The 49,913-nt window shown below is 61.3% G+C and carries 41 protein-coding genes and 1 pseudogene; 19 read left to right on the forward strand and 23 right to left on the reverse strand.

The genetic code is table 11. From position 1 onward, the window contains the following. Positions 1 to 454: 454 nt before the first annotated feature. On the forward strand, positions 455 to 1,477 hold the full coding sequence (locus ATY75_RS21145) for a DUF808 domain-containing protein (RefSeq protein WP_088939061.1): 1,023 nt from the start codon (positions 455 to 457) through the stop codon (positions 1,475 to 1,477). Between the two features lie 185 nt (positions 1,478 to 1,662). On the opposite strand, the gene ATY75_RS21150 is transcribed toward ATY75_RS21145, so the two are convergent. Both ATY75_RS21150 and ATY75_RS21155 read right to left on the reverse strand, forming a co-directional pair. Then, a complete protein-coding gene (locus ATY75_RS21150; RefSeq protein ID WP_088939062.1) occupies positions 1,663 to 3,459 on the reverse strand; it encodes an adenylate/guanylate cyclase domain-containing protein in 1,797 nt (598 codons plus the stop codon). A gap of 58 nt (positions 3,460 to 3,517) precedes the next feature. Next, positions 3,518 to 5,836, reverse strand: coding sequence for a membrane-bound PQQ-dependent dehydrogenase, glucose/quinate/shikimate family (locus ATY75_RS21155; protein ID WP_088939063.1), 2,319 nt, complete (start codon positions 5,834 to 5,836; stop codon positions 3,518 to 3,520). Between the two features lie 143 nt (positions 5,837 to 5,979). On the opposite strand from ATY75_RS21155, the gene ATY75_RS21160 reads away from it, so the two are divergent. Further along, positions 5,980 to 7,200, forward strand: a complete 1,221-nt coding sequence (locus tag ATY75_RS21160) for an acyltransferase (protein WP_190241399.1) — start codon at positions 5,980 to 5,982, stop codon at positions 7,198 to 7,200. A gap of 503 nt (positions 7,201 to 7,703) precedes the next feature. After that, positions 7,704 to 8,003, forward strand: coding sequence for a hypothetical protein (locus ATY75_RS21165; protein ID WP_088939064.1), 300 nt, complete (start codon positions 7,704 to 7,706; stop codon positions 8,001 to 8,003). A gap of 59 nt (positions 8,004 to 8,062) precedes the next feature. Here ATY75_RS21165 and ATY75_RS21170 read toward each other — a convergent pair whose 3' ends face one another. Continuing rightward, complete coding sequence (locus ATY75_RS21170) at positions 8,063 to 8,713, reverse strand: sugar transferase (protein ID WP_088939065.1); 651 nt, start codon at positions 8,711 to 8,713, stop codon at positions 8,063 to 8,065. A 451-nt stretch (positions 8,714 to 9,164) separates the two neighbouring features. Here ATY75_RS21170 and ATY75_RS21175 point away from each other — a divergent pair, with 451 nt between their 5' ends. Next, the gene (locus ATY75_RS21175; protein WP_088939066.1) at positions 9,165 to 9,917 is read left to right on the forward strand and encodes a Crp/Fnr family transcriptional regulator; all 753 of its coding nucleotides are present in this window, start codon (positions 9,165 to 9,167) and stop codon (positions 9,915 to 9,917) included. Positions 9,918 to 9,993: 76 nt separating this feature from the next. Here ATY75_RS21175 and ATY75_RS21180 read toward each other — a convergent pair whose 3' ends face one another. Both ATY75_RS21180 and ATY75_RS21185 read right to left on the reverse strand, forming a co-directional pair. Continuing rightward, complete coding sequence (locus ATY75_RS21180) at positions 9,994 to 11,016, reverse strand: glycosyltransferase family 2 protein (RefSeq protein WP_088939067.1); 1,023 nt, start codon at positions 11,014 to 11,016, stop codon at positions 9,994 to 9,996. A gap of 104 nt (positions 11,017 to 11,120) precedes the next feature. Continuing rightward, the gene (locus ATY75_RS21185; RefSeq protein ID WP_088939068.1) at positions 11,121 to 12,032 is read right to left on the reverse strand and encodes a glycosyltransferase; all 912 of its coding nucleotides are present in this window, start codon (positions 12,030 to 12,032) and stop codon (positions 11,121 to 11,123) included. Positions 12,033 to 12,328: 296 nt separating this feature from the next. Between ATY75_RS21185 and ATY75_RS21195 the strand changes: the two genes are divergently transcribed. Beyond that, the gene (locus ATY75_RS21195) at positions 12,329 to 12,625 is read left to right on the forward strand and encodes a hypothetical protein (protein ID WP_088939070.1); all 297 of its coding nucleotides are present in this window, start codon (positions 12,329 to 12,331) and stop codon (positions 12,623 to 12,625) included. Positions 12,626 to 12,675: 50 nt separating this feature from the next. Here the strand turns inward: ATY75_RS21195 and ATY75_RS21200 are convergent, their stop codons facing one another. The 5 genes from ATY75_RS21200 to ATY75_RS21220 form a co-directional block, all read right to left on the reverse strand. Then, positions 12,676 to 14,142 (reverse strand): hypothetical protein, encoded by a 1,467-nt coding sequence (locus ATY75_RS21200; RefSeq protein ID WP_088939071.1) that lies wholly within the window; start codon positions 14,140 to 14,142, stop codon positions 12,676 to 12,678. A gap of 125 nt (positions 14,143 to 14,267) precedes the next feature. Beyond that, positions 14,268 to 15,635 carry a polysaccharide biosynthesis/export family protein gene (locus ATY75_RS21205; RefSeq protein ID WP_088939072.1) on the reverse strand — a complete coding sequence of 456 codons (1,368 nt, stop codon included), beginning with the start codon at positions 15,633 to 15,635 and terminating at the stop codon, positions 14,268 to 14,270. A 4-nt stretch (positions 15,636 to 15,639) separates the two neighbouring features. Continuing rightward, on the reverse strand, positions 15,640 to 16,602 hold the full coding sequence (locus ATY75_RS21210; RefSeq protein WP_088939073.1) for a glycosyltransferase family 2 protein: 963 nt from the start codon (positions 16,600 to 16,602) through the stop codon (positions 15,640 to 15,642). Further along, complete coding sequence (locus ATY75_RS21215; RefSeq protein ID WP_245317609.1) at positions 16,599 to 18,269, reverse strand: polysaccharide biosynthesis tyrosine autokinase; 1,671 nt, start codon at positions 18,267 to 18,269, stop codon at positions 16,599 to 16,601. Before ATY75_RS21215 ends, ATY75_RS21210 begins: the two co-directional genes overlap by 4 nt. Positions 18,270 to 18,483: 214 nt before the next feature. Beyond that, entirely contained in the window at positions 18,484 to 19,185 is a 702-nt protein-coding gene (locus ATY75_RS21220) for a sugar transferase (protein ID WP_088939075.1), read from the reverse strand. 470 nt (positions 19,186 to 19,655) lie between these two features. On the opposite strand from ATY75_RS21220, the gene ATY75_RS21225 reads away from it, so the two are divergent. From ATY75_RS21225 to ATY75_RS21245, 5 genes are all read left to right on the forward strand, one after another. Next, a complete protein-coding gene (locus ATY75_RS21225) occupies positions 19,656 to 20,393 on the forward strand; it encodes a Crp/Fnr family transcriptional regulator (protein ID WP_088939076.1) in 738 nt (245 codons plus the stop codon). Beyond that, on the forward strand, positions 20,393 to 21,742 hold the full coding sequence (locus ATY75_RS21230; protein WP_088939077.1) for a glycosyltransferase family 4 protein: 1,350 nt from the start codon (positions 20,393 to 20,395) through the stop codon (positions 21,740 to 21,742). Before ATY75_RS21225 ends, ATY75_RS21230 begins: the two co-directional genes overlap by 1 nt. Beyond that, complete coding sequence (locus tag ATY75_RS21235; RefSeq protein WP_088939078.1) at positions 21,739 to 22,983, forward strand: glycosyltransferase family 4 protein; 1,245 nt, start codon at positions 21,739 to 21,741, stop codon at positions 22,981 to 22,983. Before ATY75_RS21230 ends, ATY75_RS21235 begins: the two co-directional genes overlap by 4 nt. Positions 22,984 to 23,066: 83 nt before the next feature. Beyond that, positions 23,067 to 24,548: a lipopolysaccharide biosynthesis protein gene (locus tag ATY75_RS21240; protein ID WP_088939079.1), complete on the forward strand. Its 1,482-nt coding sequence runs from the start codon at positions 23,067 to 23,069 to the stop codon at positions 24,546 to 24,548. A 50-nt stretch (positions 24,549 to 24,598) separates the two neighbouring features. Continuing rightward, positions 24,599 to 25,426 (forward strand): glycoside hydrolase family 16 protein, encoded by an 828-nt coding sequence (locus ATY75_RS21245; RefSeq protein ID WP_064840461.1) that lies wholly within the window; start codon positions 24,599 to 24,601, stop codon positions 25,424 to 25,426. A 28-nt stretch (positions 25,427 to 25,454) separates the two neighbouring features. Here ATY75_RS21245 and ugpC read toward each other — a convergent pair whose 3' ends face one another. The 6 genes from ugpC to ATY75_RS21275 form a co-directional block, all read right to left on the reverse strand. After that, a complete protein-coding gene (gene ugpC / locus ATY75_RS21250) occupies positions 25,455 to 26,534 on the reverse strand; it encodes a sn-glycerol-3-phosphate ABC transporter ATP-binding protein UgpC (RefSeq protein ID WP_088939080.1) in 1,080 nt (359 codons plus the stop codon). Further along, entirely contained in the window at positions 26,531 to 27,460 is a 930-nt protein-coding gene (locus tag ATY75_RS21255; protein ID WP_088939081.1) for a PfkB family carbohydrate kinase, read from the reverse strand. Before ATY75_RS21255 ends, ugpC begins: the two co-directional genes overlap by 4 nt. Beyond that, a complete protein-coding gene (locus ATY75_RS21260) occupies positions 27,461 to 28,483 on the reverse strand; it encodes an SIS domain-containing protein (protein ID WP_088939082.1) in 1,023 nt (340 codons plus the stop codon). Next, complete coding sequence (locus ATY75_RS21265) at positions 28,480 to 29,325, reverse strand: carbohydrate ABC transporter permease (protein WP_088939083.1); 846 nt, start codon at positions 29,323 to 29,325, stop codon at positions 28,480 to 28,482. Before ATY75_RS21265 ends, ATY75_RS21260 begins: the two co-directional genes overlap by 4 nt. Next, positions 29,325 to 30,209 carry a sugar ABC transporter permease gene (locus ATY75_RS21270; RefSeq protein ID WP_088939084.1) on the reverse strand — a complete coding sequence of 295 codons (885 nt, stop codon included), beginning with the start codon at positions 30,207 to 30,209 and terminating at the stop codon, positions 29,325 to 29,327. Before ATY75_RS21270 ends, ATY75_RS21265 begins: the two co-directional genes overlap by 1 nt. Positions 30,210 to 30,281: 72 nt before the next feature. Continuing rightward, positions 30,282 to 31,520, reverse strand: coding sequence for an extracellular solute-binding protein (locus ATY75_RS21275; protein ID WP_088939085.1), 1,239 nt, complete (start codon positions 31,518 to 31,520; stop codon positions 30,282 to 30,284). 196 nt (positions 31,521 to 31,716) lie between these two features. On the opposite strand from ATY75_RS21275, the gene ATY75_RS21280 reads away from it, so the two are divergent. From ATY75_RS21280 to ATY75_RS21300, 5 genes are all read left to right on the forward strand, one after another. After that, positions 31,717 to 32,922, forward strand: a complete 1,206-nt coding sequence (locus tag ATY75_RS21280) for an ROK family transcriptional regulator (protein ID WP_088939086.1) — start codon at positions 31,717 to 31,719, stop codon at positions 32,920 to 32,922. Between the two features lie 363 nt (positions 32,923 to 33,285). Beyond that, a complete protein-coding gene (locus tag ATY75_RS21285; RefSeq protein WP_088939087.1) occupies positions 33,286 to 34,641 on the forward strand; it encodes an extracellular solute-binding protein in 1,356 nt (451 codons plus the stop codon). Positions 34,642 to 34,769: 128 nt separating this feature from the next. Further along, positions 34,770 to 35,654: a sugar ABC transporter permease gene (locus ATY75_RS21290; protein WP_088939088.1), complete on the forward strand. Its 885-nt coding sequence runs from the start codon at positions 34,770 to 34,772 to the stop codon at positions 35,652 to 35,654. A gap of 10 nt (positions 35,655 to 35,664) precedes the next feature. Further along, positions 35,665 to 36,579: an ABC transporter permease subunit gene (locus ATY75_RS21295; protein ID WP_088939089.1), complete on the forward strand. Its 915-nt coding sequence runs from the start codon at positions 35,665 to 35,667 to the stop codon at positions 36,577 to 36,579. A gap of 12 nt (positions 36,580 to 36,591) precedes the next feature. Beyond that, positions 36,592 to 37,701, forward strand: coding sequence for a sn-glycerol-3-phosphate import ATP-binding protein UgpC (locus ATY75_RS21300; RefSeq protein WP_088939090.1), 1,110 nt, complete (start codon positions 36,592 to 36,594; stop codon positions 37,699 to 37,701). Positions 37,702 to 37,713: 12 nt separating this feature from the next. On the opposite strand, the gene ATY75_RS21305 is transcribed toward ATY75_RS21300, so the two are convergent. Continuing rightward, positions 37,714 to 38,187 carry a cupin domain-containing protein gene (locus ATY75_RS21305; protein WP_088939091.1) on the reverse strand — a complete coding sequence of 158 codons (474 nt, stop codon included), beginning with the start codon at positions 38,185 to 38,187 and terminating at the stop codon, positions 37,714 to 37,716. Between the two features lie 112 nt (positions 38,188 to 38,299). Between ATY75_RS21305 and ATY75_RS21310 the strand changes: the two genes are divergently transcribed. Then, on the forward strand, positions 38,300 to 38,836 hold the full coding sequence (locus tag ATY75_RS21310; RefSeq protein WP_088939092.1) for a hypothetical protein: 537 nt from the start codon (positions 38,300 to 38,302) through the stop codon (positions 38,834 to 38,836). Here ATY75_RS21310 and ATY75_RS21315 read toward each other — a convergent pair. Continuing rightward, on the reverse strand, positions 38,833 to 39,603 hold the full coding sequence (locus tag ATY75_RS21315) for a TIM barrel protein (RefSeq protein WP_088939093.1): 771 nt from the start codon (positions 39,601 to 39,603) through the stop codon (positions 38,833 to 38,835). The genes ATY75_RS21310 and ATY75_RS21315 overlap by 4 nt on opposite strands. Positions 39,604 to 39,744: 141 nt before the next feature. Here ATY75_RS21315 and ATY75_RS21320 point away from each other — a divergent pair, with 141 nt between their 5' ends. Both ATY75_RS21320 and ATY75_RS21325 read left to right on the forward strand, forming a co-directional pair. After that, positions 39,745 to 40,533: an SDR family oxidoreductase gene (locus ATY75_RS21320; protein WP_088939094.1), complete on the forward strand. Its 789-nt coding sequence runs from the start codon at positions 39,745 to 39,747 to the stop codon at positions 40,531 to 40,533. Positions 40,534 to 40,708: 175 nt separating this feature from the next. Continuing rightward, positions 40,709 to 41,173, forward strand: coding sequence for an Rrf2 family transcriptional regulator (locus ATY75_RS21325; protein ID WP_064841429.1), 465 nt, complete (start codon positions 40,709 to 40,711; stop codon positions 41,171 to 41,173). 1 nt (position 41,174) lies between these two features. On the opposite strand, the gene ATY75_RS21330 is transcribed toward ATY75_RS21325, so the two are convergent. Beyond that, positions 41,175 to 42,326 carry a monooxygenase gene (locus ATY75_RS21330; RefSeq protein WP_088939095.1) on the reverse strand — a complete coding sequence of 384 codons (1,152 nt, stop codon included), beginning with the start codon at positions 42,324 to 42,326 and terminating at the stop codon, positions 41,175 to 41,177. A 386-nt stretch (positions 42,327 to 42,712) separates the two neighbouring features. Between ATY75_RS21330 and ATY75_RS21335 the strand changes: the two genes are divergently transcribed. Continuing rightward, positions 42,713 to 43,489, forward strand: a complete 777-nt coding sequence (locus ATY75_RS21335) for a metallophosphoesterase (protein ID WP_190241398.1) — start codon at positions 42,713 to 42,715, stop codon at positions 43,487 to 43,489. A 30-nt stretch (positions 43,490 to 43,519) separates the two neighbouring features. Here the strand turns inward: ATY75_RS21335 and ATY75_RS21340 are convergent, their stop codons facing one another. The 4 genes and pseudogenes from ATY75_RS21340 to ATY75_RS34075 all read right to left on the reverse strand — a co-directional run. After that, a complete protein-coding gene (locus tag ATY75_RS21340) occupies positions 43,520 to 46,705 on the reverse strand; it encodes a multidrug efflux RND transporter permease subunit (RefSeq protein WP_088939096.1) in 3,186 nt (1,061 codons plus the stop codon). After that, positions 46,702 to 47,880, reverse strand: a complete 1,179-nt coding sequence (locus ATY75_RS21345) for an efflux RND transporter periplasmic adaptor subunit (protein WP_049731703.1) — start codon at positions 47,878 to 47,880, stop codon at positions 46,702 to 46,704. The genes ATY75_RS21340 and ATY75_RS21345 overlap by 4 nt, the downstream gene beginning before the upstream one ends. Positions 47,881 to 48,141: 261 nt before the next feature. Then, positions 48,142 to 49,686, reverse strand: a complete 1,545-nt coding sequence (locus ATY75_RS21350; protein WP_088939097.1) for a cation:proton antiporter — start codon at positions 49,684 to 49,686, stop codon at positions 48,142 to 48,144. Positions 49,687 to 49,811: 125 nt separating this feature from the next. Then, positions 49,812 to 49,913 (reverse strand): annotated as a pseudogene (locus tag ATY75_RS34075) (IS110 family transposase); the annotation flags it as partial.

A 49,913-nucleotide genomic window follows, 5' to 3' on the forward strand; every position in this document is an offset into this window, starting at 1 on the left:
CTCGTCAGGGGACCGCAAGGAGGCAAAGCCGACGAAGCGGGACAGAAAAACAGCAAAGCCTGATCCCGCAACCAAATTCTCGACTGCCAATACGCAAAAACCCGCCTCTCGGCGGGCTTTTGCGTTTCTGAGGCAGAGATCGCGTTCTCGCCTGCCGCATTGAGCTGCGGAAGCTGACGTTCCCGGGTCTGGCGAAGGGGCGGATCCTGATCCGCCGCATTGACGCGGAGTGCAAATTTGGGGCTGTCACGGGTTTCGCTGAAATGGGAGCGGCAGGCTTGCTCTCCGCCAGGGAGGCGGGCCGAGCCCGATGCGGGTGAATAACGGCGGCATTGCCGTTGCGATCTGCGCGTGGCATCTTCCCTCCGGGGATGCCACGTCTCGCCTCGAGGTCGTTGGATGGCGGTTTTTCCATTTTTCGCTATCTAAATCTATCTTCCCAACGGAGGCTTGAATGAGTGTTGGCTTGATCGCCCTTCTTGATGATATCGCCGCATTGGCCAAGGTGGCTGCAGCCTCGCTTGACGATATTGCCGGCCAGGCAGCCAAGGCGGGCGCGAAAGCGGCAGGCGTCGTCATCGATGATGCGGCAGTCACACCCCGCTACGTCACCGGATTTTCGGCAGCACGCGAAGTGCCGATCATCGGTAAGATCGCAGTCGGTTCGCTGAAGAACAAGCTTCTGATCCTGCTTCCCGCAGCGCTTATCCTGAGCCTCGTCGCGCCACAGGCGATCACACCGCTGCTTATGATCGGCGGACTTTTTCTCTGCTACGAGGGCGTGGAAAAAATCTACGCACTGGTCCTGCCGCATGCGGCTCATGCGCATGAATCGGCACTCGAGACGACAAGCCTTGATGCGCAATCCCTCGAAGACGAGAAGGTCGCCGGTGCGATTAAGACCGATTTCATCCTGTCGGCCGAAATCATGGCGATTACGCTCGCCGCGGTGCCATCCGGCAGCCTATTCACGCAGGCCTTCATCCTAGCCGTCGTGGGGCTGGGCATAACGGCCATGGTCTATGGCGGCGTGGCGCTGATCGTGAAGGCCGATGATCTGGGCCTGATGATGGCGCGGGTGCAGACGGCGTCCCCGATGGGGGCATTCCTGCGCGTGGCCGGACGCGGGCTGGTCACAGGCATGCCTTATTTTCTGAAAGCGCTCGGTATTATCGGAACGGCGGCGATGATCTGGGTCGGCGGCGGCATCATCGTGCACGGCCTCGAAGCCTATGGAGTGGGCGGCCTCGCGCATCTCATCCATGATGCCGGGGAGGCTGTCTCCCATGCCATTCCCGTTCTGGCGTCCGTGCTGCGATGGATCGTCGAGGCCACCGGAGCGGGCATCGTCGGTATTGTCGCCGGGTTGATCACGATTCCGGTCGCAGGCTACGTCATCTCGCCGATGTGGCGGTACCTCAAATCACTCCTGCCGCGTCGCCGGCGGAAAGAGGCACTGGCGGACGGGAAAAAATGAAACCCGGCCATCGATAGGCTGCGATGATCGATGGGCTCGACGGCAATTCAGCATGAGAGCGGGCCTCGCGCGCGGCTAAATTGCGCTTGCCGGCGCTATGATCCTGTCGGAGGCGTGATCCGAGAAATTTCGGGCCTGGACTGCCCGATGATCTGCCCGCTCATCTGTCCGAGCCGCAGTTTCTGTCAGCGTTGACCGACATCCGGGACGATCAGTCCCGCCTTGCGCAGCCCTTCGACGCGGCGGTTAAAGTCCTCTGGGTTTCGGAAAGGGAGGACGCGGCGGCGGCGTTCGATGGAGAAATCCGGATTGATCCGGAGCGCCTTCTCCCACGCCTGCCGGGCATCCTCCGGCCGGCCGAGATGGCCGTAGCATGACGCGAGCAGCGCATAGGCGGTTTCCGATTGCGCGTTTTGTTCGAGCCGTTGCTCGATCGCGGTGATCGCCTGCTCATATTCACCGAGAGAAAAGTGCGCATCGGCGAGAAATTGCAAAAGAATTTCCGGATAATGCGGGTCAAGCCGCATCGATGCATCGAGCGTTTCCAAGGCGCCTGCAGGATCGCCTGAGAAGATCTGGATATGGGCCATCAGTATCAGCAGTTCGGCGGAGTTGGGCGACAGGGCGAGGCCGCGCAGCACTTCCGCCCGCGCCCGGTCCAGTTCGCGGCTCCACATGCAGGCCATGCCCAGGGCGAAGTGGCTATTGGGCTGTTCTTCGGCCATATCCACTGTCTGCTGCGCCAGATCCAGCCCGGTCCGCAGCGAACCCTCCGGATCCTCGCTCCAGGCGTTGACGTAGTCGAGGACATGCGTGAAGGAGATCAGAGCCCGGGCCGCCGCATAGTCCGGATCGATGGCGACAGCCTCCGCTGCCAGGCCGCGGGCGGCTCTGTTTCCGCTTCGGCTATGGGTCGACGCCTGCTCGCGCCCGCGCAACAACAATTCGTAAGCGCTGACATCGACGGCGCGCCCTTGGGCCAAACGATCATGGTCGCCATGCGTGAGGTTCAGTTTGAGCGCTGCCACGATCTCCTGGGTCAGTTCATCCTGAACCGCAAAAATGTCGGTGAGATCGCGGTCGAAGCGGCTGGCCCAGATGTGTCCGCCATTGCTCGCGTCGATCAGTTGAGCCGTGACACGCACGCGGTTGCCGGCCTTGCGCACGCTGCCCTCCAGAACATAGCGGACGCCGAGCGCCCTGGCCATCTCAGGCACCGAGGCTGTGACATTCTTGTAGACGAAGGATGAGTTGCGGGCGATCACGTGCAATTCGGACAGCTTCGAGAGGTCGGTGATGATGTCTTCGCTGATACCGTCGGAGAAATATTCCTGTTCGGCGTCGCCGCTCATGTTGTTGAAGGCCAGCACGGCGATGGAGGGTTTGTCGGCAACGGCCGCAGCCGAAGGCGGTCTCGTTGCGGGCGGCTTGGCCGGCGGCCGTGCCGGGACCGGCTGCGAAGCGGGCCCCACCTGCAGCAAATAGACCCGCATCGGCTCGGCGATATTCTTGAGTTGGATTTGGCCGAGATCGGTCACGGCGAGATCAAGCCGCGCTCTCACCTGGCGGTAGGCATCTTCGGAGAGACAAATGGCGCCGGGCCTGGCAACTCCCTCCAAGCGGGCGGCGATGTTGACGCCGTCGCCCATCAAGTCGCCGTCGCTCTCCTCGACCACATCGCCCAGATGGATCCCGACCCGGAACTCGATGCGATGCTCGGGAGGCACGCCGATATTGCGCTCGACCATGGCAGTCTGCACCTCGATTGCACAGCGCACGGCGTCGACGACACTGCGAAACTCGATGAGGCTTCCATCGCCGGTGCGCTTGACGACGCGGCCATTGTGCACGGCGATGGTCGGATCGACCAGATCGCTGCGCAATGTTCGCAGCCGCGCCAGGATGCGGTCCTCGTCCGCACCGGCGAGACGGCTGTAGCCGACCACATCCGCGACCAGGATTGCCGCCAGTTTTCGCGTCACGCTCGTAGCCCAGGTTCCTTGTCGGACCCAAAATAACACAGTGTGAGCGGCAGCGGCGCTATTCTTCGTCTTTCAGCGTAAATGCGAGCACGTAATCGCCGGCGTCCTTCGAATATGGCGCTCCGCCAACCGAGATCACGACATATTGCTTGCCGGTTTTCGGCGAGACGTAGGTCATGGGCGTGGCGCTCGAGCCGACCGGCAGAGGATATTTCCAGAGCTCATTGCCGTTCTCAGCATCGTAAGCGCGGATATAATAGTCCTGGAAGCCGGCGAAGAAGACGATACCGCCGGCAGTCGCCGACGTGCCGGCATAACTCGGCAGGCCCATCGGCATCGGCAGGTTGCTTTTGATTTTAAACGGCCCGAGTTGTTCGGCGGTTCCGGCCGGGACCTGCCATGCGATCTTGCGTGTATTCAGATCCACGGCCGTGACGGTGCCGAAGGGCGGCTGCGTGCAGGGAACGCGGAGCCTCGAGGTCCACATTTCGGTGGCCATGCCGTATGGTGTGCCGCGCTGCGGGGCGGAGGGGCCGTGGGCGGTGGTGGTGAGGGCGAAATCGACATATTCCCCGCGGGTAATGAGGGCGAAGAGGCTGGGCACGCGGATATCGTTCAGGAAGACCCTGTTGTTGGGCAGATCGACCGACACGCTCCCCCAGTTGAGGCCGCCAAGGTTCCCCGGCTGCTGAATCGCATATTGCGGGCCGATCGGGGTGAAATCGCCGTCGTAGCGCATCTTTCGAAAGGCGATGCGGCATGCCAGCTGATCGAACATCGTCAGGCCCCAGGTGGTCTGCTCCGTCACCCGTTCTGCACCGATTGTCGGCATGCCGACGGAATAGGGCTGCGTCGGAGACAATTTCTCTTCCGGCGCGCCGCCTTGCTGCGGCACCGGCTTCTCCTGAACCTCGGCAAGCGGTGCACCGGTCTGACGGTTGAGCAGGAAAAGCTGGCCGCGTTTGGTGGTCTGCAGGAGAGCAGGGACCCTGGCGCCGTTGCCGTCGGGAAGGTCGATCAGAACCGGTTGAGCCGGCAGGTCATAGTCCCAGATATCGTGATGCACGGTCTGGAACTTCCATTTTTCCCGTCCCGTCGTGACGTCGAGCGCTACCAAGGTGGCATTATATTGATCGGCGAAGGCCGGGCGATTGACGCCGTAATAATCCGGCGTGGTATTGCCGAGCGGTGCATAGATGAGGCCGAGCTTGTCGTCGAATGCGGCCGTCGTCCACATGTTGGGCGTGGCCCGTGTATAGGTCTGCCCCTCCGGCGGGAGTTTGGTAGTCTCGGGATTGCCGAGATCCCATGCCCATTCGAGTTCACCGGTGACGACATTGAAGGCGCGGATGACGCCCGAGGGTTCGCCAACCTCCTGATTGTCTATGACCCAGCCTCCGATGACGATCAGATTGCGGGCAATCAGCGGCGCCGATGTCTGGAAATAATAACCTGACTTTACTTCACCCATGCCCTGGGAAAGCTGCACGGTGCCATTGTCTCCGAAGCCCTTGCAGGGTGCGCCGGTCTTGCTGTCGATCTCCAGGAGACGGGCATCGATCGTCGTCTGCACCAGACGCTCATTGCAAAGACCGTCGGCGGATCGGGCCTCCTGCGGCATCTTGTAGTAGCCGAGGCCGCGGCAGCGTTGCCAGTAAGGCGCTGTCGCCTTGGGATCGAAGGTCCAGCGGGGTTTGCCCGTATCGGCATCCAGCGCTGCGATGACATTTGTCGGCGTGCAGGTGTAGACGGTGTCGCCGATCTGCAGAGGCGTGTTCTGGTCGGCGCCATCGCTTTTCCCGGTGCGATATGTCCAGGCAAGATCGAGCTTGGCGACATTGCCGCGGTTGATCTGATCGAACGGGGAGTAGCGATCTCCGGCCGTGTTGCGGCCATAGGATGTCCAGTCGGAGGGCGAGTTGTCGCCCTTGGCAGTTTTGTAGGCGGGGATGCCGGCGGCGGGGCGAATCAGGTTATGCGGCGTGAAAGCAAGGCCGAAACCGACAGTGAACACGATGGCCGCAAGCAAGGTGCCGCCATAGAAGAGTCTGCGGTTGGCAGTCGGCGAAAGCGACGGCGCAAAGAGGAGTGCAAAGCCCGCCAGCGCGATGGGCGACATCAAACGCGCAAAAAGCGCCCAGAAATTGAAACCCGACTCCCATAGCGCCCAGGGAAGTGTCAAAACGGCGACAAGCACGACGATGAGGGCGCCCGATGTCTGCCGGCGCCACAGCAGAAGCGCGGCAGCCAGATAGGCAAGTCCGATGATCGCGTAATAGGGCGAGCCGCCGAGGCTGAGCAGCAAGGCGCCGCCTCCCAACAGCCCCAATCCGATAAAGGCGAGCACAACAAAAAACAGGGTGGCCAGAAATTTCATGGTTTCCTCATCCAATCCGCCGCCCGATCGCCTGTTTCAGCTCCGACCGTCGCATGGCGCCTCGGGAAGCGCAGGGCCATTGGGTTGATGGTCAGCGGTCTCATCTTCGGGAGAGGGGCGCTCTCTCGTTCAATTTCTTCCTGATGTACCTCTGGTCACTGACACGTGGCCCCGACCCGGCAATGATGCCGCCGCCGCTTCGCGGCAACAGTTTGCAGTTCCAAATCGAGCCAATACTTCTGAAAGGGCCACAGATGTTTCTCGGCGAAAAACTTGATCTAGCAAAAGGGCGACCGACAGGATTCGACTACATGCGATTGCTGTTAGCCTTCTCAGTGCTCTGGATACATACGGCCCGCGTCACGTACGGCGATGACCTGTTTCTCTGGGAGTCCCCCTTCCGTCCCGTCATCAAATCAGTGCTGCCCATGTTCTTCGTCCTGAGCGGATTCCTGGTGGCTGGCAGTCTTGAACGGTCGAAGACATTGATCTCCTTTCTCGGTAACCGATTTATCCGGATCTACCCTGCTCTTGCGGTGGAGGTATTGCTGGCTGCCTTTATACTCGGAGCGATCTATACAGAGTATGACCTGCGTGACTATTTCACCGATCCCCAGTTCTTTACCTATCTGCTGAATGTCACCGGCCACATCCACTTCAATCTGCCCGGCGTATTCCTGGATAATCCCGACGCCGCGATGGTGAACGGGCAACTCTGGACGGTGCCCTTCGAGCTCGAGTGCTATGCCGCCATTGCCGCCCTGTTTCTGCTCGGCGTGGTCAGGCGGCGGGTGATCGCCCTTATCGCAACGCCGGCTTTGATCATCGGCTTCGGCATTGTAAGGTATTGGAAACATGAGAGCGATTGGGCAACGATGCCGACGACCGCGTCAGGCAATCTACTCATCTGTGCGTTTCTGGTGGGGGTGACCTTCTATCTCTACAAGGACAAGGTTCTGTGGGATGTAAGAATTTTCCTTGCCTCGGTGGCAATCATATTATGGGCCTACTGGTTTTCTTCCCTTGGGGATTTCATTGCCATTCCGGCAATGGGATATGTGACGGTCTTCCTCGGCCTGACCTCCCCCCGCAAGCTCGGCATTCTCAATGGTGCTGACTATTCCTACGGCGTCTTCCTCTATGGCTATCCCATTCAACAGGCGTTCGTAGCGCTTGGGCCCTGGGCGCATAACTGGTGGTTGAATGGTATTGTCTGCAGCATCGTTGCCACCTGCTTTGCCGCCTTCTCGTGGAGATTCATCGAAAAACCGGCGTTGAAATTGAGGAAACAGGTCACCTGGCTTGAAAGCCTCAGCCTCCAGCGCGGCGCAAAACGGCAATTGGCCGCCGCAGTCTCGAAATAGGCTCATCGACAACGGCCTCGATGCCGGCAATTCCATCGTGCCCAATCGCCACGAACATCAGCAAGGCTCGCCGATCACCGGCGAGCCTTGTGTCGTTGAAGCGTGGCGACTGCCGAAGAGGAACATCCGTCTGTTGCGAAGGCTGGGCGTGGAGCAGTCTTGCCGCACATCACGGATGCCGGCGCCATCTCGTGCTTGGCCGGCAAGCGCCATTGGATCATCGCGCGTGCATAGGCGCTATACGCTGCAGACCTCCTGATGAGACGCACTAGATCTTCCGACGTGCTTCAAGCATCTCTTGGTTTTGGACGATAGAACGGCCCTACCGGATGAATAGCCGAATATTCTGCGCTTGGGTCGGTCGGCTTACTGGGCGGATCTTAGCAATATTTTAACAATAATCGATAAAATACTTTGATCGGACTTCGTTTCGACTTTGGGCTTTGTCATGTCATTGAGGGCAGACGGCGGCTTGAAGGAGGCGTGGAGAGAGGGGCAGACTTATGCTGAAGAGTGCTCTTATCGTGGTTGCCGTCTCGATCGCCGCCGGAGCGACCATACGCGCCTCGGCCTTTGCAATCTTTACATTTCTGCTGATCGTTGCCTGGGGTGCGATGATCCTGCTGAAAGGCTCTTCCTTTTCGGAAGCGATCGTCTACTGCCTCGAAGCGCTCGTCCTGATGGAAGTAAGCTATCTGGCAGGTCTATTTGCCTATTCGTTGTGGGGGCATATCCAAAGGCGCCGAAGAAAAAACTCGATCCCAGAGCGTTCTCATATGACCGGCAAGCGTCCCCACGGATAAGGCCGGGGCGGACAGGGCAGGATGCGGCCGCTGCGCGTATCGGGAAAACCGAAACGACCCTATGCGTCCATTTTGGGCAATAAGGCATGCCGGGAAAGCAAGGCTGCCAGCGCCTTTGCCATGATCACGAAATCCAAGGCGAGCGTCCATTTACACAGATACTCGACGTCGAGTGAAACTCTGTTCTGATAATTGACGCCTTCGCTGATCTGCCAATGGCCGGTGAGGCCAGGACGGACCGCGATGTAGGCATAGGCATATTCGCCGTAACGTGGCAGCTCTTCTTTGGGAATGGCGCAGGGCCCGACGAGGCTCATTTGCCCAAGCAGCACGTTGATCAGTTGCGGAAGCTTCTCGAGGTTCGACCGCGTCACGATGTCGCCGACGACAGTCACAGGCGAGTTGGCCGTTGCGTCGGCTCCCGTCGTCCGAAACTTCAGGCAACCGAACTCCTTTCCCCCATAGCCGATCCGCCGATCGGCAGTGAAAATGGCACCCCGATCGCTGAGCATTATAATGAAGGCTACCGATAGAAAGAGCGGCGACAGAAGGAATAGGAGAGACGCCGCAAGGATGATGTCCAATGCACGCTTCAGAATTCTGCTGATCTTATGGAATTTTGACGAATAGAAGGGACGCCCTTGTTTTTGCGCCCCGGTGCAATCCCGCCGAGGTTCAGTTGGGTTGATGCCCTGATTTTTTCCCGTCATCCGCGTCTCCGTTGGGCGAATCCCAGAAACAACAGCCAAAGCTTGTTTTAATATAAGTCTGATGTCTGTGACCCAGGTCATAGTGGTGAATAAATTATTTATTACCTGAAGTTTTTATTTCATCTTTCTAAGCTTTTATTCGCATAGTGCAACACGTAAACGAAATGTTACTAATATTAATATGGATTTCCATGTTAAGCTTCTTTTCTAGAGATTTATTCTGCAATTGGACAATTGTCACAAATCGTATAAAAATCCAATTGTACCTTTAAACGGTTGTATCCTGTAGAATTCAATATGGATTTCGTGATATATAAATATGAGCAGTCGTCATGATTTATGTATAAATTAGAATATGATTTTTATGTTATTACTATTTGACTTTCTAATTTAACGAATTACGAATGTCTCTGGCGATAATAAACGAATTAGCCTGCGTGGAGTTGCGCGTATGGACGGGGCGATTAGCATCAAAGATAACAAGACTGGCGGAAGCGCGGCGCGAATAGGCGAAGCGGTTACTTGCGGGGCGGTAGGTATTCTATATGGCGGCCGGGGGGATTTGGATCACGAGTTCCCGTTTTGCCGTTCGAGTGTTCGGAAGTTTCGCCGCGGCGAGATTATTGCCGGCGCCGGTGACGCCATCGACATGTTTGCCCGTGTGCAGCGCGGAATGGTGAGCGCAAGCACCCCGCTTGCGGATGGGCGAGAGTTCATCGTGGAAATCATTCCAAAAGGCGGCTTGATCGGCGAATTGGAAGTGCTGCGCAAGCAGTCGCTCAGCCTGGAATATCGGGCCTCAGCGGACTGCGAATTGCATTACTTCGATGGTCGTCTGCTGCGGGACCTGTGTGCAAACGATCCGCAATTTCAGGTGAAGATCCTGTCGAAGGCGCTGGCGCGTGTTTCCGAACTCGAGCTGCGGATCATTTCCAACGCCGGATCGAGCCTAAGGCAGAGATTGGCCCGGACGCTGCTGCGCCTTTCCGCCTTGTACAAAGTGGATGCGCAACACAGCGGCGATGAGCTGCTCATCTCCCAACATGACCTGGCGGCGACGCTGCCGGCGTCGCGCGAAAAGGTCAATCAGTGCCTGCGGCGTTTGCGCGAGAGCAAAGTGGTGGACGGCACACAGGGCAAAATCCGCATTCTCAATCGGAAGGCGCTGGAAGCTTATGCCGATGGTGTGGAGGCTCTTGCTTAAGAGCCGCCTCGACGAAAGAATGCAGCAGCGAAAGCCTCAACAAAACCCGCCGCCGGCGGGTTTTGTGCGACGCGCTTTAGACTTCGGTTTCGGACGCATTCCTCCAGTATTTCCAGCCCTCACCCTGAATGAGCCCGTGATCGGAGAGATCCTTCCAACTTCTGTAGGTGCCGGAATCGTCGCAGACGAAGTCATCCTTATCCTTGCTCGAGGAATATACGGCATACTCCTCCGTATGTTGGGATCGGTGCGCCGCATCGGCAACCTTGTGCACGAAGCTCGACAGAAACTTGAAATGCAGAAGCGCGCCGGACACGCCGAGCGCTCCGCGCATGTCGCCCAAATTCAGGGAGAGCGGCCAGACCTGGTGCGATGATTTGAGAAAAAGACGTTCACCCTCGATATAGACGAGAGGTATCTTATTGAGCGCGGGGCCGTCCCAGAGCCGGTCGTGGAAATAGACCCGCCCACGAACGCCGCCCTTGATCCATATCGTCCCGTTGCGTTCGTCGAAATGCGCGACATAGCCGGATCGGTCGAAGAGATCGCAGACCTCAAGCGGATTTCGGCCGGGTTCGCAAATGTTTTCGAGAACGGGATGCCGGCTGTACATGTCGATCATTACCGAGCGCAGCGAACGGCCGCCGGTGGAATCGATATAGGCGGTCAGTTGATCGATCGGCCGCGTGTCGCAATGCGGATAGACCAGGAACTCGTCGGCGTCGACATAAAGAACCCATTTCTCCTGGCAGTGCCGGTTGATGACTTCGTTGATCCAGTCATTCCCGAATCTCGCCGCTTTGTAGGATCCGTGGGCAGAAAGAAGGGAGACGTCGTCGAAGCCGGACAGCAGCTCGGCCGTGCCATCGGTGGAGCCGTTGTCGATGCAGATGAAGTGCTCGAAGCCGAGATCGCGATAATACTGCAGGAAGAATGCCAGCCGATGCCCCTCGTCGCGGATGACGCAGATGACAACATGACGCGCCTGCTTGAGCCCGCTGCGCAGCAGGTCGTAGCGAACCTGCCGAGCCTTGAGCGAGCGGCGCAGGCGGGCTTTTGCGTAATGCGAGATACTGGCGGCGGAAGCCCTATAACTCATAGTCTGTCCTGAACATTCGTTGCGCTTCCGCCTGCACTCCAAGGGTCGACCGCGATGCCGAGTTCAGTCACGCGGAGATTCATCCTCAGGCGGGTGACAATGGATCACACGGCGTAGTCTCCAACCAGCAGGCTCTGGACCCGGGGACTGGGCCCGTCCTGCTCGATTGCGTGTTTGATGCGCGCCCGCACCGACCGGTATTTATAGAGGAGCTTACGATCGAGGCTTATTCCGCGATACAGCGAGCTGTAAATCGGATGCGCTTTGCGCAGATCGACATAGACTTGGCTTTCCCTATCGGTCCAGGGAAAGAAGGTGCCGTGCCACGGTTTCGGATGCGCCATATAATGGACGATCGACAAGGAGGACATGTTGACCAGATGAAGGAACTGTTTGGGAAAGTTCCAGCGGTTCGACACGAGGATGAGCGATGAGCCGCAGACATAATTTAATGCGCCCTGATCATGTTTGCCCTCGCAGGCTTCGGGATTTCTAGCAAAAAGCGCAAGCGCCTCCTGTCCGATCCAGCCGTTGCGGTGGAATTTCAAGACGCCCGCGTTGAAATAGTGGCTGCTCTTTCCGGTGTTGAGGAAATCATGGATCGCCGTGTAGTCACGCGCCGCGAAAAACCTGCCCTCGGGCACAACGGCATTTTCGAGCCTGCCGAGATCGCTGACGATCTGCGTGTCCCCATCAAGGTAGATGATCTGGGTATAGTTGGCCGGCAGGATCTCGCAAAGGACCAGCTTGGCCATGGTGCTGACGCTGATCCGTCCCTGGAAATGCGATTCGTCGAGCCTGCCGAGCGAATCCTGCAGCGCTTCGGTCGCATCGATCAGGTCGACCCCGCTTGCTGCGAGCAGGGCTTTCAGCTCTTCGAAATTATCGAGATGTTCCGACATCAGGACACAGACATCGGTCGCGGCGCTTGCAAATTTCCGAGCCTGAAGCGCCGAGAGAATAGTCGGAAATGAATATTCGACATCCGTGACGTAGACGACGCACTGATTGTTCATGTCCTCATCCTTCCGATCGTCTGCAACAGGAATGAATCGCTGTGGCCTTCCAAGCCGAGGGAACTGTTGTTGATTGAGCCGAAGGGCCTGTCGTATGAAAGCCCAGTCCGGTATATATTGCCGAGATGCAGTCTCGGCCGTTGGCTTGTCGGCGTCCGGCTGCCGGCGATTTTCGTGTGTTTCATTGTTGAGATATTCACCATGAAGAATGCCCTGCCTGCGATGCGGCTGCGTTTCGATATCTTCTTCCCTGGCAGGACAATGGGGGGCGGGGCGCAGACAGAAGAGGTGTTTGCATGCTGATCACAGCGCTGATCGCCGCCGTGATTTCGATAGCTGCCGGTGCTTGCATCCGCGCCTGGGCTTTCGCTGTCTTTGCATTCCTTGTGGCCATCGGCTTCGGCGGCGTGGTTTTCGTGGATGGGTCCTCCGCGGTTGCGGCGATCGGATCCGCTATCGCTATCCTCGTGCTGATGGAGATCGGCTATCTGACGAGCGTCTTCCTGTCGGGGCTGCTGCGGCGCAATGCCAGACTGCGGGAGAGCAATTCTGCAGACAATGTCTCTGCCGCCAGCGAGCGCCAGCAAGGCTGATATCGAGACTGCGCCAGGCTGCCATCCATCACGAAAGTCTTGAGCGGGCGTCATGGCGTTGAAAACATCGGCGCTCTCATTCGAGATGCCGATGCCTCCAGGCGCTGGTTCGCAGGCGATGAGACTGCCCGATACCGCGGGACATAAGGTCCGGCCAGGCAGCCGGCGGCCAGGCCCGCCGAGGTGCTGAACAGCAAGCCGAGATCCGTGCCGCTGCCTGATATCGCCGCGGAGCCGATCTGTGCAAGGGATGCCATGACGGCCGCGGTGCCGATCGCGCGGGTCTCCCGGTCGCCAAATTTGTATCGGCCGGGTGCCCTTACCAGGCTGTAGGTGAAGAGAGCGAACAGGACGGTGCCGGTCAATCCGACATTAGACAGCAATGCGGCGATGAAACTGGAGGCGCGAACCGTGCCCAGTCCAGCGCCGAAAGTGGCGGTGTCGACGAATGCGATCAATGCCAGTGTGTTCCAGGCGGTGCGCTCTTCGCCGGACTGCGATTGGAGCTTGTCCGATACCGTGGTGGTCAGGAGGCCGGCGATGGAATTCCATGCATCGGGGACAAGGCTGAGCGCCGTGATGGCGCAGGGAATGAAGAACAGAGTGATCGCAAGGAACGCCACGTGCGGGGTCGTGGCGGGACCACCGACCAGGCGTTTCAGGCAGAACAGCACGAACATGCAGACAATAAAGGCGCCCGCGACATAGGCGGTTGTCGAGGTGCAGAGCACGATGGTGGGGACGATCAGAAGCGTTGCCAACCCCGCCATGCGGCCTTGGACGCGCTCCAGCCAAAGCATGAGCGTGAAGGCGAAATAAGCCAGTGCGACAGCGCCGTACATGCTGGCTTCGGGAAAGGGGCCGACGATGCGCTTGAAGCCGTGGATGGTCTCGGCCGTATGCATCGTATAATTCGCATTTCTGATGATATCGAGCACATCGGCCTGGCCGATCTGGAACGTTGCGAGGTCGATCAGCGCGAAGGCAAAACACGCGATCGATGCCAGGATCAGCTGCTGCGCGATGAAGCGGCCATATCCGAGCCGCGCAAGTCCGGCGACGACGGCGAAGCAGGCGAGGTCGCCGAGCAGATAGACGGACTGGCTCAGATTGGACGAGCCCGGAGCCAGTGGCGCCGCAATCGTCGACATCATGCCCGAGGGATCTCTGGCGGAGGAGTAAACGAGGGTGGCGCCGGCAAAGATACGGGGCAGGAAGAAGGACGACACCACGGAGAACAGGATGTAGCAGGCAAACCAGAAGCCAGGCCCCGGATAGGCGATGCTGGCGAGCATCGCCTGCGTCTGCAGCGGGCGCAGCAGGGCCGTCATGACGAGAAAGAGCACCAGAAGGTGGCTCGGCTGGATGCTGCTGCCGCCGAGAGCCGGCAGTTGCAGAGCCGCTGCGGCTCCGAGCAGCGTCGAGAGGCAAAGGGCGGTGATGGCAAAGCGCGCGCCGTTGAGCATGCTGAGCACGCCAAGCAGCAGAACGATGAAACCGATCGGATCTATCGACATGCTTCAGATCCCGCGCTGGAGTGCGAGCGGCCGAAGCATCGCTCTTGCCGAAGAGCGGCATCCAGCTTTCGGCGGGATGGGCAAGGCGAAAGCCGCCCGCTGTGGTCGATGATCACAACCGTCTCCTAGTTCGATCCCGTCTGGGATATCCAGCCGGGAGCCGGGCCACTGTCCCCGGCCACATCGGAGGACGGGACCGTCGAACTCTGTTTCTGCGGCGGCGAAGATTGCGTCTGAAGGTTCGCATCCAGGCCGACCTCGACGAGATCGTGCGGCAGCAATGCGGTTTGCTCGTCGGCCACAATGCTGCGGGAGGTTCCGTCGTCATTGCGACGCACGATCCTGTAATTTTTCTGCGCCCTGCCGAGACCCGGCGCGTCGGTGTTGATCTGGGCGAGTTGGGCGTCGTAACCCGCCTGTTCGCCCAGAAGCTGGGCCACCTGGATGTCGATCGCCGCCCTGCCGATCGCGAGATTGACTTGGTTCAGCAGGTCCTGGTTTTCGCTGTTCTGCCGGTTGACGATGTTGATCTTGGAACGGTCGGCCTCGCTGAGGCCCTGGCGCGCCGTGGTCAGGGCGACTTCGAGATCGATCAGGGTGCCTTGCGCATCCGCAACCCAGCGGTCGACCGAGACCTGGCGCGAATTGCTGACCAGGCCTTTGCTCACCAGGCTGTTGACATTGTCCAGTTCTTTCTGGGCAAGTTCGATCTGCCGTTTTTGCGAAGCGATCTTGGCTTCCAGCGACTCGGCCTGCTGGCCATAGAGACGAGTGAGGTCGTTCGCCGCTTCGATCCGGCTGGCGATGTCGACGCGCCGCAGCCGCATCAGGTTCAGTTCCTGGGCTTTCAGCTTGTCCACGTCGGGTGTTCCCAAGAGTTCGGCGGGGATTTCGAAACTCTGCTCGCCGGCGATCTCGGCGCGCAGCCGCGCCTGCCGCATCAGCAGGTCGCGCCGGTTGAGAACGGCCGTTCGATAGGCGCCGGCGGCCTGGATCCGGTCGCGCTCGAAATAGGTATTGTCTTCGCGTTCCCGCAGGAAGCCGCCGGCGATGCTGACAGCCTTCATCACCGTCATGTTGGGTTCGAAAGGATAGCGGCCGGGGGTCTGCACGGTGCCGGTGACGAAAATCGGCGCATGCTCGGCAATCTCCAGGGCGATGTACGGCTTGCCCGGAAGTGCGGACTGTTCGGCCAGCGCGGCGGCAATGGCATCGGCAAGCTGCTCGGTGGTCTTTCCATTCGCCTGCAGGTGGCCGGCGATCGGGATCGACAGATTGCCGGCATCATCAATGGTATAGACGCCGTCGAGAGCCTCCCAGCTGGCATAGCGGGAATCCGACGACCGCCATTCGACGACGCGCAGCCTGACCTTGTCTTCCGGCACGAGAGTGAATGTTTGCGCGTGGGCGACGCTCCAGCCGGTCAGGCAGCAGAATGCCAGCAAGGCGAGTGCGGCGGAGACGAGACGATCGAACGAGGATGTAGGCTGCATTGGTCTATCTCCGTTTTGCTGCGGCCGACGAGGAAGGCATCTCGCGCGGCGACGGAGTGCCGAATTCGAGAATGCGGGACGGAGAGGCGCGGCCGACAAGAAGATCGGACAGCGCCAGCAAATTGCCGTTCAAACGTCCCCACCGGTCGATCAGGCGGTCCTTCAACAGGGCGCCCGACACATTTGCCAGGATGTTGCGGCCGATCTGCGCAATTGCACGACCTTTCGACATCGTGCCTTTGCGGATCAGGTAGACCGGATTGGCGACCTGTGAATAGCCGAGTCTTCGGCCGGGCTGGCGTCCGGATCTGACGCCGAGATGCACGCCGCGGGCGCCTTCGACATGCACGGACCGGCCGTGACGGGCGATGGACCTGCTGAAATCGACATCCTCGAGCCAGCCGTAAAGCGGCAACTGCTCGTCGAAGGTCACGGCGTGCGCGATAACGGGTGCAAGGCGAACCGCCATGTTGCATCCATAGGCGTTGTAGACATCCGCCACACGCTCGGCGGCTTCGCCTGCCGTATCGAGAACCTCCAGGGCCTGCTGCATGCTGAGGCCCCCGTCGAGGACGCCGTCGGCCAGCACCTCCCCGGTGGCGATTGCCACCTCCGGCCTTGCTGCAAAGACGGCTGCCATCCGCGGCAGGAAGGTCGCGGCGGGAATGAAGTCGTCATCCAGGAAGATCAGAACGTCCGTATCAGCCGCTGCGGCCCGGATAATCCTGTTGCGCTGGGCGGTCAGGCCGCGGCTGCCGACGAAGACTTCCACATTGCGGCGGCCGGCGAGCCCGGCGGCATCCTCGATGACCGGCACGCAGACGATGAGCCGTTCCGCCTGGTGCGGCAGGCCTGTGAGATAGTCGATCGTCTCCCGCAGTATCGAAGGGCGCCCCGCCGAGGCGATCCCCAAGGCGATCCGCAAGGGACGGTTTTGTGTTGTTGCTTCTGCCGAAGGTGAGATCATGATTCTACTCTCTTCGGTGCATGGTTGATGATCGCGCCAACGATCTCGGCGCCAACATTGCGCATGGTGTCGATGACGCGCACGGTATCGTCGATCGAGGTGTGCCCATGCGAGGTGACGACGAGGACGCCATCCAGCTCCGGCGCAATGGCACTGGCATCGGGGGAAGCCGAGAATGCGGAAATATCGACGAATATGGCGTCGAATTCCTTTTTCAGCTCAGCGAAGCTCAACTGCGTGCGGCGGGAACTTAGGCGAACGGCCGGCGTCACTGCTTCCACCTTGCCGAGCGGAAGGAATTTCAGGGTTGGGGTGAGGGACAACGCTGCCGTGTGGATCAGCGCGCCATTATCGAGAACATCGACGAGGCCTGCGGAACTATGGGGCGCGATCGATTTGCTGAGCGAGGATGTCTGGGCAGCCGCGTCGATCAGCAGTGTGTGCGATCCTGAAAGCGACGATAGCACCGCCAGTTCGCATGCAATGGTCGATGCCCCGCTGCCGGGGTCGACGGCGACTACCCCGATGACGACGCGGCGTTTGCGCCGAAGACCGACGATGGTTGCGCTCAATTCCGCCATGCCGGGAATAACAGCATAGGCGGCCGTGTCGCCGCTGCCCGTGCCGTCGGCGAGGAACCCGCCAGGATGCCCAATCCGGTTCTGCTTCGACCTCGCCAGCAAGGTGACGATGGATACTCCGCCGGCATCGGCAATCTGCTGAGGACGGACGATCCGGCGGTCGCCGGCGTGCCTGATCATGGCGAGCGCCAGGCCGGCGCCGAGGCCGACCGCCCCGGCAAAGGCAATGATGAGCGTGCTGCGCGGCCTTGCCTTCGAAAGAGGCAGCGTGGCCCGCGAGACGATCGTGGCGTCGGAGACGGGGTAGGTTATGCGCTGCTTGGCTTCGGTAAGCTGGGTCAGCGTGCTTTCATAAAGGGTGCGGCGGGCATCCGTCGCGCTCTGCAGCTCCGCAAGCTTGAACTGGTCGCGCGGATTGCTGTTGAATGTGTTCAAGGCGCTGGAGGCATCGGCCAGTCCGCGCTGCTGCTCCCTGATGAATTTTTCCAGCCAGTCGCTGTATTGGCGGGAAGCATCGGCCTTCATTGCGATATTCTTCTGGATATATTGCCTGGCGAGCGTATCGGCGATGGCGACGGCCTTCTGAGGGGTCGACGATGCAGCTGATATTTCGATGATTGTCGAACTCCCGATCCGGCGGATGTCCATCATGCTTTGCAGCGTGGCGATCGCCAGGTCGTGGAGCCGTTCCTCCTCCGTTCGCGGTCTGGCTGGCGTTTCCGTTCGCATGCCTGCCGTTTCCTGCCCCGTATCCACTTGAGCAGACAGTCCCAAAAGCCAGTCCTTCGCCTTGTCCAGCAGCGAAGGTTTCCAATCCACGAAGTCGGGATCGCTATCGAGATCGAGCGCCCTTACCGTCCCGCCGATGACATCGCTCGATCTGGCAATCTCCAGCTGCCCTTCTATGAAGGCGTCTTCTGCAAAGGCTCTTTGAGCTTCGGAGCTGTTCACCTGGGGGAAGATCACAAGTTGGGTGCTGGCAACGTAAGTCGGCTCGGCGGTGAGAAGATAGCCGCCGGCGATTGCAAGAAAGGCAAAGGTCGTGGCCACGATCCATAGCCAGCGCATTCTGAGAAAAAACAGCATGTCCCGCAGGGCCAGCGGCGAGTTCCCGCCAGCGGCTGCGGCGGCAGGCAGGGATATCGGGGAAACACCGCTGAAGATCGTGCTTGAGGTCATGTCGTCCTAGTCCAAAAATGACGGGATTGCGGATTAACGAGCTACTGGCAGCTTGGAAGGGACGAGGGGGGCAGCCTATCTTCGGCTTGGGGCACGATCGGCAGCTCTCCCATTTTAGTGCTCAGTACGAGCCACGCTGCGAAAACAGAGCGGGGATGGTCTTGGCGATGATGATCAAGTCCCGGCCGAGCGACCAGTTGTTGAGGTAGTGAACGTCGAGCGAAACCCGGTGCTCGTAGCTGACATCGTTGCGCCCGCTGGTCTGCCAGTGACCGGTCAGTCCAGGACGGACGGCCATGTAGGCCCAGATATGCTCGCCGTAACGCGGCAATTCCTCGGCGGTGACCGGCCGAGGGCCGACTAGGCTCATTTCACCACGCAGGACATTGAACAGCTGGGGGAGCTCGTCGAGGCTCGACCGCCTGAGGATATCGCCGACGGCCGTGATCCTCGGATCATCCTTCAGCTTGTGCGTCGCTTCCCATTCGCTGCGCGCAGCCGGGCTGTTCTGCAGCAATTCGGCAAGCTGAGCGCTCGCATCGGTCTTCATCGTCCGAAATTTGAGGCATCCGAACGGCGCTCCGCCGAAGCCGATGCGCTTATGGGAATAGAAGACCGGGCCGCGATCGGAGCACTTCACGATCATTGCGACGAAGAGCAGAAGTGGGGAAAGCAGGATCAGGGCGGTGACCGCCATCAGAAGGTCGAGCGCGCGCTTGGATGATCGGGCGGCTGCACGCGGCTGGGACGCATGGATGTCGCCGCCTTCCGCAGGCCGTCCGACACGCGACCATGCCTCGAAACTATGTGCTTCCAATGCCATCGGGGGTCTCCAAAACTTTCCGATTAAGAACCGTTCAAACTTTGCTGCGCCGCACTCTGGTTGTCTGTTACCAAGGTCATAATCCTTAATAAATTCTTTATGCTAATAAACGGTCAGAACAGAATTCCGATTGTGTCATTCGGTATTTTATTTTCATTCTAAATAAGAATGTAATCTACAAAATTGTGATTAATCAACGAAGGAAAATTTATATTTGTGACGTCAAAATTTGGTCAATTGCCATTTTTGATTAGAAAGACTTTTTAATAAGCTCATATTTATATAGAGATGAGCATTATTTGAGCATGTCTATGTTTTGATTGCGGCATGTGATGTATTTATGGCCCTGACTGACTGAAGTTTCAATATTTATTCTGTATAGTTGTGAAGTCGTTTGACTTGTGTGTTAAGCTATTTTAAATAATGCAGTGCAGCATCCTTATCGTTATTCGAGTATTGGAGTTATGCGCATGGACGGGGTGACACACGCATCTGATCGCCGGGCCGGCATCGGCAGGGCGGCGATATCGGCCGGCGGCGGCATTCATCTCGGCAGCCGCATAGTGCTCGACGATGAATTTCTTTCCTGCCGTTCGAGCGTCCGACGTTTCCGGCGCGGCGAGGTCATTGCCGGGGCAGGCGTCCTGATCGACATGTTCGCGCGCGTGCATTCAGGGGTGGTCAGTGCCAGCACGATGCTGCCCGATGGCAGGGAATTCATTGTCGAGATCATTCCGAAATCAGGCCTGATCGGCGAGCTCGAGGTGCTGCGCAGGCAGACACTGAGCCTCGAATATCGAGCCGGCTCCAACTGCGAGCTGCATTTCTTCGATGGTCGCCTGCTGCGCGATATGTATGCCAGCGATCCCGCCTTCCGCGAAAAGGTCTTTTCCAGGGCGCTGGCGCGTATTTCGGAGCTCGAGCTCCGGATCATTGCGAATGCGGCGTCAAGCCTGCAGTCGAGGCTGGCCAGCACGCTGCTGCGGCTTTCGGCTGTTTACGGAAAAGACGCGGCAAACAGCGGGGACGAACTGATCATCTCGCAAAATGACCTGGCCGCGACGCTGCCGGCGTCGCGCGAGAAGGTCAATCAATGCCTGCGGCGCCTGCGGGAAGGCAAGATCATCGACGGTGGCCAGGGCAAGATCCGCATTCTCAACCGCAAGGCGCTGGAGGCCTGTGCCAACGGCGCGGTTTCGGTGAAGTAATGCACCCGCCGCTTTCCGAGGGCATCCGATCCACCGCTGGCGCCGGCCGCCGTTTTTCCGGCCCCCGCGCTGCAAAGATCGACCGCGTGGTCGTCATCGACGACTATTCGGTGGCCAGAGGCGGCGCGACAGGCCTGGCGGTGCTGTCCGCCAAGCTTTTCCGCGGGCTCGGCATCCCCGTGACCTATATTTGCGGGGATGACGCCGCCAATGCGGAGCTTGCCGCACTCGGGGTCTCGATGGTCGGGCTGAACAGCCTCGACCTGCTCAGCGCCGAGCGTACGAAGGCGTTCGTCACGGGTATTCACAACGGCGCCGCCGTCCGCATGGTGGCGAACTGGATTGCCGAAAAGGATACCGCCAACACCGTCTACCATGTGCATGGCTGGCACCAGATCCTGTCTCCCGCGATTTTCAGAGCGCTGGCGCCGGTCGCCGGACGATGCATGGTTCACGCACATGATTTCTTTACGGCCTGCCCCAACGGTGCCTTCTTCGACTATCAGGCGCAGGAAATCTGCCGGCGACGCCCGCTTGGCGGAGGCTGCATTGCGACGGCGTGCGACAAGAGAAGTTATGCGCACAAATTGTGGCGGGTCGCCCGTGGCTCGAATATCCTCCGGCTCTTGAAGGGACAGGCCGATTTCGGTCGGATCATCCTGCTGCACGAAAAGATGGCGAGCTTTCTCGTCGGTGCCGGTTATCGGCCCGATCGGCTGACGACGATCCGCAATCCCGTCGCTCCCCTCTCCATCAAACGCATCGAGGCTGAGGCCAACGACGAGTTCGTGTTCATCGGGCGGCTGGACGAGGAGAAAGGTGTCGAGGATGCCGTCGCCGCCACGCGCAAAGCCGGCGTCAGGCTCTGCGTGATCGGGGACGGGCCGCTAATGCCGCGGGTCGCAGCGTCAGGAGATCATGTCAGGGCCGTCGGCTGGCAGTCGCATGAAGAGATCGGCCCGACCATCCGCAAGGCGCGTGCGCTGCTGATGCCCTCGCGCTATCCCGAGCCGTTCGGTCTCGTCGCGATCGAGGCGGCCAGGAGCGGTCTGCCGGTCATCATGTCGCGCAGCGCCTTTCTCGCCGAAGAAATGGAAAGAGCCGGCATGGCGGTTGCCTGCGATACGGCAGATGAAAGCGCCTTCGCCGAAAGTTTGACGCGGTTCAGTCAAATGCCGAGACAAGAGGTTCGCGTCATGAGCGAGCGGGCTTTCCGGCTGTCGCCGGATCTCGCCTCGACACATGAGGAATGGCGCGACGCGCTGCTTGCCGAATACCACAGCCTGATTTCGACGAATGCGGTTTTTGAGCCCGCAGACGGTGCGGTGATACAAGGAGTATTCAGTTGACCCTTAAAGCAACGACCTCTCTTACCGACGCGAGGGCATTTCTGACCGATGCGCCCGTTATGGCGAAAAGACGCGTCGCCGAGGCGGGAAGCACGAAAGAGATTGGGAAACTTCGGGTCGCGATCGTGCATTACTGGCTCGTTTCGATGCGCGGCGGCGAGAAGGTTCTGGAAGAGCTGTGCCGCATGTTTCCGCAGGCCGACATCTTCACCCTCGTCTGCAACCGGGACCGCATCAGCGATTTTCTGAAGACGCGCAACATCCGCACGTCCTTCCTGCAGAAAATCCCCGGCGCCCAGCGGCACTATACCAAGATGCTGCCGCTGATGCCGTTTGCGCTCGAGCAGTTCGATTTGCAGGATTACGACCTGGTGCTGTCGAGCGAATCCGGGCCTGCCAAAGGCATCATCACCCGCGCCGACGCTCTCCATGTCTGCTACTGCCATTCGCCGATGCGCTACATCTGGGATCAGTTCCATGTCTATCGCCATGGCTTGCCCTGGGCGGGCCGCGCCTTGATGTCGATTACCGCGCCCATGCTGCGCGCCTGGGACGTGACGACGTCGTCGCGCGTCGATGTGTTCGTCGCCAACTCCGATTATGTCGCAAGCCGCATTCGCCGCTTCTACGACCGGGACTCCGTCGTGATCCATCCGCCCGTTGCGGTCGACGATTTTGCCGTGGGCAAGGGGAAAGGCGAATTCTACCTCTATGCAGGACAACTGACCACCTACAAGCGGCCGGATATTGCGGTGCGCGCCTGCACCGAGGCCGGCCGGAAACTGGTGGTGATCGGCGAGGGCGAACAACTCCCTTATCTGAAGTCGATCGCCGGACCGACCGTTGAGTTTCTCGGCCATCAGCCCTTCCACGTGCTGCGCGACCACCTGTCGCGGTGCCGGGCGCTGTTGTTTCCGGGAACGGAGGATTTCGGCATCCTGCCGGTGGAAGCGATGGCGTCAGGGCGGCCGGTTTTGGCCTTCGACGCCGGCGGCGCCCGGGAAACCGTGTCCGCGCCGCAGGTGGGCTTTCGCTTCGCCGAGCAGACGACGGAAGCTCTTTTGGAAACGATGGCGGCATTCGAAGAGGTTGAGGACGATATCGATCCGCATGCAATCCGCGCGCACTCGCTGAAATTCTCCGCCACCGTATTCCGCGATCGTCTGTCCGGCCTCATCGAGCAACAGCTGTCCAGCCATGGAGACGGATCTGCCGGCCTCTTCGGAAGACGGCCGGGTTGAGGCGAAGGAACGGAACAGCCCGCTTTGCCGCGCACCGCCTGAAATCGTCTCAAACCCCTCGACGAGGAATAGATTAACAGATCATGGCAAGCGTATCCCAGAGGACGGCAACGGCGAGCATTTGGACCATCAGTGGAAAATTCCTCGCGCGCATGCTCGATTTCGTCAGCCTTCTTGTTCTGGCAAGGCTGTTGAGCCCTGCGGATTTCGGCCTGGTCGCCATTGCGACGTCGGTCCTGGTCATCGTCGAAGCGATCCTGGATCTGCCGTTGACGCAGGCGCTGATGCGTCAACCGGCGCCTTCGGACGAGATGTTCGCCACGGCCTTCACTCTCAGCCTGCTGAGGGGGCTCGCCATCAGCCTGCTGATGATGACCATCTCCTGGCCGATGGCGCTGATCTATGACGATTCCCGGCTTTTCGCCCTTGTCGCCGTTCTGTCGATCGCGCCTGCCATGCGCAGCATGGTCAGTCCGCGCATGGTTCTTTTCATGCAGCGGTTCGATTTCAAACGCGAGTTCGTGCTCGATCTCATCGCCAAGGGATCGACATTGCTGTTCGGGGTGGGTGTAGCTGTGGCGACAGGCAGCTACTGGGGGCTGGCGATCGGAGCGGTGGCCGGCCCGACAGCGGCGATGATCACTTCCTATGTCTTTGCGCCGATGCGGCCGACCTTCAGCCTTTCCGAATGGAAGCATTTTCAGGACATGATCAGCTGGAATACCGTGTCGCAGGTGCTGAATTCGATCAATTGGCAACTGGACCGGCTGCTTCTGCCGCGTTTTACCGGCCTGTCGACGTTCGGCGCCTTCAGCGTCGCCGACAATATCGCGGGCATTCCGTATCAGACCTTCGTCGGGCCGTTGCTGCGTCCGCTGATGGCGGCCTTCTCCACGGTCGAAGACCGCCGCAACCTGGTTGCCGCCTATCTGAAGGCGACGACTGCGATCACCTTCGTCGCGGCCCCCGTTCTCATCGCGCTTGCCCTTCTCGCCGAGCCGACCGTGCGGATCCTCGTCGGCGAGAAATGGGCATCGTCCGCGCCGATTCTGCAATGGCTGTGCCTTGTCAGCCTGCTCGGTCTTCCCACGAACATGATGCCGCCATTGGCCATGGTCATGAACCATACCCGTTATGTCGCTCTCAGGATGTTCGTCGAGTTCGCCGTCAGGGTGCCGGTCACCATTCTGGGCATCGCCTATTCTCAGGTGGCCGGGGCGCTCGGCGCGCGGATCGTGGCAGTCCTCGTCGCCTATGGCGCGTCGCTCGTCATCACGCGGCGGCTGATCGGCGCAACTTTTGCCGCGCAATTGAATTCCTTTTGCCGGCCGCTGGCCGCAAGCCTGCCGATGATCGCTTTCCTGCTCTGGCTGGAGCCGATGCTCGTCGCCATGCCTGTCGGTCTCAATCTTATCGTCAGCGTCGCGCTTTGCGGCGGGGCGGCAGCGGCAATTTTCTGGGCTTTCGCCTTGCTGCTGTGGCAGATCGTGGGAAGGCCCGATGGCATTGAGACCATAGTCGTTCAAAGGCTGATGCCGCGACGAAACGGGGTGCTCACCTCATGATCGAGACAAGTGCAGTCGAGTGATTGGTTTGGCGTTTTTCGGAGAGCAGAATGCGTTACGGGATATTTTCTAAGGGTTTGGGTCTGCTTGTCGTTCTTGGTCTGGGTGCGTTGCCCGGCCAGCCGAGCGTCGCCCAGGAACCGCTCAATATCAATGCGTATCAGCTGACGTTCGAGGAGAGTTTCGACAGCCTCGACGTTTCTGCCTGGGGAGAGAAAAGCTCCCGCTGGATCGCCCATACGCCTTGGAACGGCGATTTCGGAGATGCCCGTTTCACCGATCCTGCTCCCGGCTTTCCGTTTACCACCGATCAGGGAATTTTGAAGATCGAAGCGCGCAAGGAGGCCGACGGGACCTGGCGCTCGGGCTTGCTGTCGTCGGTGAACCCGAAGGGCGAAGGTTTCTCGCAGCAGTTCGGCTATTTCGAAGCACGCATGAAGCTGCCGCCGGGCAAGGGCGTCTGGCCGGCCTTCTGGCTGATCGGGCTCGACCGGTCGAAATACACCGCCGAGATCGACGTGCTGGAATATTACGGACGCGCGCCCTACGAATTCAGCATGGGTTTTCATATCTGGCGTCAGAGCCAGGGCGGCCAGAACTCGACCGGCGGCTATTGGAAAACGGTTGAGGACGGAATTTTAAACAGCGAATATCATACCTACGGCGTCGATATCCAAGCCGACAAGACGACATTCTATCTGGATCGCCAGTACCTCTGGAGCTTCGACACTCCGGAGGAGTTCCACATGCCGTTCTATCCGCTGGTCAATCTGGCGCTCGGCTCGGGATGGCCGATCGATGAAACGCCGAACCCTTCCATTCTGCTCGTCGACTATATCCATGTTTACAAGCGAAAGCCTGCCGACGCCGCCAATTGAACGAGAAGTGCATGGCGCCCTGGCCGGCCTATTGCGCAGGGAGGCAGCTGAGGCCGGTTTCCGGATCGAAAAGATGCATTGCCTCCTCGTCGAAGAAGAGGGTCAGTTTTTCGTTGTCGCGGATCGGCGTGCGCGGTGGCAGGCAGGCCATCAGCCGCTGATTTCCGGCAAAGGCTGTGATGACGAGTTCCGGGCCGGTCAGTTCGGCGACCTCCGCGGTTGCCTCGATCGACAGGCCGGTGCCGGCGGTGCGAAGCGCCTCGGGGCGGACGCCGAGGACGAGATCGCGGCCATCGCCGGCCGCATCGCGGAAACGGGCGGGCAGAGGCAGGCCGGCATCGGAGCCGGAAAGCACCAAGCGACCGTCACGCACTGTCGCCTTCAGCAGGTTCATCGGCGGAGCGCCGACGAAGGTGGCGACATAGAGCGTTGCCGGATAGTTGTAGATCTCTTCGGGTGTGCCGAGCTGCTCGATGCGGCCGTCGCGCATGACGGCGATGCGGCTTGCCAGCGTCATCGCCTCGATCTGGTCATGGGTCACATAGACGACGGTGGTCTTCAGCATCTGGTGAAGCCGCTTGATTTCGGTGCGCATTTCCATGCGCAGCTTGGCGTCGAGATTGGAGAGCGGCTCGTCGAACAGGAAGACCTCAGGCTTGCGCACCAGCGCGCGGCCGATCGCGACACGCTGGCGCTGGCCGCCGGAAAGCTGGCTCGGCTTGCGCTCGAGGAGGTTTTCGATCTGCAGAAGTTTTGCGGCATCGCGTACCGCCCTGTCGCGCTCTTCCGCCGGCACCTTGCGCATTTCCAGGCCGAAGCCGATGTTCCGCTGCACCGTCAGATTGGGGTAGAGCGCGTAGGATTGAAAGACCATGGCGATGTCGCGGTCTTTCGGATGCACGCCGAGCACCGAGCGCCCGCCGATCCTGATATCGCCGCTCGTCGCCTCGGCAAGGCCGGCGATGATGTTCAGGAGCGTGGACTTGCCGCAGCCCGACGAGCCGAGCAGCACGAGGAATTCACCGCTTTCCAGCGAGATGTCGATGCCTTTCAGCGTCTCGACTTCGCCATAGGTCTTGCGGATATTCTGGATGTCGAGCGCGCTCATGACACGGGTTCCTGAAGGGATGACGGATCACCGTAGCTGCGGGGCAGGGTGGAGATGGCGCGCGAGGCGACCTCGGTCCCCGCTGTCAGGCAAGAGATCAAAGGTTCATCCTTTGCCAGCGCGGCGAGGAAGGCGGCGTTGAAGACGTCACCGGCGCCGATCGTATCGACGACCGCGACGAGGGGTGCCTCCACCGACACCAGCAGGCCATCCGGCCCGATGGCGATGGCGCCGTCCGGGCCGCGTTTGACGACGACGATCGCGCCTTCCGGCATGTGCGACCGGATCTCGCGGGCGGCCTCGATCGGAGCGGCGATGCCGGCAAGCGTCGTCGTCTCGACCTCGTTCAAGAGCGCGATGCCGCTGCGGGAAAGCCAGGCTTTTGTCGCCGCGCAATTCTCTTCCGTCCAGCCGTCGAGCGGCCAGCCGGTGTCGAGCGCGACGGTGATGTCATGGCGCTCGGCCCAGTCGAAGAGAGCGCCATATTCCCTCGTCAGATCGTCGGTCAGAAAGGCGCCGCAGAGAAGCGCATAACCGCCCCGGAGCTTTGCGCCGTCGACGACGGCGAAGACGTCGGCGAGGCTGAAGCGCGGCAGGTGGCCCGTCGTCGTGAAGAATGTGCGCTCGCCATCCGGATGGGTGATGCCGACGGAAAGCGTCGTCTTCTCGGGGCGGACCGGCCACTTCTCGGCACGATGCCCGAAGGCTTCGGCGAGCCAACGGCCGAACTGGTCGCTGCCGATATTGGCGGCGATCTCGAATTCGATGCCGAGCGCCTGCCAGGCGAGCGCGCTGTTGCCGGCTGCTCCGCCGACCCTGAGCTCGTCATGATCGACGATGATTTCCGTCCCGGCCTTCGGCCAGGGGGCGGCCGGTCCGAGGATGAGGTCGACATTGACGTTGCCGATGACTGCAAGCGGCCGCATTCATTCACTCCGGGTAATCTTGGTGGAACGGACCGGCGTTCCGGCATTGTCGACGCGGGCGTCGGCGAAGGCGATCATCAGCCGCTGGGCAACCGGCAGCATGGTGAAGATCGCGGCGAGGCCCGTTGCAGGTGCAAAGCGGATGGTCACCGCCCCGGCGACCGGGGCTTCGCTCGAGGCGTCGAACAGGACGACGGGCGCGCCGGTCTCGACGGCGGATACCGCCATTGCGGTGACGAGGCCTGATGTCTCGTCCAGGCCGCGGAACAGCACGAGGCCGATCTCCGGTCCCAGCATCTCCATAGGGCCGTGGCGCAGCTGACCGCCTTCAAGAGAAAAGCAGGGGCGGCGCGACAGCTCCGTCAAGCCGAGCGCCAATGCCTCGGCGACACCCTGCAGGCGGCGGCCCGAGGTGACGACGGTCGCGACGTTTTCGAGCGCGGCCAGCGCCGCGGCGATGTCATGGTCTTCGGGCGTCCTGAGCATGGCAAGTGCGGCGGCGGGATCTTCGCCGAGGGCGGAAAGGATTGCCAGATGCAGGGCGAAGGTCACCGTCAGGCTGCGGGTGGCGGCGAAGGCAAGCTCGGTGCCGCCGCTGCCGACCAGCGACGGGGCGGTTCTTGCGAGGAAGGAGCTGGCTTCCAGTGTCAGGCCGAAGGTTTCCGCCGTGCCGCCGGTCTCTTCGAACCAGCGCAGGACCTCGGCGCTCTCGCCGGATTGCGAGGTAACGAAGATCGTCCTGTCGGTGATCGGCAGCGGCTGGCCGAGCTGTTCGGACAGCGGCAAGGCGACGGCATCGATGCCGAGGGCCCGGTAGAGCGGCTCGACGGCGCGGTTCACCGCATGCGAGCCGCCCATGCCGAGCAGGAGCAGCCGGCTGGTTTTCTCAAGCGAGGCGGCGGTTCTTTCCGCCATCGGTGCCGCGGCTTCATAGGAGGCGAGCGCATCGGCGTGCTGACGGGCCATCTCGCGGTCGATCGCCGCGAGCCCGGCCGGTCGGATTCTGTCTGTTGTCATCGTCATCCCTTGACGCCGCCGCTGGTGAGCCCTGAAATCAGGGCGCGTTGCATGACGAGACCGATCAGCACCGGGGGCAGGGCGGCGAGCACGCCTGCCGTGGCGATCAATCCGTAATCGGAAACGCGGCCGCCGGCGAGATCGGCAATGGCGACGGTCAGCGTCTTGGCGCGCTGGTCCGAGGTGAAGAGCAGCGCATAGAAGAATTCATCCCAGGCAAGCAGGAATGCGAAGAGGCTCGATGTCGCGACCACAGGGGCGGCGAGCGGCAGCGTGATGATCCTCAGCGTCTGGAACAGGCCGGCGCCATCGATCATCGCGGCGGATTCGATCTCGCGCGGGATGGAATCGAAGCCGGATTTCATCAGCCATGTGGTGAAGGGGGCGAGGATGGTCAGATAAACCAGGGCAAGTCCGAAGACGTTGTTGAGCATGCCGAGATGGGAAAGACCCATATAGAGCGGCACGGCGAGCGCCACCGGCGGCAGCATATAGGTGGCGATCACCATCGACAGCGACCATCCCACAGAGGGCGTGCGCGACACTGCCCAGCCGGCCGGAATGGCAAGCGCGATGGCGGCGATCGTCGCCATGCCCGCCACCTCGATGCTGTTGCGCAGCGACGAGGTGAAGGCGGCGCCGGCGCTGTTTTCCAGCGTCGAAAGCAGGACGGCGTAACGGGAGAAATCCGCCGTTTGCGGCCACCAGCGCAGCGGCTTTGCGGCAAGGTCGGCGGCCGGCGAGATGCTCATGATGAACAGCCACAGGATCGGTGCCAGGATGACGGCGGCAAGCAGCAGCGCGCAGATGTAGATGAAGGCTGAGAAGAGCGGATTTTGGCGTTCCATCAGGCCGCACTCCCGGCGGTCTTGCGCACCAGGGCGGCATAGCCGGCGGCAAGCAGCGTCACCAGCAGCGTGACGATCAGGGCCAGCGATGCGCCTGAGCCCGCCCGCTGAAAGGAGAAGGCTTCCTGATAGACGAGGATCGACAGCGTGCGCGTGCTGTTGGCCGGGCCGCCGTGGGTCATGACCCAGATGATGTCGAACACCTTGAAGGCCTCGATCGTGCGCAGCACCAGCGCCACCATCAGCGGCCCGGCGAGATAGGGCAGGATGACGAAGCGGAAGCGGGCGAAAGCGCCGGCGCCGTCGACGAGCGAGGCGGCGGTGATGTCGCGCGGTACGGCCTGGAGTGCGGCCAGCGCGATCAGCGCCACCAACGGGAAGTTTTTCCAGCAGTCGGCGACGATGAGGGCGGCCAGCGCCGTGCCCGGCTCGCCGAGCCAGGAGCGGTAGGCATCGAGTAGGCCGAGTTGGGTCAGGGCGGCGTTGAGTGCGCCGTATTCCGGATTGTAGATCAGCCGCCAGAGCGTGGCGTTGACGACGGTCGGCAGCGCCCAGGGCAGGATCATAAGGGCGCGAAGCGCGGTGCGGCCGCGAAATTGCTGGTTCAGCAGCAGGGCGGCCAGCACGCCGATCACCATTTCGGCGGCGACCGAGACGATTGCGAACCATGCGGTGGTAGCGAGCGTGCGCTGAAAATTCGAGCCGGAGAGCATCTTGGCGTAATTGTCGATGCCGACGAAGCTGCCTTCAGTGCCGACGAGCTTGGCATCGGTGAAGGAAAGGCCGACGGTATCGATCAGAGGCCAGCCGATGACCGAGATCATGACCACGAGAAGCGGCAGCATCAAAAGCCACGCGCGCGTTGTCAGCCATGTGCCGGACATCGAGGCGACCCTTCTTCATTCATGGTTTTGGAGACCGGGCGGCGAGGCGCCGCCCGGGGCTTTGGGGGCTGCTCAGAGACCGCTATTGTCGGCGGCCGACTTCAGCGCGTCCTCCGGCGCGGACTGGCCGAGCAGCGATTCCTGGATTGCCTGCTGCAGCGCCGTGGAAAGCTCCTGATATTTCGGCGTCGTCGGGCGCGGATACATGGCGGCAAGGCCGACCTTGGCGGCGGAGATCAGTTCTTCCTGGCCTTTGGTGACACCAGGATCCTCGTAGGAGGAGGCCCAGATCGGCAGGCTGAGCTTGGCATAGGCATTTTGTGTGGCCTGCGAGGTCATGAAGGTGATGTATTTCCAGGCCTCGTCGGGATGCTGGCTGGCAGAGGTGATGCCGAGGCCCATCGAGCCGTTGACGGCCGACGCCTGGCTTTTGCCGGCAACGCCCGGTGCCGGCACGACGCCGACCTTGCCCGCGACCTTGCTGTCCTTCGGGTCGTTGGCCATGTTGTACATGTAGGTCCAGTTCAGCGCGAAGGCGGCATCGCCGTTTTCGAAGACCTTGCGGACGTCCTCTTCCAGGAACTCCTTGGAGTTGGGATTGGTCAGGCCGGAGGAATAGCTGGAGACCATGTATTTCAGCGCATCGAGGCCGCCACCGGTCTGGAAGGCCGGCTTGCCGTCCTTGAGGAAATCGCCGCCATAGGCGCTGACGAGGGTGGTGTAGTCGCAGATCGCGGCTTCGGCCTGCGACCAGCTCCAGGCGATCGGGGTGGCGAGCAAGCCCTTGTCCTTGATCGCCTTCGCCTGCTCGGTCAGCTCGTCCCAGGTCTTCGGCGGCGCCTTGATGCCGGCCTTTTCGAGGATTTCCTTGTTGTAGAACAGGTATTTGGTGTCGAGGATCCACGGCATGCCGTAATATTTGCCGTCATACTGCACGGTGGTCCAGGCGCCCGGCAGCACACCCTTCTTCATCTCCTCGGTAATGCGGGAGGAGACGTCGACTAGCACCTTGTTGGTGGCGTATTCGGCCGGCCAGATGACGTCGAAAAGCACGACGTCGTAACCGCCGCCGGAGCCCTGCGCCAGCACCGTTTTGTCGTGCAGACCTTCATAGGGAACGAATTCGAGATTGACTTTGATGTCGGGGTTCGCCTTGGCGAAGGCGTCGGTCATGGCGCGCACGTCGGCCTCGCTATAGGCGGCCTGTGCCATGAAAAGCGCGTTCAGGGTCGTTTCGGCGAAAGCATGCGGGGCAAGCGATGCGCCGATCAAGGCCGCACCCAGAAGCGTCTTGGTAAGAGATTTCAGCATTGCAGCCTCCAGTTTGTGACATTTACGCATTGCCGAGGGCGGCCCTCCGCCATCGGTATCGAGAAATCGTCTCGGAGCGTCGTCGGAGCCGTAGTCGGCATCCTGCGTTCCCTGGAACTCTCCGGTCCCTTATTAAGTCAATTGTCTTGACTTATTACTTCTTGAACATTCTACTGGAGTCAAGAGGCAATTGCACATGAATGACGTCAGGCCGATCCGGGCCAAGAGCGGCACCAACCACGAAGGCACCAGCGCGCATAACCGGCGCGTGATGATCGATGCCTTGAGGATCAACGGTCAGCTTTCACGGGCCGATCTGGCGCGGGCAACGTGGCTGACCAAGCAGACGGTGTCCAATATCATCGAGGAACTCGATCGCGATGGGCTCGTCCGTTCGCAGGAGCCGGTGCGCAAGGGCAGGGGGCAGCCCTCGACGCCCTATCGGCTGGTGCCCGAAGGCGCCTTCGCGATCGGCCTGCAGATCGACCGGCATGTGACGCGGGCGGTTGCCGTCGATCTCATCGGCAGCGTTCTCGTGCGCGCAGAAGCCGGCCTCCCGCCAGGAGGCCCGTCGACGGGAACAAAGGTCATCCTCGATCTTGTCGCCGATGTGCGTTCCAGGCTGGCCGGCATCGTCCAGCAGTCTGAAAAGCGGCTGGTCGGCCTCGGTGCCGCCATGCCGGGACCCTTCGGGGTGGCAGGCAGCGGCGACGATCCGTGGATGATGGAGGCCTGGCAGAAGTTTCCGCTGCTGGACACACTGACCGCCGGCACCGGCCTCGATGTCGGCCTGCAGAACGATGCGGCGGCGGCGGCGACCGCCGAGCGTATGGTTGGAGCCGCCCATGGTCTCGACCATGCCGTCTGCCTCTTCGTCGGCTACGGCATCGGCGCCGGCCTTATCCTGAACGGCGAGCTCTACTGCGGCGCCAACGGCAATGCCGGCGAGATCGGCATGGCGCTGCTGTTTGCCGACGGCAAATCGACGCCGCTCGAACATCGCGCTTCGCTCGCCTCGCTCTATCAGCATCTCTCGGCCGATCCTGCCGCTCCCGACCTCCATGCGCGCATCAACGACCTTGCCTCAAGGGGCGATCCAAGCATCGAGACCTGGATCGAGGCGGCGGCGGCAGACCTGCGCTGGAGCATCCATCTCATCGAAACGGTTTTCGATCCGCAGACCGTGATCCTCTGCGGCAGTGCGCCGGAAGCGCTGGTGAACATGTTGATAGCGGCCATCGGCCCGTTGCTGCCCTCAATCGCTGAACGACCCGGTCGCATGCTGCCGCGCCTGCAGCCCGGCATGGCCGATCCCTGGTCGGTGGCAATAGGCGCTGCCGCTGGGCCGATCAGCCGCGCATTCGATCCCCGTTTTGCTGCAATTTTGAAGGATTTCCTCTAATTCCAGGGCTGGAACCAGGCGTTGCACAGCAGTGCAAGGGCTAAGAGATAACCGAATCTGCAAGTTTTCATGCGCGAGTATTCGCCAATAGCGATGCTGCATCGCAATATAGGCAAATATTGAAAACCCTTGATAATCCTGATTATTCGCATACAAATATAATTGTTCGGCAGTGCGCTGGGGAGGCTGGCGAGGCTTCTCTAAATATAGCCTCGGCTGTGGCAAATAACATTCGAATGAAGGTTTTGTGACGGCACGATTTCGATCGTTTCATGTCATGTAATATTCATTGGCCGCGGCAATATGGACCAGCTAATAGGGCGTGCGCCGAAAGTGCGCGTCCCTTTTACGTTCGAGGTTCTCATGCGATCCAAGCTTCTCGGCGCCGTTGGCGCCCTTCTCGCTACAGCGTTTCTTGCCGGTCCCGCTGCCGCTGCCGATAAGACCAAGATTGACTTCTGGTTCGGCAATTCCGGCGACATCGCAAAGCGCGTCCAGGAACAGTGCGATCGGTTCAACCAGTCCCAGGCCGATTACGAAGTCGTCTGCACCAGCCAGGGCAGCTACGATGCCTCCCTGCAGAACACGATCGCCGCCTTCCGCGCCGGCAAGCAGCCGACCATCGCTCAGGTCTCCGACGCCGGCACGCTCGACATCATGCTTTCCGGCGCCTACTACCCGGCCAACCAGCTGATGACCGACATGGGCTACACCGTCGACTGGAAGGATTATTTCTCCGGCATCGCAAACTATTATGCGACGTCGAAGGGCGAGATGTATTCCTTCCCCTTCAACTCCTCGACCGCGCTGCTCTACTGGAACAAGGACGCCTTCGCCAAGATCGGCAAGGACCATGCTCCGGCCACCTGGCAGGAAGCCGGCGAAGATTTCAAGGCTCTGAAGGATGCCGGTTATGCCTGCCCGCTCGCCTTCGACATCTCCAACAACGAAGTCTGGCAGTATATCGAGCAGTTCGAAGCCGTGAACGGCGAAGCAATCGCAACGAAGAAGAACGGCTTCGAAGGCCTCGACGCCGAGCTGACCTACAACAAGAACCCGCTTCTCGTCAGCTACATCAAGGACCTCAAGTCCTGGTACGACAACAAGCTGGCCTTCATCAAGAACAAGGCCGTCGGCCAGACCTTCGTCGAAGCCTTCGCCGCCGGCGATTGCCAGGTCATCCTGACCTCGGTCGGCGACCACGGCAATATCGGCCGCACCGCCAAGCAGGGCATGAACTGGGACGTTGCGATGCTGCCGACCTACGGCAATGCAACCCGCCACAGCTCCTATGTCGGCGGCGCTTCGCTCTGGGTTCTGAAGGGTCATACCGACGCCGAATACAAGGCTGCCGCTGCCTTCTTCAACTTCATCGCCAAGCCGGAAGAAGCCCTCACCTGGTCGACCGTGACCGGCTATATCCCGGTTCGTAATTCCGGCTTCGAGTACCTGAAGAAGCAGGGCTTCTACGATAAGGCACCATATGCCGGCCGCGAACTCGCCATTCAGAGCCTGACCGCATCGCCTGCCGACGACACTGCGCCGCACGGCATCCGCCTCGGTGGCCTGCTGCAGGTCCGCACCGAGCTCGCCAACGGTCTGCAGGCTATCTTCGTCAACAATGCCGACGTCCAGGCTTCGCTCGACGGTGCTGCCGAACGCGGCAACCAGTTGCTGCGCCGCTTCCAGCAGACCTACAAGAACGTTCAGCTCCCTTGATCGACTGATATCAGACGCACCCGGCCCGCTTTGCGCGTGCCGGGTGCGTCTTCGCAAGTTCTTTTTATCGGTCGCGGATGCATTGCTGCTGCCCGCGCGAAACCAAATCACGGCGAAAACGACCACTCATGGAAAAGCGCGTCACTTTCTCCTCGACGACGATCGGACTGCTCTTCGCCTTTCCGATGCTGCTGCTGATCTTCGTCTTCTTCTATTGGCCGAGTGCGCAGGCGCTCTATTGGGCGTTCACGCTCGAGCAGCCATGGGGCGGCGGCAATGCATGGGTCGGTTTCGACAATTTCAAGCAGCTGCTCAGCGATCCGATCTATTGGGAGTCGATCACCCGCAGCATGGTCTTCGGCTTCAGCTCGACGGCGATCGCCATGGGGATGGCGCTCATCCTGGCGCTGTTGACGGACCGTGAACTGCGCGGCCACAAAATCTACCGGTCGGTTTTCATCTGGCCTTACGCGATTGCCGCGCCGGCTCTCGGTCTCGCCTTCCGCTTCATCCTGGCGCCGGAGGCCGGCCTCCTGTCGGTCATCAACCATGTCTGGCCCGGGCTCTGGAACCCGGCGCTCGACGGCAAGGACGCGATGATCGCCGTCATCATTGCCTTTTCCTGGAAATATATCGGCTATAATTTCATCTTCTTCCTTTCAGCGCTTCAGGGGATTCCGCGTTCGCTGATCGAGGCGGCGGCCATGGACGGTTCGGGGCCGCTGCGCCGCATGTGGGATCTCCAGCTGCCGCTGCTGACGCCGACATTGTTTTTCCTGCTCGTCATCAACATCACCGAAAGCTTCCAGGATTCCTTCGGCATCGTCGACGTCATGACCCAGGGCGGACCTGCGCGCGCGACCGAACTCATGGTCTACAAGATCTATTTCGACGGTTTCAGGGGGCTCGATTATTCGGGCGCTGCCGCCCAGTCGATCATCCTGATGGCGCTCGTCGTTCTGCTCACCATTTTCCAGTTCCGCTTCATCGAGCGGCGCGTGCACTACAAGTGAGGTCGCTGATATGATCGAACGCACGCCGATATTCAACTTCATCTGCTATACCATTCTCGCGCTCGGCATGGTGATCGCGCTTCTGCCTTTCGTCATCGTCATCATCGCATCGACGCTCGATCTGGAGACGGTCAATCGCGTGCCGCTGCCGCTGACCCCGGGTTCGCATTTCTGGGAAAATGCGCAGGCTGCCTGGACCCGCGCCGATCTCGGCAACAAGTTGATCCACAGCATCATCTTCGCCACTGCGGTCGGCGCCGGCAAGGTCATCCTTTCCGCCATGGCCGCCTTCTCGATCGTCTACTTCCGCTTCCGCGGCCGGCACCTGATCTTCTGGATCATCTTCATCACGCTGATGCTGCCGCTGGAAGTGCGCATCGTGCCGACCTATTCGATTGCCGCCAACGCGCTGCAGCCTTTTCAGACGATCCTCGATATCACCGGAATCACCGCGCTGGTCGCCTGGGTGTCCGGCATCCAGATCAAGCTCGAATGGGGCCTTTTGAATTCCTATACCGGCCTGGTGGCGCCGCTCGTCGCCACCGCGACCGGCACCTTCCTTTACCGCCAGTTCTACCTGACCGTTCCGGACGAGCTTGCCGAGGCGACGAAGATGGACGGCGCCGGCGCCGTTCGGTTTTTCATCGACATCCTGCTGCCGCTGTCGCGCTCGAACATGATCGCGCTGTTCACCATCATGTTCGTCTGGGCCTGGAACCAGTATCTCTGGCCGCTGCTCGTCACCACCGATCCGAATTTCGGCATTGCGGTGACGCAGTTGAAGACCCTGATCCCGTCCGAATTCGGCCTGCCCGACTGGAACGTCGCCATGGCAGGTACACTTATCATCATGTCGCCGCCGTTGCTGCTCGTCATCCTGATGCAGCGCTGGTTCGTGCGCGGCCTTATCTCCACCGAGAAGTGAAGGAGCAGTCCTGTGGCACCGATCTCAATCCGTGATGTGAAGAAGAGCTACGGCAAGCAACCCGTCGTTCACGGCGTCGACCTGGAGATCCAGTCGGGCGAATTCATCGTCATCCTCGGTCCGTCCGGCTGCGGCAAGTCCACGCTGCTGCGCATGATCGCCGGCCTCGAGGAGATCAGCGGCGGCGAAATCGCCATTGACGGCCGCGTCGTCAACCAGCTGGAGCCGCGCGAGCGCGGCTGCGCCATGGTGTTCCAGAACTATGCGCTCTATCCGCACATGACAGTCGCCGAGAATATCGGTTATGCCCTGAAAGTGGCGAGGGTCTCGAAGGCGGAGCGTGAGCGCCGCGTCGCCGAGGTCGCCAAGGCACTCAGCCTCGAAGCCTTCCTCGACCGCCGGCCGGCCGCCCTTTCCGGCGGCCAGCGCCAGCGCGTCGCCATGGGCCGCGCGATGATCCGTGAACCGAAGGTGTTTCTCTTCGACGAGCCGCTGTCGAACCTCGACGCCAAGCTGCGCATCGCCATGCGCGCCGAAATCCGCCGCCTGCACCGCCGTCTCGGCGCCACCTCGATCTTCGTCACCCATGATCAGACCGAGGCGATGACGCTGGCCGACCGGCTGGTGGTGATGAACGGCGGCAGGGTCGAGCAGGTCGGCACTCCGGAGGAGGTCTATCATCATCCGGTCTCGCGTTTCGTCGCCGGCTTCGTCGGCACGCCGGCGATGAACCTGCTCGAAGGCACGATCAACGACGAGGGCGTCTTCGTCTACGACCAGAGCCGTAAGATCGCGCTGCCGCGCGAGCGCGCCGCATCGCTGAAGGGCAAACGCGTCGTGCTCGGCATGCGCGCCGAGGCCGCCCGGCTGGTGGCCCCGGATGCGCCCGGCGCCCTGGTGGCGACGGCCGACTTCATCGAGGAGCTCGGCGCGAGCCGCGTCGTCCACGCCGATTTCGACGGGCTGCCCTTTGCCGTGGCGCTGACCGAGGCCGTGACCGTGAAGTCGGGCGACCCGATCGGCATCGCGATCGACCACGATGCGATCCATCTTTATGCCGCCGATACCGGCCGGGTCATCGAGAAGCCGGCCCTGAGCGGTGCGGATGCGGTTCACGCCTGACGGACGCTGGCGTCAGCGATGGATCGGGTCGATCCAGGGCACGTCTTCCGGCTTTTCCACCGGCTCGATGTCGAGATTGACGACGACGGGTTCCTGGCCTGAGCGGACGAGCACGCATTCCAGCGTCTCGTCGCGGCTGGCGTTGATCTCCTGGTGCGGCACATAAGGCGGGACATAGATGAAATCGCCGGGACCGGCCTCGGCGGTATATTCCAGGTGCTCGCCCCAGCGCATGCGGGCCTTGCCTTTGACGACGTAGATGATGCTTTCGAGATCGCCGTGATGATGGGCGCCGGTCTTGGCGTTGGCGTGGATCGTCACCGTGCCGGCCCAGATCTTCTCGGCGCCGGCGCGGGCATTGTTGATGGCCGTCGCACGGTTCATCCCCGGCGTCTGCGCGGTGTTCGGATCGAGCGAATTGCCGGGAATGACCTTGACGCCATGTTCCCGCCAGTCGATGGGGTGATGCTCGTGGTCGTCGCTCATGCCTTGCCTCCATCTCGGATTTGGTCAGTCTAGGCGGGCGCGGCGCGGCGGCCAAGCGGATTTGCCGCCAGGCGCCCGATAGCCGCCGTAGCAAAAGGAAAGAGCAACCCCGATGAGCCATCTGCCGCAGATCGACTACGACACCGCTTCTGAAGAGGTTCGTGCGGCGCATGACGAGGAAGTCAGGCTGCGCGGGCGCATGACCAATATGAAGCGGACGCTGTTACATTCGCCCACCGCCCATCGCATCTACGCCGAATGGTTCACCCTGCGGGCTGAGCTCAACCCAGTCATCAGCGACCGGGCGATCTGGATCTTTTCGCATGCGATTTCGAAGGCGGCGAAATCGAAGATCGCCATCACTTTCTTTCGCCGGGCGTTGATCAATAACGGCTTCGATCCCGACGCGCTGGAATTTTCCGAGGAGGAAGCGCTGCTCGACGCCTTCGGCAAGGCGATCGTTGCCGATTCCAATGCCGTGCCCACCGAACTCTGGGCAAAGCTGAAAGCACGCTACCAGACCAAGGTGCTGGTCGATCTCGTCGCCTTTGCCGGCATCATGCTGGCCACCGCGGTCTTCAACAATGTCGTCGAGGTCGATTTCGACCCCGAGCTTGAGGCCTTTGCCGAAGGCGCAAATCCGACCTAGCCCTCCAGCGAGGCGATTGCGACCCTGACCGCGTCAGCGCCGGGTCTGGTCGGCCGGTATTCGAGGCCGACGGCGCCGTCATAGCCGTTGGCGAAGATCCAGCCGAGGCGGTGGGCCAGGTCGATGCCGCCGGAGCCGGGTTCGTTGCGGCCGGGGTGATCGGCGACATGGACGTGGAAAATACGGTCGAGACGGCCGTCCAGCACCTCTTCCGTGCGCTCGTCCATCACGGCGGAATGGTAGAGGTCGTAGACGATGCCGATCTCGGGGCGGGCGACGTCATCGATGATGTCGAGACCTTCGCGGGTCGAATCGAGGAAATAGCCGACATGGTCGATGCGGATGTTCAGCGGCTCGACGCTGAGGCGCACACCGCTGCCCGCAAGAATATCGGCGCCGGCCTTCAGTGTTTCAGTGAGCGCTCGGCACTGCTCTGTGCGGCTCACGCCGGGAAGATCGTCGCCGGCCTGGGCAATCAGCACCGGCGCGCCGAGACGCTTTGCCACTGCGACGGATTGGGCCAAGCCGTTCAGCCAGGCCTGCCGGTTGCCGACGTCGGTCAGTGCGATCATCGGCTCGGCGACGAGGCTGGTGACGGCAAGACCGGTTTCATCAAGTGCTGCCTCGATCGCCTCCAGATCCTTGTCGGTCCAGCGCCAGAATTCGATCGCCGTCAGGCCGCTCGCATGGGCGCGGCGGATGCGATCGGGAAAACTGTCGCCGTCCTCGGCAAACAGCCATTCTATGCAGGCTGAATAACGTCGCATGAAAACTCCTCGCATATGGACACAGGCTGTGACAGATCGGCGCCGGCCGCAAGAGGCGTTTGGGTGCTTGACGCCCGATTGCATTGACGGAACACTCCCCACATCAGGCCGGCACCGTCGGCCGCTCGCGCGGAGGAAAATATGGATCTGGGACTGAAGGGAAAGACCGCCGTCATAACAGGCGCCTCTGTCGGTATAGGCTTGGCGATCGCCGAGGGGCTGGCGGCCGAGGGTTCCAATCTTGTGCTCGCGGCCCGCGGCGGCGAACGGCTCGAGGCGGAAGCCGCCCGGATCGCCGGGGCGTACGGCGTCAGCGCTGCCGCGATTGCCGCGGATGTGGCGACGGTTGCCGGAACCGAGGCGATCATTGCGGCGGCGGCCGAAAAAGGCGGCGCCGATATTCTCATCAACAATGCCGGCACCGGCTCAAACGAGACGGTGATGGAGGCGCCCGACGAGAAGTGGCAGAGCTATTGGGACCTGCATGTGATGGCCGCCGTGCGGCTGGCGCGCGGCATCGCCCCGCAGATGAAGGAACGCGGCGGCGGCGTGATCCTGCACAATGCCTCGATCTGCGCCGTCCAGCCGCTCTGGTACGAGCCGATCTACAATGTCAGCAAATCGGCGCTGATGATGTTTTCGAAGACGCTTTCGACCGAACTCATCAAGGACAATATCCGCGTCAACTGCGTCAATGCCGGCCTGATCCTGACGCCCGACTGGATCAAGACCGCCAAGCAGTTGACCGCCGAAACCGGCGGGGACTGGGAGGGCTACCTGCAGAGCGTCGCCAACGAGCACGCCGCCTCCAAGCGGTTCGGGACGCCGGAAGAGCTGGCCAACGTCTTCGTCTTCCTGAGTTCGAAGCGCGCGAGTTATTGCGTCGGCTCCACCTATTTTGTCGATGGCGGTATGCTGAAGACGATCTGATGGGCGGCCGGGCAAGGCGTGCGGCGGACCGATCCTTTTCGAGACCGACAATGGGTCTGTGGATGTTGCCGATATAAGCTATAAATAATAGCTATTTTGTTGTATGTTCATGCTTTTGACGCTATTTGCCTGCTATTGGCAGGATAAATACTGCGTTTTCTACAGGGCAACGACGATGCTGACGAAAAAGGGAAAATATGGGCTGAAGGCGCTGGTGGATCTGGCGCGTCTGGCGCCGGGTGAGACCGCCTTCATCAATGACATCGCTGCCCGCAACAATATCCCGAAGAAGTTTCTCGATACGATCCTGCTGGAACTGCGCAATGTCGGCATCCTGCGCTCGAAGAAGGGGCCGGGCGGCGGGTATTCGCTGTCGCGGCCGGCCGCCGAAATCCGCATCGGCCATGTCATCCGCACGCTCGACGGACCCTTGGCACCGATCCGCTGTGCCAGCCGCACGGCTTACGAGGCCTGCGACGACTGCGCCGATCCGGAAACCTGTCAGGTGCGGCGCTCGATGACCGATGTTCGTGACGCGATCGCCGCCATTCTCGACAATATGAGCCTCGAACAATTCGTTGCCGCCGGTGGCCGCATCGACGACGCCAAGGAAGACGTGCCGATCTCCGCCGCCAGCTGAATTAGGCGCCGGACGGAAAACCGCTGCGCACTTTTCCTGGAGTTGCCCCGTATTCGCCCGCGGCATGCATCAGCTTCTGGCGCGGCAGCGACAGCGCATGAATGCGGGCATTGCGCCAATGCCGATCGAGATTGAGCCCGATGCCGGCGGATGTTTCCCCTGCCAGTTCGAACAGCGCGTTTGCGGTGTCGAGTGCCGTTTCCCCGGCAAGGATTGCGGCGGCCGAGACGGAGAAATGTGCATCCGCCATCGCCGCCTCTACCGGATTGACCTGGGCGATGTCGAGTTTGCGGCCGGCCCGTTCCAAGGCCGCCGCCGTCGCTTCGATGCGGATGGCACATTCGCCGATCCGGGCAAGGAGCGTCGTGCCGCGATCGCCGACGGCCGTTATCACGTCGCTCCATGCGGCCCGGGCGATACCCAGGCTGACGGCTGCCTTGAGCAGCAGGCCGAGCGAGGTGCCGGTCGAAGTGTCGGAGGAGGGGGCAGGCGCAATCGCATCGGCATTGACGTGAAGCGAGCCGCCGATCGCCGTTGCCGCGCCATTGGTGCGCTGTCCGAAGCCGTCCCAATCGTCGATCAGCTGCAGGCCTTCGTCGTTGCATGCGAGGTAGAGCGTCAAAAGGCGGTTCGGTGGAGCGGTGGCGGCAGCCGCGATCCAGTCGGCAAAGAGAATGCCCGGCGCTTGCCGCGTTCGCCCACGCAAGCGGTAGCCCGGGCCTTCGGGCGTAAGCTCGGCGCCCTCGGCGAAGGTGGCGCCGGCAAAGCGGTCGCCGAGCAGCACACGGGCAAACAGCGATGCCTGCAGATCCTCAGTCGCCTGGGTGCGCAGCGTTTCCAGCACGCAGAAATGGTTTTCCAGCGTCTCGCCGATCGAGGCGTCGCCCTCGGCAATGATTGCGACGATTTCGGCCAGCAGTGCGTTCGACACGTCGAGCCCTTGATAGTCGGGCGGAACGGTGATCGCCGTCAATCCCGAAACCGACAGCGTGTCGAGTTCGGCAAAGGGCAGCACGCGGTTGATATCGCGTTCGCTCGCCTGATGCCGGAAGGCGGCGGCGAGGCTGCGGGCGGTTGATATCGCCTCCTCTTCACTTTCGATGCGATGCGCAGGAGGCCTCGCCTTATCCTGAAACTGCGATACCGTTCCCATCGGTCACTCTTTCCGACAGCGCCATGCGTCCTTTCAGACGCGTAAACAATGCTGCAACAGGCCTCCGCGGCTCGTGCCTTCCGAAAATCGCCCCGATTGTCGGGCCGATGCTAAAGCACGTCGCGATCTTTCACATACGCCGCTTGCGCTTTAGCTCTTTGTTTTGCGCATGTCGTTGCCGCAAAAGCGCTTCGCGCTTTGCCTGGGAAAACCGCTCCACACTTTTGCGCGACATGCTTTCGGAATACAGGAGTGAGGGATCGGTCCGCGAATGATAAGGCCGGTTTTTCTACAAAACCCGAGCGCTTTGAATTTTCTTACCAGCTTGATTGCCTTGTGCTCCACTCTACTTACCGGCAAGTGGGCTTTCTTGATCGAGAAACATGATGAGCGGTACTCTTGCTCGCAACGGCGAGGTTTCGAAAATGGCACGCCAGTCGAGACCGCGTCTGACGCTGGATATTGCCGCGATCCCGACCTATGCGATGGGCGACATCCATGGGCGCTATGATCTGCTCGCGAAAGCCGAGGAGGCGATCCGACGCGATGCCGCGCGGCTGCCGGGGCGTAAGCTGATCGTCACGCTTGGCGACTATATCGACCGCGGGCCGGAATCGGCTCAGGTCATCGCGCATCTGATGGAGCCGCCGCCGGATGATTTCGATCGCATCTGTCTCGCCGGCAATCACGAAATCGCCATGCTCGACTATATCGATGGCTGGATTTCCTATGACGAGTGGATGCGGATGGGTTCGGCGGAGTCGCTGAAATCCTATGGGCTGGATCCCGAGCATTTGCCGCTCGTCTTTCCCTCCGGCGCGAAGCTCGATTCCTTCCTCCGCCAGTCGCTGCCGCGCACGCATATCGATTTCATGCGGGCGATGCCTGTCATGCTGGAGACGCCAAGCGTGATTTTCGTGCATGCCGGCATCAATCCGAAGCTGCCGCTCGGCGAGCAGACCGACGAGGATCTGGTCATGATCCGCCAGCGGTTTCTCGAAAGCCGGGTTCCGTTGCCGAAGCTCGTCGTTCACGGTCATACGCCGAACGACGAGCCCGACATACGCTCGAGGCGGCTCAATCTCGATACGCGCGCCTATCGCAGCGGCAAGCTGACCGTCGCCCGGCTGTGGCAGGGTAAGGTGCATCTGTTTTCCACCTGACGCGCCCTATCGGCCGCCTGTCGAAGCGGATCAGACCGTCTCGTTTTCCACCGGGACGGTCTCGACCGGTTTTTCCGCCGGCCGGCCGCGGCGCCAGCCGCGCAGCACGACGTAGAAGACCGGCGTCAGGAACAGACCGAAGATCGTCACGCCAAGCATGCCCGAAAAGACGGCGGTGCCGAGCGACTGCCGCATCTCGGCGCCGGGGCCGGTGGCGATGGCAAGCGGCAGAACGCCGAAGATGAAGGCGAATGCCGTCATCAGGATCGGGCGCAGGCGAAGATGGCTGGCCTCGATGGCCGCTTCCACCGGCGACTTGCCCTCGTCTTCCGCCTGCCTGGCAAATTCGACGATCAGAATGGCGTTCTTGGCCGCAAGGCCGATCAGCACGATCAGGCCGATCTGCGTCAGCACATTGTTGTCCATTCCCCGCAGCGAGACCCCGATCAGCGCGGCGAGCACCGCCAGCGGCACGATGAGAATGATCGCCAGCGGCAGAACCCAGCTTTCATATTGTGCCGCCAGCGCCAGGAAGACGAAGACGACGGACAGGGCGAAGATATAGACGGCGGTGTTGCCGGTGTGGGTCTCCTGGTAGGCGAGTTCGGTCCATTCGAATGTGGTTCCTTGCGGCAGGATCTTTGCCGCCAGCGCTTCCATCTTCGCGATGGCATCGCCTGTCGATGTGCCTGGCGTCGGATTGCCCTGAAGCGGCACCGAGACATACATGTTGTAGCGTTGGACAAGCGCCGGGCCGCTGGCATCCTGGATATCCATCAATGTTCCAAGCGGAACCAGGGCGCCGGTCGCCGATCGAACTTTCAAAGCGAGGATGTCTTCTCTGTCCATGCGATACTGCCGGTCGGCCTGCGCGCGGACCTGGTAGACACGGCCGAACGCATTGAAGTCGTTGACGTAGGCGACGCCGAGATTGATGGAAAGCGCGTTGAAGATGTTTGGGATCGGCACATTCAGGAAGCGCGCCTTGTCACGGTCGATCGACAGGAAATATTGCGGGCTTGCATCCGAGAATGTCGTAAAGACCCCGGTCAGCCCTTCCGTCGTGGCCGCCGCACCCATCATCTGGCGGGCGAGGCCGAGCACACGCGTCATGTCGGCGTTTTCAAGATCGGAAATCTGCATCTTGAAGCCGCCGGAATTGCCGACGCCACGGACGGATGGCGGCGGGATGGCGATGATGAAGGCTTCCTGGATGCTCTGCAGCTTGCCGTAAAGCTCGCCGATGATCTTGTTGGCGTTCTCACCGCCTTCCTCGCGTTCGGCAAAGGATTTGAACGGCACGAAGACGACGCCCGCATTCGAGGCATTGGTGAAGGTTGCGCCGCTGAAGCCAGCAAATTGCACGGCATTGCCGACCCCGGGCACGGTGCGGGCGATATCGCCCACCTGCTTGACGACGGCGTCGGTGCGCGCGAGCGAGGCGCCATCGGGAAGCTGGATGACGACGATCGCGTAACCCTGGTCCATAGTCGGGATGAAGCCCGCGGGAACGCGCGTGCTCATGTACCAGGTTGCTCCGAGCAGGCAGACGAAGGCAACCATCGCCGCTGTCAATCCGACCCAACTGCTGACCAGATGCCGCACAGTCCATGAATAGCCGGAGCTCATCCTGTCGAAGCCGCGATTGAAACCGCTGGCGAGACCTCTTCCAAACCGTGTGGCGATATTCGCGCGCCTGGTTTCATGGTCGTGGGTCTTCAGCAATATGCCTGCAAGGGCGGGCGACAGGGTCAGCGAATTCAAGGCCGATATCGCAGTGGTGACGGAGATCGTCACGGCGAACTGCCTGTAGAACTGGCCCGATATGCCGGGGATGAAAGCTGTCGGCACGAACACGGCGATCAGCACCAGCGAGATGGCGACAACGGCGGTTCCGACTTCGTCCATCGTCACATGGGACGCCTGCTTCGGCGTCATCCCGCGCGCCAGATTGCGCTCGACGTTTTCCACCACGACGATCGCGTCGTCGACGACGATGCCGATGGCGAGCACAAGCCCGAACAGGGTGAGCATGTTGAGCGAAAAGCCGAAGGCCAGCAAAATGGCGAAGGTGCCGATCAGCGAGACCGGAATGGCGACGATCGGTATGATCGCGGTTCGCCAGGATTGCAGGAAGACCAGAACGACGATCGCCACCAGGATGGCCGCCTCGGCGATGGTTCTATAGACCTCGCTGATCGAATCCGCGATGAATTCCGTGGTGTCGTAGACGATGCGATATTCCAGGCCCTCCGGGAAATTCTGGGAGACTTCCTTCATCAGGGTCTGGACCTGATGGGCCGTGTCCAGCGCATTGGTTCCCGGCCGGGCGAAAACGCCAAGGGCGACCGCCGGGTCGTTGTTGAGATAGCTGTTGGTGACGTAGTCCTGGGCGCCGAGTTCGATGCGGGCGACATCCTGCAACTGCACGAGCCGGCCGGCGCCCGTCGATTTGACGATGACGTAGCGGAATTCGCGCACATCGGAGAAACGTCCGTCCGTTCGCACCGTATATTCGAAGGCGTTCTTGCCGGTCACCGGCGGCGCGCCGATCTTGCCGCCGGAGACCTGGACGTTCTGGTCCCGCAGGGCGGAGACGACGTCGTCGGAGGTCATGCCGTAGGCCGAGAGCTTTTCCGGATCGAGCCAGATGCGCATCGAATACTGGCGTTCGCCGAAGATCTGCACGTCGCCGACGCCGTCGAGGCGGACGAGAACGTCGCGGATGCGGTTGCGGGCATAGTTCGAAACGTAAAGCTGGTCATAGCGATGCGAGGGCGACAGGAGATGCACGACCATCATCAGGTCGGGCGAACTCTTGTCGGTGGTGACGCCGAGCCGCTGGACCTCTTCCGGAAGTCGCGGCAGCGCGATCGAAACGCGGTTCTGAACAAGCACCTGCACCTTGTCGAGATCGGTGCCGAGCTTGAAGGTGATCGTCAGCGACATGGCGCCGTCGGCGCTGGAATAGGACGACATGTAAAGCATGTCTTCGACGCCGTTGATCTGCTGTTCGAGCGGAGTCGAAACGGTATCGGCGATCGTCTGCGGGTCGGCGCCGGGATAGGAGGTGCGCACGACGATGGTCGGTGGCGCGATCTCCGGATATTGGGAGACCGGCAGTTGCGTGTAGGCGATGCCGCCGACGACGAGAAAGAGAATCGAGATGACGGCCGCAAAGATCGGTCGGTCGACGAAGAAGTGCGCGAATCTCATTGTCCGCTCTCCGCATTGGCGGCTTCAGGCGGGGTGTCCTGCCGCTCCTGCGGCAGTTCGCTCATCTGCGGCGTGATCGTCGAACCCGGCCTGGCGCGCATCAGGCCGTTGACGATGATCGTCTCGGTGCCGTCGAGGCCTTCGCGGATCACCCGATAGCCGTAGAGCCGCGGGCCGGGCCGCACGGGCTTGGTCGAAACCTTTCCTTGCGGGTCAACCACATAGACGACGCGCTCGTTCTGATCCGAGCCGATTGCCTCGTCCGGGACGAGAATAGCCTTATAGGTATTGGAGGCTGCGACCTGGACGCGGCCGAAGAGGCCCGGCTGAAGAATAAGATCGGGATTTGGCAGGCGTGCACGGATGCGGATGGTGCCGCTTTCGTTGTCGACCCGGTTTTCGGCGAAATCGAGTTTTCCCTTGAAGGGTTTGGCCGTCGGATCCGAGATCGCAACGGACACGTCGACGCCGCCGCCGCCCAATTGAAGATCCTTGCCCTGCTTGCGCGCGGTATCGGCAAAATTCAGCAGGCGACGTTCGTCGACGTCGAAATAGAAATCGATCGGATCGAGCGAAACGATGGTGGTGAGCACCGTCTGGTCGGCCTGCACGAGATTGCCGGTCGAGATCAGGCGGCGGTCGATGCGGCCGCTGAGCGGCGCCTTGATCTCGGTATATTCCATGTCGAGAGCAGCGCGATCGGCCGCGGCCTGGGCGCCGCGGACATTGGCCTCGGCGGAATCGAATTCGCGGCGGCGATCGTCCAGTGTCTGCGCCGACTGGCTGCCGCTCGATGCGAGTGACTGGGCGCGTTTGTACTGCGCGTCGGCAAAGACGAGCGCGGATTGCGAGGCTTCGAGCGCCGCCTTTGCCTGGTTGAGCGCTGTTATGAACGGCCGCTGGTCGATGACGAAGAGTAGGTCGCCCTGCTTCACCAGAGCGCCATCCTCGAAATGGACTTCCTGCAGATAGCCGCCGACGCGCGAGCGGATGGAGACTTCGTCGACCGGCTGGAAGCGGCCGATGAACTCGTCATTGTCGATGACATCGCGCACCACCGGCTTTGCGACGGTGACGGGAGGAGGGGCGGACGGGGCGCCTTGCGCCATCGCGGCCAGCGGCATGAACGTTGCGATGCAGCCAAGCACCAACATCTGTCGAAGCGCGTAAGTCATACCGGTCCCTCCAATCTCGACAGCCGATCGACTGCCGCCGAAGCTAAGATGAAGTGATGCTATTCGTATCTTGCTGCTGTGAACGAAGGCCTCGGCCCCCGCGATTTCCTCCGGCGTCCAATCTTGGAAAGGAAGGCCGGCACGCAATGCACATCGGAAAAAATCGTAACGCTATGGAACCGGATATAAACGGCAGCGGCGAAAAATAGCAAACGCCAATTGGCTGCGGTTGCGAAATCCATCAAAACGTCAGGGATGGCGTCAGCTCTCGACGATCTCGTCGCGGCCGGGCGGCAGGACGGCGAGTTCGGCCCAATCGAGCTCCTGTTCCAGCGTGTGGAAGACATCGTCGTCGATTTCGTCGGCACGGCGCATCGCTGCCAGTTTGCGGCGTTTGGCGGCAATGACGCTGCGGCGCTGCTTGTCGAGCCTGTTGACCTCGCGCGGGTGTTTGCCGTCGGCGGCGATCTCGCGCTCGGAGGTGTAGACGTCCCGCAGAATGCGGGTGGCTTTGTCCTCGCCGCCTACAAGTTCGGCCAGTGCCGCATCGATCAACGCGACCCGGGCTCTGGTCAGGTCGCGATCCAAAGAGGTGTCCGGCTCGAATTTCAGGACGCGGATCAGCGGTCCGAGCGTCAGGCCCTGGACGATCAGCGTGCCGAGAACGACGGCGAGTGCGCTGAGCAGGATGATGTCGCGATCGGGGAAGTCGATCGGCAGAGCGAGCGCGGTCGCAAGCGTGACGAGGCCGCGCATGCCGCACCAGCCGGCCAGCAGGCTGGTCGCGAAGGTGGGAACGGCTTGTCTGGTGTAACCGCGCTCGGCGAGGAAAGTGATCGCGCGGTTATAGAAGAGCACCCAGGCCAGACGCACGAGGATGACGGTGACGAAGACCGCAGCGGCCAGGATGATCGCGAAATTCAGCCGGCCGGGATCGAGGTCGAGGACGATCTGGCGGGCCTGCAGGCCCATCAGCAGGAAGGCCAGCACGTTGAGCAGGAAAACGGCGGCTTCCCAGACGGAATAGGAATGGATGCGGTGGCGGGCCGTCTGGCGCTCGGGCATGTAGCGGGCAATCACCATCGCATAGACGACGATGGCGAGGATCGCCGAAAGGTGCAACCGCTCGGCGATGATCCAAGTGCCGAAGGTGGCGACGAATTCAAGCAGGGTGCCGCCGAGCGTGCCGGCGAGCTTCAACCCAACGACCATGTAGAGACGGCCGAGAAGATAACCGAGGATGAGGCCGCCCGGCACCGCCAGCGCCAGTTCCGCCAGGGCGTCAGTGAAAAAGGCGGGGCTTGCGGCGGCGGCCACCGCGGCGCTGAAGATCAGGAGCGCCACGGCATCGTTGAGAAGGCTCTCGCCTTTCAGGATCACATAGGTCTGACGCGGCAGGTCGAAGCGGTCGAGCATGGCGGTCGCGGCCGCCGCATCCGGCGGTGCGACGATGGCGCCGAGTGCGATAGCGGCGGCAAGCGGCAGGCCGGCCATGGTCACGCCGACGGCGGCAACGGCTGCGGCCGTCACGATCACGGCGATGGCGGCGAGCGAGAAGAGCGGCAGCCAGTTGCGCCGCAACGTCCGCGGCGGCAGATCGTAGGCGGCATCGAAAAGCACCGGTGCGATCAGCAGCGCCAGCGCCAGTTCGGGATCGATCGCGACCTCGGGCGCCCAGGGCACGGCCGCAACGATGACGCCGGCGATCGCCAGCATGGTGGGATAAGGGATGCGGAATTTCCTGGAGAATTGCAGGAAGACGATCGCCACCAGCAGCAGCGTCAGCATGCTTTCGAAGAACGCCATCGAGCTCCCCAATGCCGGCCCCCGACGGAGGCTGTTCCTGCAGCGGAAAATTAGGGCGGCGCTGCGCCATGGCTACTGTCTGGTGCCGCGAGAACTGCGGGAGGGGAGAGCGACTGTCTTCTTTGTCAAGCGTTTTGCCATGGTCGTCCGTCCCTGATGATGGCGTTGAGGATGGTGAGCAGCTTGCGCATGGTGGCGACGGTTGCGACGATCTTGGGCTTGCCGGC

The sequence above is a fragment of the Rhizobium sp. N122 genome, from assembly GCF_002211295.1.
Taxonomy (GTDB): domain Bacteria; phylum Pseudomonadota; class Alphaproteobacteria; order Rhizobiales; family Rhizobiaceae; genus Rhizobium.

Excerpts from the sequence above, each read along its gene's own strand:
- ATY75_RS21145 (WP_088939061.1), top strand. The coding sequence starts at position 455 with ATGAGTGTTGGCTTGATCGCCCTTCTTGATGATATCGCCGCATTGGCC.
- ATY75_RS21155 (WP_088939063.1), bottom strand. The coding sequence starts at position 5,836 with ATGAAATTTCTGGCCACCCTGTTTTTTGTTGTGCTCGCCTTTATCGGA.
- ATY75_RS21160 (WP_190241399.1), top strand. The coding sequence starts at position 5,980 with ATGTACCTCTGGTCACTGACACGTGGCCCCGACCCGGCAATGATGCCG.
- ATY75_RS21165 (WP_088939064.1), top strand. The coding sequence starts at position 7,704 with ATGCTGAAGAGTGCTCTTATCGTGGTTGCCGTCTCGATCGCCGCCGGA.
- ATY75_RS21170 (WP_088939065.1), bottom strand. The coding sequence starts at position 8,713 with ATGACGGGAAAAAATCAGGGCATCAACCCAACTGAACCTCGGCGGGAT.
- ATY75_RS21175 (WP_088939066.1), top strand. The coding sequence starts at position 9,165 with ATGGACGGGGCGATTAGCATCAAAGATAACAAGACTGGCGGAAGCGCG.
- ATY75_RS21180 (WP_088939067.1), bottom strand. The coding sequence starts at position 11,016 with ATGAGTTATAGGGCTTCCGCCGCCAGTATCTCGCATTACGCAAAAGCC.
- ATY75_RS21185 (WP_088939068.1), bottom strand. The coding sequence starts at position 12,032 with ATGAACAATCAGTGCGTCGTCTACGTCACGGATGTCGAATATTCATTT.
- ATY75_RS21195 (WP_088939070.1), top strand. The coding sequence starts at position 12,329 with ATGCTGATCACAGCGCTGATCGCCGCCGTGATTTCGATAGCTGCCGGT.
- ATY75_RS21200 (WP_088939071.1), bottom strand. The coding sequence starts at position 14,142 with ATGTCGATAGATCCGATCGGTTTCATCGTTCTGCTGCTTGGCGTGCTC.
- ATY75_RS21205 (WP_088939072.1), bottom strand. The coding sequence starts at position 15,635 with ATGCAGCCTACATCCTCGTTCGATCGTCTCGTCTCCGCCGCACTCGCC.
- ATY75_RS21210 (WP_088939073.1), bottom strand. The coding sequence starts at position 16,602 with ATGATCTCACCTTCGGCAGAAGCAACAACACAAAACCGTCCCTTGCGG.
- ATY75_RS21215 (WP_245317609.1), bottom strand. The coding sequence starts at position 18,269 with ATGCTGTTTTTTCTCAGAATGCGCTGGCTATGGATCGTGGCCACGACC.
- ATY75_RS21220 (WP_088939075.1), bottom strand. The coding sequence starts at position 19,185 with ATGGCATTGGAAGCACATAGTTTCGAGGCATGGTCGCGTGTCGGACGG.
- ATY75_RS21225 (WP_088939076.1), top strand. The coding sequence starts at position 19,656 with ATGGACGGGGTGACACACGCATCTGATCGCCGGGCCGGCATCGGCAGG.
- ATY75_RS21230 (WP_088939077.1), top strand. The coding sequence starts at position 20,393 with ATGCACCCGCCGCTTTCCGAGGGCATCCGATCCACCGCTGGCGCCGGC.
- ATY75_RS21240 (WP_088939079.1), top strand. The coding sequence starts at position 23,067 with ATGGCAAGCGTATCCCAGAGGACGGCAACGGCGAGCATTTGGACCATC.
- ATY75_RS21245 (WP_064840461.1), top strand. The coding sequence starts at position 24,599 with ATGCGTTACGGGATATTTTCTAAGGGTTTGGGTCTGCTTGTCGTTCTT.
- ugpC (WP_088939080.1), bottom strand. The coding sequence starts at position 26,534 with ATGAGCGCGCTCGACATCCAGAATATCCGCAAGACCTATGGCGAAGTC.
- ATY75_RS21255 (WP_088939081.1), bottom strand. The coding sequence starts at position 27,460 with ATGCGGCCGCTTGCAGTCATCGGCAACGTCAATGTCGACCTCATCCTC.
- ATY75_RS21260 (WP_088939082.1), bottom strand. The coding sequence starts at position 28,483 with ATGACGATGACAACAGACAGAATCCGACCGGCCGGGCTCGCGGCGATC.
- ATY75_RS21265 (WP_088939083.1), bottom strand. The coding sequence starts at position 29,325 with ATGGAACGCCAAAATCCGCTCTTCTCAGCCTTCATCTACATCTGCGCG.
- ATY75_RS21270 (WP_088939084.1), bottom strand. The coding sequence starts at position 30,209 with ATGTCCGGCACATGGCTGACAACGCGCGCGTGGCTTTTGATGCTGCCG.
- ATY75_RS21275 (WP_088939085.1), bottom strand. The coding sequence starts at position 31,520 with ATGCTGAAATCTCTTACCAAGACGCTTCTGGGTGCGGCCTTGATCGGC.
- ATY75_RS21280 (WP_088939086.1), top strand. The coding sequence starts at position 31,717 with ATGAATGACGTCAGGCCGATCCGGGCCAAGAGCGGCACCAACCACGAA.
- ATY75_RS21285 (WP_088939087.1), top strand. The coding sequence starts at position 33,286 with ATGCGATCCAAGCTTCTCGGCGCCGTTGGCGCCCTTCTCGCTACAGCG.
- ATY75_RS21290 (WP_088939088.1), top strand. The coding sequence starts at position 34,770 with ATGGAAAAGCGCGTCACTTTCTCCTCGACGACGATCGGACTGCTCTTC.
- ATY75_RS21295 (WP_088939089.1), top strand. The coding sequence starts at position 35,665 with ATGATCGAACGCACGCCGATATTCAACTTCATCTGCTATACCATTCTC.
- ATY75_RS21305 (WP_088939091.1), bottom strand. The coding sequence starts at position 38,187 with ATGAGCGACGACCACGAGCATCACCCCATCGACTGGCGGGAACATGGC.
- ATY75_RS21310 (WP_088939092.1), top strand. The coding sequence starts at position 38,300 with ATGAGCCATCTGCCGCAGATCGACTACGACACCGCTTCTGAAGAGGTT.
- ATY75_RS21315 (WP_088939093.1), bottom strand. The coding sequence starts at position 39,603 with ATGCGACGTTATTCAGCCTGCATAGAATGGCTGTTTGCCGAGGACGGC.
- ATY75_RS21320 (WP_088939094.1), top strand. The coding sequence starts at position 39,745 with ATGGATCTGGGACTGAAGGGAAAGACCGCCGTCATAACAGGCGCCTCT.
- ATY75_RS21325 (WP_064841429.1), top strand. The coding sequence starts at position 40,709 with ATGCTGACGAAAAAGGGAAAATATGGGCTGAAGGCGCTGGTGGATCTG.
- ATY75_RS21330 (WP_088939095.1), bottom strand. The coding sequence starts at position 42,326 with ATGGGAACGGTATCGCAGTTTCAGGATAAGGCGAGGCCTCCTGCGCAT.
- ATY75_RS21335 (WP_190241398.1), top strand. The coding sequence starts at position 42,713 with ATGAGCGGTACTCTTGCTCGCAACGGCGAGGTTTCGAAAATGGCACGC.
- ATY75_RS21340 (WP_088939096.1), bottom strand. The coding sequence starts at position 46,705 with ATGAGATTCGCGCACTTCTTCGTCGACCGACCGATCTTTGCGGCCGTC.
- ATY75_RS21345 (WP_049731703.1), bottom strand. The coding sequence starts at position 47,880 with ATGACTTACGCGCTTCGACAGATGTTGGTGCTTGGCTGCATCGCAACG.
- ATY75_RS21350 (WP_088939097.1), bottom strand. The coding sequence starts at position 49,686 with ATGGCGTTCTTCGAAAGCATGCTGACGCTGCTGCTGGTGGCGATCGTC.